The following is a 56,487-nucleotide window of genomic DNA, read 5'->3' as shown; positions in this document are numbered from 1 at the left end:
CGGCACGGCCGCCTCCGGTCTGATTGCGGCGTTCGGAACGATGTCGAAGCCGCTGCAGCTCGGCCGCGCTGCAGCGGACGGCGTGACTGCCGCGTTGCTTGCGGCGCAAGATTTCAACGGTCCACTAGGAATACTGGATTCCGACCCGGGTATCGGCCGGCCGACGATTGCAGAGCCAGTCCAGGATTGGTCGTACGCACGTGACGAATGGGGAAAGCCCTATGCCGTGCTGCGCAACGCTTTCAAGCCGCATGCGTCTTGCATGATCACCCATCCGATCATCGATGCTGCTGCCGAGTTACGCGCCGAGCTTGCGGCGGCGGGTGCTGGATGGCAGGACGTAACGCATATCGGCGCAAGGGTGAATCCTCTTGTCCCCCATGTCGCTGGTTATACTCACCCGATCGACGGGCTACAGGGAAAGTTCAGCGCCGCTTTTTGCTGCGCTTTGGGGCTTCTCGAAGGACGTGCAACGCCAGAGCTGTTTGACGCCGAGAACGTAGCTCGCCTCGACGTCGCTCACTTTTTGTCGCGAATCGATCTGTCAATCGATCCTGCGGTCGGCGAGCAGCAGGCCGAGATCCGCGTGCATCTAGCCGACGGACGCGATTTTGCGCGAACCGTGACGACGGCTAAGGGCAACCCCGCGAATCCGATGAGTGACGCGGAGTTGTCGGCAAAGTTTCTGGCATTGGCCGAGCCAATTTGGGGCGCTGCGGCTAAGCCGGCTTTGGACGATTTGTGGAACTGGGAGTCGGTGGGCGACATAGGGCGTTGGATCCAACGCGTCGATGTCGCCGCTCCGGGAAGGGCATAAAGCGATGGACTTTTTGATATCCGAGGAACAGCAAAGCATCGTCGACGTTGCGCGAAAATTCGTCGCCGCGGAAGTTGCGCCGCACGTCGAACGCTTCGAGCGCGAGGAAACTTTCGACCGCGAAATCGTGCGCAAGATGGGGGCACTCGGTTTGATCGGCGGCACGATTCCGGAAGAGTTCGGCGGAACAGGTCTCGATCACGTGACTTTGTCGCTGCTTCTTGAGGAATTGGCCTATGTCGACGTGACGACCGCCGTCTATGCGGGGTGGCCGAGCTGCTCGCTGGGGCGGCCGATATTGCTTTACGGAAGTGCAGCGCTGAAAGAACGCTATCTGCGTCCGCTTTGTGCGGGCGAGATCGTCGGAGCGACCGGCGTGACAGAGCCCCATTCGGGTACCGACATCGTGCGCCGAATGGAAACGACCGCGCGTCGCGACGGCGATCATTACATTCTCGACGGCACGAAGATATGGATCAGCAACGCGCGCCATGCGGATTTCTTCCTGACCTACGGGACGATCGACAAATCCAAGGGCATGCGCGGCGTGACTTGTTTCGTCGTCGACAGATCTCTGCCCGGTATCACCGTGCAGCCGATCAAGAATAAGCACGGCGCACGCTCGCAGGAGACGGGGCAGATATTCTTCGATGGCGTCCGCGTGCCGGCCGCAAACCGAATTCTGCCTGAAGGCGAAGGATACAAGGCGCTGATGTGCGGAACGGAGATTGGTCGGCTGGCGTGTTCGGCGCGCGCCAACGGCCAGTTGCGCGCGTGCCTTGATGCCGCGGTGGAGTACGCAAAAACGCGCGAAGTCTTTGGTCAACCAATTGGCCGTTTCGAACTCATTCAAGGCAAGATCGCTGCGATGAAAGTCGCGCTGGAAGCTTCAACGCTGCTTACGCGCAAACTCGCTTGGCTACTCGATCGCGGCGAAACGCGCGTTCAAGAGGCCGCCTCGATCGCAAAACTCTACGCGACGGACTCGCTCATGCGCGCTGCGACCGACGCATATCAGATACACGGCGCCTACGGCGTCGCAGAAGAATACAAAGTCGGGCGGTTTTTCCGCGATGCGAAGATCATGCAGATCTATGACGGCGCCAACGAGATACATCAGCAGATCATCGGCGAATGGGAGCTTGGCTATCGTCAGCCGCGTCACGCCTGAGGGGAGCGAGGAAGATATGGAAGAGCAAATCAAAGTTAAAACCGTTCTGATGCGCGGCGGCTCCAGCAAGGCCGTGTTTCTCGATGCGCGCGATGTTCCGAAGGACGAGGCGGCACTTTCACGTTTTCTGCTGGCGATTTTTGGCAGCCCAGATAAGCGGCAGATCGACGGTCTCGGCGGTTCGGATTATCTCACCAGCAAATGTGCCATCATGGGGCCGCCAACGCGACCGGATGCCGATATCGACTACAACTTCGTTCAGGTCGCTGTTGAAAGCCCGATCGTCAGTTACGACATCAATTGCGGAAACATCTCGTCCGCTGCGGGCGTTTACGCGATCGAAGAAGGTTATGTGAAGCCGCAAGGCGAGATGACGATCGTGCGCGTGCATAACACGAACACCGGTAAGATCCTGCGAATGAAGATCCCGACCAAGGGCGGCCGTCCGCAGGTCGAAGGTGACTTCGCCATTGATGGTGTGCCCGGGACGGGCGCGGAGATCGCCATGGACTTTTCGGCCACTGCGGGGGCCGCATCCGGCCGGTTGCTGCCCACTGGGAACGTCAAGGATCGGATCGAACTCGAGACGATCGGCAAAAGCGTCGACGTCTCGATCGTCGACGTCGCCAATATGTGCGTATTTGTGGCGGGTGAGTCGATGGGTATGACGGGCGCGGAGCGCCCAAACACTGTGCCGGTGAAACTTCTCGATGCGCTCGAGGAGCTTCGCGGCAAGGCGTATGCGCGGTGCGGAATCAACGCGCCGAGCTATCTCTTGCCGTTCCAAGTCGTTGTGGGGGGGCCGCAAGAGTATGAGAACTTTCTACATCCCGAACCGGTGCCTGCCGATTCAATGGACGTGACCGCACGCCTATATGTAGATCGCACAATGCACAAGGCGTATGCCGGGACAGGTGCGACTTGTTTGGCCGTTGCGGCGCAGATTCCCGGCACGGTCGTGAACGAAGTCGCTCGCAAGGAACGCCAAGGCAACCAAGTGCGCATCGGACATCCTAGCGGGACGCTACCGATTGTCGCCAACGTGTCTCCCGCGGCGGATGGGTGGAAAGTTGATGAGGTGTTGTTCTCGCGTACCGCCCGTCGTCTAATGGAAGGCCAAGCCTATATACGCCGTGCGCGCCTATAGCCACAGTACGGCTTGCATTCGGTGATACATCGTCGCAGCGATGCTTCGATCATTCGATAAGACAATCAAAAGCTCAACCGCATTGGATGGAAATTTGTCGGTCGGTTGATAGGCAGAATCTATGTGTTTGCGAGAGTTTCCCGCAGTTCGAAGCCTGAGCTGCAGGAGAGCCTATCTCCAAAAACTGATTTCACGAGATCTTTGCGCAAGATGACAAGGTAGGGGTCACAGGTTCAATCCGTGTAGCGCCCGCCATCCGGACCATCTAGCGAATCCCCTTGCTGATATCGCGGCAGGTCTCGCGCACCAGCTTTGCGACTGCGGCGTGTTTGGGCGTTTCCTCGTGCCGGTTGAGATACGGCACGACGATGCTCGCGATCGCATGGTGGTTCCGATCGAGGATCGGCGCGCCGATATCGGTGATGCCGACAACGTCACGGCTTTCGGCGATCAAGTAACCCTGCTTGGCGAGTTCATCGAGCTGCTCGTTGAGCTTGCGCGGGTTCGGCGTGGATTGCGCGACCGCCAAGCCTTCCGCAATCATCTGTGCGCGCCGTGCAGGATCCTGGAAGGCGATAATCAAACGGCCGGATGTCGCTTCGACCGACGGGCGGCGATAGCCTAAGCGCAGCGAGAATACAATCTCCGCCCGGCCCGCCGTAGTCGCGATGACGACCGTCTCGCCCTTCGCGAGCACAACGAGATGCGCCGATTGTCCGCAAGCGTCGCTCAAGCGCTCCATCGCCGGCACCGCGATCTCGACCAATTCGCGCGGGCGCGGCGTGCGGATACCGATTTCGAACAGCCGGTCGGTCAACGTTAGTTCGTCGCTTGCCGCATCGCGGCGCAGATAGCCATGTTCGACGAGCACGAACACCATGCGGAAGATTTCCCCCTTCGATCGGCCGAGCTTCTCCGCGATCTCGCGCGTCGAGATCGGCTTGCCGATCGAGGCGAGCAATTCGAGGATTTCCAGCCCTTTTTCGAGTGCGGGCGCCGAGTAGGCGTTCCGGGTGTCGCCGCTTTTCGATCCTGACTTACGCATCCCCATCACCGATCGTTGGTTTACATATGCATCTTGACTTCATATTTGAACCGGCCATAGTCTGATGTCGGTTCGATGCTCGCGGACAGGAGATAACGCAAGCGGCCTGTATGCGCAAAACATCGACCGCAACAAAAAGCGATGCCGAAACGGCACGCGTAACCGACAGGGGGCAGGGGCGATGCGCAAACTGGCGAAAGCAGCATTCACGGCGTTGGCCGTATTCGCGGCGGGCCTTATCGGCGTTAGCGAGGCGCGCGCGGACAGGCTTGCGGACATCATCTCGAAGGGCGTGGTGCGCATCGGCGTGCCGCTCGACGTGCCGCCGTTCGGCTCGCAGGACGCCAACCGCAACCCGATCGGGTTCGACGTCGAACTCGCCGAAATGGTCGGCAAAGCGCTTGGCGTGAAGGTCGAGCTTCAGCAGATCACCGGCGCCAACCGTATTCCGTTCCTGCTGACCGACAAGGTCGATATCGTGATTTCGGTGATGGGCCTGACGCCCGAGCGCGCCAAGCAGATCACTTTCACGGCGCCCTACGCCAACACCGATCTCGCGGTCTACGGGCCCAAGGCGTCGCCCGTGACGTCGGCCGCTCAACTCGGCTCGGCGCGCGTCGCCGCCGCCAAGGGCACGACGCAGGAAACGGCGCTGACCGCCATGAACGCGCGCGCGACGATCATGCGCACCGAAGACGACGCGACGGCCGCCGCCGCCTACATCTCCGGCCAAGCCGATCTGCTTGCGACCAACAGCATCGTCGCCAACGCGCTGGCCAAGCAGAACCCGAACAAGGAGTTCGAGCGCAAGTTCGTTATTCGCCGCAGCCCGGCCCACATGGGCGTGCGCATGGGCGAGTTGAACCTCGCGCGTTGGCTCGACGGCTTCATCCTGTTCAACACGATGAACGAAGAACTCGATCGCCTGCATCGGAAGTATCTCGGAATCGCGATGGATCCGCTGCCGAGCCTATAACGCAAACGACGCGGGAGCCGGCGGCTATCGCCGGCTCCCCGCATTCCTTCCGAATTTCTCTCCTATGCGCAACGACGCGCAATCCAGCCGCCGCCCGGAAAGACGTCGAATATGGGTATCCCCGTCGCAGCCCGTCCCTCTACCGCCTTCACGAACGTCGATCTCGGCCGTAACGGCAAGCAGATCGGCTTCGTGATGATCCCGCATTCGCCGCATGACGATGCGTGGGGCGTGACGCAAGTTCCCTTGGCGGTGATCGCGAACGGTACGGGGCCGACGGTCATCCTCGAAGGCGGCAACCATGGCGACGAGCACGAAGGACCGATCACGATCGGCGAGTTGATTCGCGATCTCGATCCCGGCGAGATCCAAGGCCGGCTGATCCTGATGCCGGCGAACAACGTGCACGCTGTCGTCGCCGCGCGGCGCGTGTCGCCCGTGGACGATCTCAACTTCAACCGTACCTTTCCCGGCGATCCGACCGGGTCGATCACGCAGCAAATCTCGGCCTATGTCGCCGATCATATTTTGCCGCTGGGCGACGCGTTTCTCGATTTGCACTCCGGCGGTTCGTCGCTGGATATCGTGCCCAGCGCAATCATCGAGCCCTCGGCGGATCATGCGCTCGCCAAGCGCAACGCAGCCGCTGCGCTGGCGTTCGACGCGCCGCTGACGGTCGTCATCGCCAATCTCGGCGATCCGCGCACGGCCACCGCCGCGGCGTGCCGCGCGGGACTCGTGACCATGGGCACAGAGATGGCCGGCGGCGGACGCGTTTCGATCGACGCGCTGGCGATCTGCCGGCGCGGCGTGCGCAACGTGCTGGCGCATCTGGGCGTCATTGAAGCGCCCAAGGCGCCGCCGCCGCGCGCCGATCGAATGATCCTCGAATTGCCGGGGGCGGCGGCCTATGTCTTCGCGTCGGCCGAAGGTGTGTTCGAGCCGTTCCACGCGCACGGGACCAAGGTCAGCGCGGGGCAACCCGCCGGCCGCATCCATTGCACCTGGGATCCGGGCCGCGCACCGGTGACGTTGAACTACGCGTCGGACGGGATCGTCTACGGCTTGCGCCAGCCCGGTCGCGTGCGTCCGGGCAATTGCTGCATCGTCGTCGCGACACCCTATAAGGGGCCCGCGCTGTGATCGGCATCGCGCAGATCGAAGCCGCGCGCACGCGGATCGCCGGCTATGTCCGCAAAACGCCGGCGATCGTGCCGCTGGGTCTCAAAGAACCGCTGCCGGTCGATTGCAAAGTAACGCTGAAGCTCGAATGCCTTCAGGTGACGGGTTCGTTCAAGGCGCGCGGCGCCATGAATCGCTTGTTGTCTTGCACGCCGGAGCAGATTGCGGCGGGGATCGTCACCGCGTCGGGCGGCAATCACGGTCTGGCGGTCGCGCGCACGGCTTTCGCCGCCGGCACGCGCGCGACGATCTTTCTGCCGAAGAACGTCTCGCCCGCCAAACTCGCCAAATTGAAGGACTGGGGGGCCGATGCGCGGATCGTCGGCGACGCATGGGACGAGTCGAACGCCGCGGCGCTCGATTTCGCCAAGGCGAACGGCGCGACTTACTTCCATCCGTTCTCCGATCCCGACGTCGTCGCGGGGCAAGGCACGCTTGGCCTCGACATTCTCGACGACATGCCGGATATCGACACGATCCTGATCGCGATCGGCGGCGGCGGTTTGATCGCGGGGCTTGCGACCGCTATGCGCGCGCGCCGTCCCGATATCCGCATCGTCGGGATCGAACCGGTGGGCGCACCAACCTTGCGCGCTTGCCTGGACGCCGGGCGTTTGGTCGGCCTCGAGAAGCTTTCCACGCGCGTGCCGACGATGGCGTGCCGCAAGACCAGTCAGGAAATCTACGACCTCGTGCGCGGCTCGGTCGATCGGATCGTGCTCGTCGATGACGACGCGATGCAGGATGCCGCGCGCTGGCTGTGGTTCGAACTGGGCGTCGCCGCCGATCTTTCGGGGGCCGCGTCCATCGCCGCTCTGCGCACCAAGGCCGCCGAGCTCGGCGAAATGCGCCATGTCTGCGCGCTGATCTGCGGCGCCGGTCCCGAGGGCATCGAGACATGAGGGCGCCGTGAACTACACCTTCCAATTCCGCGACATCTTCGCGGCGTGGGAGTTCCTCGCCGAGGGCGTTCTGACGACGCTGCATCTGTCGATCGTCACGATGGTGTTCGGCTTGGCGATCGGCGTCGCGGGTGCGGCCGGACGCCTCTACGGCGGCCCGATCCTGCGCGCGGCCATCGGCACCTATGTCGAAGTGATCCGCAATACGCCCCTCCTGGTGCAGTTGTTCATCGTCTTCTTCGGCCTGCCGAGCATCGGCTTGCGGCTGGACGCGCTGACGGCCGCACAGATCAGCCTGGCGATCAATCTCGGCGCCTATTCGGTGGAGATCGTGCGCGCGGGCTTGCAGGCCATTCCGCGCGCGCAGATCGAGGCGGGGCATTCGCTCGGCCTCTCCGGCTTCCAAGTCTTCCGCTATATCGTGCTGACGCCCGCGTTGAAGATCATGTTCCCGTCGCTCGCCAGCCAGTTCATCCTGCTGATGCTGGCGACCAGCATCGCCTCGCAGATCGCGGTGCACGATCTTTTCCACGCCGCGTCGATCATCCAGTCGCGCACCTTCCGCGATTTCGAGGTCTACACCGTCATTACGGTTCTCTATCTCGGCCTCGCGCTGTTGCTGCGCGGCTTCTTCGCACTCGTTTACAGGGCGGCGTTCGGAAACCGATGATCCGGGAATTCGCCTTTATCGACTTCCTCTATCTGGTTGCGGCGATCCGTTGGACGCTGCTGCTGTCGCTCGCCGCGTTCGCGGGCGGCAGTTTGATCGGGCTCGTCGTCGCCGTTTTGCGCGTGTCGAATGTCGCGCCCTTGCGCTGGCTGGCGGCGGGTTACGTGCAGATCGTCCAGGGCACGCCGTTGCTGTGCATCCTGTTCGTCTTCTTCTTCGGCCTTTCGATCATCGGTCTCCCGGTTCATGCCTGGATCGCTGCGACCTTCGCGTTCTCGATCTACGCGGGCGCGTTCCTCGGCGAAATTTGGCGGGGTGCCTTGCAATCGATCCCCAAGACGCAATGGGAAGCGGGCGGCGCGCTCGGCCTCAGCTACGCGGAACAATTGCGCTATGTGATCGTACCGCAAGCAGTACGCGTTTCGATCCCGCCGACGGTGGGCTTTCTCGTGCAGCTCATCAAGAACACCTCGCTCGCGGCGACGATCGGGTTCATCGAGTTGACGCGCGAAGGTCAATTGACGACCGCGTCGACCTTCCAGCCTTTCGCCGTCTACTGCACGGTCGCGACCCTCTACTTCCTGCTTTGCTTCCCCTTGACCCAGCTGAGCCGAGTCCTGGAGCGGAAATACAATGTCGCTGGTTGAAATCCGCAATGTCACGAAGCGCTACGGCGCGCTTACGGTCTTGGACGACGTCTCGCTCGACATCGAACAAGGTGAGATCATCTCGATCATCGGCCGTTCGGGTTCGGGCAAAAGCACGCTGCTGCGCTGCATCAACGGCTTGGAACAGATCCAAGGCGGGTCGATCACGGTCGACGGCGTGCGCCTGGGCGATCCATCGACCGATCTGCGCAAGCTGCGCCAGCAGGTCGGGATCGTGTTCCAAAGCTACAATCTCTTCCCCCATCTATCGGTCGCGCGGAATATCACGCTGGCGCCGACAGTGGTGAAGAAGACGTCCGACGCCGAAGCGCGCAAGATCGCGCAAAACGTGCTGCGCCGCGTCGGCCTCGAAGAGAAGATCGACGCTTTCCCGCAGCAGCTTTCGGGCGGCCAGCAGCAGCGCGTCGCGATCGCCCGTTCGCTCGCCATGCATCCGAAGATGATGCTGTTCGACGAAATCACCTCCGCACTCGATCCCGAACTGACGGGCGAGGTTCTGAAGGTGATCGAGGATATGGCGCGCTCGGGCATGACAATGGCCTTGGTGACGCACGAGATGGCGTTCGCGCGCCGCATCGGCACGCGCGTCATCTTCATGCACAAGGGAAAGATTTGGGAGCAGGGCCCCGCCGGCGAGGTTCTGACAAAACCCAAAACCAACGAACTCGCCACCTTCCTCAACGCCGTTCTGCATTGATCCAAAACAGGGAGACCCACATGCCTCGTATGCTGAGAAACTTCCTCGCGGCCCTCGTCGTGGCCGCGATCGGTATCGCGGACGCTTCCGTCGCGCGCGCCGACAAGCTCGCCGACATCATCCAGAAGGGCGTCGTGCGCATCATCGTGTTCGGCGACGTGCCACCCTTCGGCTTCACCAATGCCAATCGCGAACTCGAAGGATTCGACGTCGATCTCGCCAAGAAGATCGCCGAGGCGCTGGGCGTGAAGCTGGAATTGGTTCAGGCGACCGCCGCCAACCGCATTCCCTATCTGCTGACGGACCGCGCCGACATGAATGTCGCGGCGATGTCGGTGACAGCCGAGCGCGCGCGCCAGGTGATGTACAGCGCGCCCTATGCCGACACGTCGCTGTCGGTCTACGGCCCGAAGAACGTTGCCGTGAAGGCGCCCGGCGATATCGGCCGCAACAAGGTCAGCGTCGCCAAGGGCACGACCGAAGATCTGGTCCTTACGTCGCTCGCCCCGCGTGCCGACATCATGCGCACGGAAGACAATGCGACCGCCGTGCAGGCCTATCTTTCGGGCCAGTCGCAGCTTCTGGCGGCCAACAGCGTCGTGGTCGTCGACCTCGCCAAGCGCAATCCGAACAAGGAATTCGATTTCAAGTTCTCGCTGCGCCGCGCGCCCGCCCATGTCACGATCCGTATGGGCGAGCATAATCTGCTGCGTTGGCTGGACACATTCATCTTCCAGGCGACACTGAACGGCACGCTCAACGAACTGCATGTCAAGTGGCTGGGCGGCCCGATCGTCGAGCCGCTGCCGCCGCTCTAAGCCCTATCGCCGATCCGCCGCCGGTTCCGAACGGGGCCGGCGGCGTCGGCTCGATCGCCGGAACGCCCCAATGTCGAAGCACGATTTCGAACTTTCCGAATTCCAGGACCGCCGCCGCCGCGTTCACGACGCGATCGCCGCCGCGGGGCTCGACTGGTTCGTGGCCTTCCACCCGGTCACGATCCATTGGCTGACCGGTTCCGACGCCAAAAGCTATCAGGAATTCCAGTGCCTGGTCGTGCCGGCCAAGCCGGGACCGTTGACGGTGCTGACCCGCGAAGGCGAAGTGAACGAGTTCCGCGACGACGCCCATGTCGACGACATCGTCGGTTGGGGCGGGGGTATCGTCGAAGACCCAATTCCGCGTTTCGCCGCACTCGCAGAAAAGCTCGGCCTGCTGCGCGGCCGCGTGGGCATAGAGGTGCCCGGCTATTACCTCCATCCGCATCATTATCTGCAACTGCGCGACGTGCTGGGCAGTGCTTTGGTTGCCGAGCCGTCGAACCTCGTTCACGATTTGAAGATCGTCAAATCGCCGGCTGAGTTCGCCTATATCAAGCGCGCGACGCGTTTCGCCGACGACGCGATGAATGTCTTCCGACGCGAGCTGAAGGCCGGCCGCAGCGAACTCGCCGTCGCGGGCAAGATCCTGGACGCACTGCTGTCGGCGGGCAGCGGGATCGCCGCTAGTCCGATCAATCTCGTCTCGGGCGAACGCTCGGGGTTCAGCCATGGCGCACCGACCGAACGCGTGATGCGGGATGGCGATTTTGGCAGCGTCGAATACGGCGCCACGTGCCGTCGCTATACGGCGACGATCGGCCGGCAATTTGTGCTCGGGGCGCCCACGCCCCGCATGCTTGAGATTTACGATGTCGTACGCCGCGCGTCGGACTCATGTATAGCCGCGATTCGCGACGGCGTGCCAGCGGTCGTACCGCACGAAGCGGCGCGCAGAGTTATAGTTGATGCCGGAATGGAGCAGGGCCGTGTCCACACCAGCGGTTATGGCTTGGCGCCCGGTTTCCCGCCGAGTTGGGGCGAGCCGCTTCATATGCTCGATAAAAGCGACTACGTGCTGAAGGCCGGTATGGTTGTGACGATCGAGCCACCGGTGTTCTTGGGTGAGGAGTTTCTCGGCGCGCGGATCATCGACAACGTGCTTGTCACGAAGGACGGCTGCGAATTGTTGTCGCGCAGTTCGCGCGATCTGATCCGAGTGGGTTGAGCGGCGTTTGCTGATGCGACCCGGCGACTCCCGCAATTCGATCTTCGACTTGCGGGAAATCCCTACACTCAACCAATTTCAGTTATGCGGTGTCGGTGTACGTTGGCATGGTAAGTGGTACAGGTTTAGACTTCTGTAGCGCCCACCATCCGGACCTCCTGAAAATTCAGGCGATGCATTCGTTTGTAGCTAAGTCGCCGTGCGTTTGGAGCGCAAAGCGGGCTTGCTCGGCGGTGGCGATCCGGCGCCTGGCGGAAAAGTTTCGCGCGCGACATCCATCATCGCGCGCACGACGCGGCGCCCGCGCTCGCTGTTGAGGCAGGCGATGTAGTCCATCGGGCTCATTCGCGCGTCGGTCAGTTCGAGCGTGGCGAAGCGCGTGTCGCCTTTCGCTTCGACATGCCAAATGACACCCATCCCCAAGCCGGCGGCAACGGCACCCAGCACGCCTTCGCGTGCACCCAGTTCCAGCACGACGCGCGGCTTGACGCCGGTGCGCGCCAAGGCGGCATCGAGTTCCTTTTGCGTATTCGAGCCTTCTTTGCGCATCACCATCGGTTGGCCGTCGAGTTCGTGGATCGACACCGACTTGCGCTTCGCCCAGCGATGCCCGTGCGGCACGATCAGGACCGGGCTATGCCGCCAGATCGCCAGCGCCTCGAACGCCGGATCGCCGCCCACGCTCGGCAGAATGCCGATATCGACGCGCCGTTCGATCAGCTCGTCGCGCACGAAACGCGTGCTGCCCAACGTCACCGACAACTGCACGCGCGGATAAAGCTCCATGAATCGCGCGAACAAGCCCATGACGATATGCGCACCGTCGGCGGCGACGCGCAAACGCCCGCCGGTCAGCGCGCGCGACGCGGTCAGCATTTCGCGCGCCGCGTCCTCCAACTCGAACAGGCGGGTGGTCGTGTCGAACAGCGCCCGTCCCGTTTCGGTGAGTTCGACGCGTCGTCCGATACGGTCGAACAGACGCACGCCGTAGGCGCGTTCGATCCCCGTGATCTGGATCGTCAACGCCGGCTGCGTGAGGCCGAGCGAAGCCGCCGCCTTTGAAAAACTACCTTCGCGGGCGATGGCGTCGAAGGCGCGCAGCTGCGTGATCTTCATGATCCGATATTCTATTACATAAAAAATTTTATGTTCAATGAAGATCACTATTAATTTGTTTTGTATGCTGCGTTGCCACAGGCTTTTCCCAACAGGGAAAGGCAAAAACGTGATCGATAAATCGGGTCGCGACGAGGCATTGGCCATCGCCAAGCGTTCGCGCGAGGAGAGTGTCGCGGCCTTGGCCGCTCTGGTCCGCATTCCGAGCCTGACGGGCGAGGAAGAAAAGGCCCAGCTTCATATGGCCGATACGCTGCGCGGAATGGGGGCGGAGGTGCTCGAGGCCGAGCCCGACGTGGAGAAGCTGTTCGAGCGCTTCCCCGAAATCGCGCAGTACCCGACCCATTGGCAGCACGATCTGATTTTGCCCTATGCCGAATTGCCGTCCTATGCGGCGCTACGCGAAAGCGGGCTGGAGGACGTCCTGAATTACGCGCGCCGTCCGAATGTGGTCGGCGTCATCAAGGGCACGGGCGGCGGGCGCTCGCTGATCCTCAACGGCCATATCGACACGGTGACGATCGAGCCGTCGGACGAATGGACGCGCGATCCGTTCGGGGCGGAGATCGTCGACGGTATGATGTACGGACGCGGCACGTCGGACATGAAAGGCGGCTTGATGGCCGCGATCATGGCGATGACGTTCCTGAAGCGCGCGGGCGTGCGCCTGCGCGGCGACGTCATCATCCAAAGCGTCGTCAACGAGGAGCACGCGGGCAACGGCACGCTCGATCTCGTGCGGCGCGGCATCACGGCCGACGCCGCCGTGGTGCTGGAGCCGACGAACAACACCGTCGCCGTCAGCCATCCCGGCGGCCTTTATTGGCAAGTGAAGGTTCCCGGCCGCGCGCGTTCGCCGGGTGCACGCTGGTCCGCCGCCGGTCAGGACGGCGTCAGCGCCATCGAAAAACTGCCCGTCGTCATCGGCTCGCTGCTCGATCTCGAGAAGCGCTACAACGCGGCCGTCAACGACGATCCGATGGAAGCGGGGCGCGCGCCGTTCTCGCTGGTTATCGGCAAGATCGCGGGCGGACATTACGAGACGGTGACCGCCGGCGAAGTCACGATGCGCGGCGGTGCCTATTTCGCGCCGGGGGCGGGCGAGATCGTCGACGTGATGGGCGAATTCCGCGGCGCCATCGCGCGCGCCAATCAATCGGACGAATTCCTGCGCGAAAACCAAGCGCGCGTCGAGTTTCTGCACCACGACGACAGCACGCGCCAAAGCCCGCAGATCCCGGTCGCCACGTATATGTGCACCGTTTTGAAGGATCGCGGCGGCCAGGGCCACGTCTGCGCCGGGCCGTTCTGCTGCGACATGCGTCACCTGGTGAATCAGGGAAACATCCCCTCGATCATCTTCGGGCCGGGCACGATCGCGCAAGCGCATAAGCCCAACGAACATATCGCATTGGCCGAATATCTCGACTGCATCGAACACTTGATCGACTTCGTGTTCGCCTGGTGCAATCAGAGTCCGGGCGACGCGACGGAACCTTCCGCTTCATTCATTCCCAACCGATAGAGAACAGGAGGCTCGCGTCATGGATTTCAGAAACGCAATGTTGGCCGCGATGGCCGGCGCGGCGATGATCGCCGCTTCGGCCGCCGGCGCGCAGCAGCCGCAGACCGGCGGCACGCTGACCTACACGTTCCATCCCGAGCCGACCGCGTTGTCGACGATTTCGACCACCGCCGTGCCGGTCGCGATCATCTCGACCAAGCTCTACGAAAGCCTGCTCGAATACGAAGGTGCGGGCATGACGCCCAAGCCGGGCCTCGCCGAATCGTGGTCGATCTCGCCCGACAATCTCGTCTACACGTTCAAACTGCGCTCGGGCGTGAAGTGGCACGATGGCAAGCCCTTCACCAGCGACGACGTCAAATTCAGCGTCCAGGAAATCGCGCTGAACTACCATTCGCGCGGCCGCACCTATTTCGGAGCCGTCGATTCGATCGAGACGCCGGACGCGACGACCGTCGTGTTCAAGCTGAAGCAGCCCGTGCCGTTCTTCCTGCGCGCCTTCCAGGCGAGCGAAACGCCGATGATGCCGCGCCACGGCTTCACCGAGCAGGACATCGCCGAGAAGCGCGTTCGCCAAGCGCGCATCATGCAGGAGCCGATCGGTACGGGCCCGTTCAAGATGAAGGAATGGCGCCGCGGCAGCCATATCATCCTCGAACGCAATCCCGATTACTGGAAGCCGGGCAAGCCCTATCTCGATCAGGTCGCCTTGCGCGTTCTGCCCGACGGCGTGGCGCGCGCCCTCGCGGTCGAGAAAGGCGAAGTCGATCTCGCCCCGCAATCGGCGTTGCCGCCGTCGGAGATTCAGCGTCTGCGCACCGTGCCGAGCTTGGTCGTGTCCGACGACGGCAGCGAAGGCCTCGGTCCGATGATGTGGCTCGAAGTCAATCTGCGCGAAAAGCCGTTGAGCGACGTGCGCGTTCGCCAGGCGATTTCGATGGCGATCGACCGCAAGCGTCTGGTCGACGTGATCTGGTTCGGCGCCGGCAAGCCCGCGCGCGGGCCGGTCGTCAGCGGCAATCCGGCGCATTTCGACGCGTCGCTGCCGGAATTCGAATACAATCCCCAGCGCGCACAGCAATTGCTCGACGAAGCGGGCTATCCGCGCCGTCAGGGCGGGGTGCGTTTCCGCTTGACCCAGAACTTCCTGCCCTATGGCGAGGAATGGGTCCGCCAGGGCGAGTATATCCGCCAGGAGCTGGGGCGCATCGGCATCCAAGTCGAAACGCAGAGCGTCGATATGGCCGGCTGGCTGCGTCGTATCTACACCGACTGGGATTACGACTTCACCAGCAACTTCACGCATAACTATTCAGACCCGACGATCGGCGTGCAGCGCGCCTTCATCTCGACCAGCATCCAGAAGGGCGCTTCGTTCAGCAACTCGATGAACTACTCCAACCCGCGCGTGGACGAGTTGTTCCGCCGCGCGGCCGCGATCCCCGACGGGCCGGAACGCAAGGCGATCTGGAACGAGGTACAGCAGATCCTGCGCGCGGATCTGCCGGTGATCTTCCTGATCGAGATCGGCTTCACCCATGTCTGGAACCGCCGCGTCCAGGGCCTGATCGTCAACGGCATCTCGATGTATTCGAACTGGGACTCGGTGTGGCTCCAGCGTTGAGCGTCGTCACGGTCCCCGTCGTCGCGGCGTTCGCGCCGCGGCGACGGGCCGTTTGAAAGGAAACGCGGATGGGGGGAGCCCTACGCTTCGCGGTCGTGCGCCTGTTGCAGGTCATCCCGGTGGTGATGGCGATCGGCGCGCTGAATTTCGTGCTTTTGAACATGGCGCCCGGCGACGTCGCGGACGTGCTGGCGGGTCAGATGGGCCATGCCACGCCCGAATTGATGGCGCAGCTGCGCCGTGAATTCGGTCTCGACCGGCCATATTACGAACAATTCGCCATCTATCTCGGCAAGCTCGCGGTGCTCGATCTGGGCACGTCGCATCTCCAGCAATTGCCGGTGATCGATCTGATTCTCGATCGCCTTCCCGCGACGTTGATCTTGATGGTCACGGCGATCGGTATCGCCATCGTCGTCGGATTGCTGCTCGGCGTGGCCGCCGCGCGCCGCCAAGGCGGCTGGCTCGATGGCGTCATCTCGGTCGTCGCGCTGATCGTTTACGCGACGCCCGCATTTTGGCTGGGGCTGATGCTGATCGTCGCGTTCTCGATCCATCTGGACCTCGTGCCGTCGGGCGGCATGTCGCGCATCGGCGCGGGCACGGCGGGCTTCGCCTATGCGCTGGAAGTCGCGCATCACTTGATCCTGCCCGCGATCACGCTGGGTCTGTTCTACGTCGCCATCTATACGCGGCTGATGCGCGCTTCGATGCTCGAAATCTATCGCCTCGAATTCATCACCACGGCGCGCGCCAAAGGCCTGTCTGAAGGGCGTATCGCCTGGACGCACGCGTTCCGCAACGCGCTGCTGCCGGTCGTCACGCTGGCCGGCGTGCAGATCGGCCATATCCTGGGCGGCTCGATCCTGGTTGAAACCGTCTTCGCGTGGCCCGGCCTGGGCCGCTTGGTGTTCGACGCGCTGCTGCAGCGCGATCTGAACTTGCTGCTCGGCATCCTGTTCGTCTCGTCGGCCGTCGTCGTGCTGGCGAGTCTCGTGGTCGATCTCGTTTACGGGTTGCTCGACCCGAGGATCGTGCAGAAATGAACGATCTCGCCGCATTCTGGTCGCGCTTCAAGACCAACCGCCCGGCCGTCGCGGGTTTGGCCGTTCTGGCCGCCGTGCTGATCATGGCGGCGATCGGGCCCGCACTCTATCCGACCGATCCGTTCGACATGGTCGGCCGGCCGTTCCAGCCGCCGTTCGGCGCCTATCCGTTGGGTACCGACGTTGCCGGGCGCGATATTCTGGCGGGCATCCTGCACGGGGCGCGCATCTCGCTGATGATCGGCATCATGGCGAGCCTTGCGGCCACGTTGTTCGGCGTCGCGGTCGGCGCGGTCGCCGGCTATTACGGCGGCTGGCCCGACAATCTGCTGATGCGGCTGACGGATTTCTTTTTGACGATTCCGTCTTTCGTGCTGGCGGTTGTGCTCGTGGCGATCTTCTCGCCCGATATCGTCACCATCGTGTTGGCGATCGCGGCCGTCTCATGGCCATCGGTGGCGCGTTTGGCGCGCGGCGAATTCATCGCCCATCGCCAGCGCGAATACGTGCTGGGTTGTCGGGCGTTGGGCATGCGCGATCGCGAAATCATCCTGTTCCAGATCATGCCCAACGCGCTGCCGCCGGTGGTCGTCGTCGCGTCGCTGACCGTGGCGACGGCGATCTTGACGGAATCGGGCCTGTCCTTTCTGGGGCTGGGCGATCCCAATCTCGTATCGTGGGGCTATATGATCGGCGTGGCGCGCACCGTCTTGCGCAGCGCTTGGTGGATGGCCGCGATCCCCGGCGTGATGATTCTGATCACCGTGCTCGCCATCAATCTGGTCGGCGAGGGCCTCAACGACGCGCTCAATCCGAGGCTCCGCCAGCGATGAAGCCCGTATTGCAAATCGACGATCTGTCGGTCGAGTTCGCGACGTCGCGCGGCCCCGTGGCGGCCGTGCGCGATCTTTCGTTCTCGATCGGCGAGGGCGAAACCGTGGCGCTGGTCGGCGAATCGGGGTCGGGCAAAAGCACGGCCGCGATGGCGATCTTGCGCTTGATCGCGTCGCCCCCGGGCCGCATCGCCAACGGGCGCATCCTGTTCGAAGGGACCGATCTGTTGGGCCTGTCGCAATCCGATTTGCGCAAAGTGCGCGGCGATCGGATCGGCATGATCTTCCAGGACCCGATGATGGCGTTGAACCCGGTCTATACCGTGGCGCGTCAGATCGGCGAGGTGCTGGAACTTCATCGCGGCATCACCGGCCGCGCGGCGATGGACGAGATCGTGTCGCTGCTGCGCCTGGTCGGCGTGCCCGCCCCCGAAACGCGCGCGGGCCAGTATCCGCACAATCTTTCCGGCGGCATGCGCCAGCGCGTGATGATCGCGATGGCGCTGGCTTGCAAGCCCAAGCTGTTGATCGCCGACGAGCCGACGACCGCGCTCGACGTGACGGTACAAGCGCAGGTGATGCGCCTGATCGAGGATTTGAAGGCGCGGCTGGGCATGTCGGTGCTGCTGATCACCCACGATCTGGGCGTGGTGTCGCAAAGCGCCCATCGCGTGGTGGTGATGTATGCCGGCCGCAAGGTCGAGGAGGGCGCCACGCGCGAGATCTTCGCGAAGCCGCGCCATCCTTATACGCAAGGCCTGCTGCGCGCCGCGCGGCGCGCGCGCGCCGACGACGGCACGCTGTGGGAAATCCGCGGGACGGTGCCGTCGCCGCATGCGATGCCGCCGGGCTGCAGCTTCGCGCCGCGCTGCGATCTGGCGCAAGAATCCTGCGCCGCCGCCATGCCCGAATTAACCCGCATGGCCGACCGGCACGAAGTCCGCTGCTTCGTCGCGGCGAAGGGGGCGGTATGAGCGCGCCGGTGCTGGAGGTCGAGAACCTCGTCAAACATTATCCGGTCGGCGGCGGTCCCTTCGCGCCGCGCAAGGTCGTCCACGCGCTCGACGGCGTGTCGCTGCGCGTGGCGCGTGGCGAGACATTGGCGATCGTCGGCGAATCGGGCTGCGGTAAATCGACCTTGGCGCGCTGCTTGATGCGGCTGGAGGATCCGACCGGCGGAACGATCCGCCTCTACGGTACCGATATCACGCATCTGGGCGCCGACGCTTTGCGGCCGTTGCGCCGACGTATCCAGATCGTGTTCCAGGATCCCTATGCCAGCCTCAACCCGCGCTGGTCGATCGGCACGTTGATGACCGATCCGCTGCGCCTGCACTCGAAGTTGTCGCGCGGCGATCGCCGCCGGCGGGCGGCCGAGCTGCTGGCCATCGTCGGCCTCGGCGAGGAGTTCATGGAGCGCTATCCGCACGAATTGTCGGGCGGGCAGCGTCAGCGCGTGGCGATCGCGCGCGCCTTGGCGGTCGAGCCCGACGTGATCGTTTGCGACGAGCCGGTTTCGGCCCTCGACGTGTCGATCCAAGCGCAAGTTATCAATCTGTTGATGCGCTTGCGCCAGCAATTCGGGATCGCGCTGGTGTTCATCTCGCACGATCTGTCGCTGGTGAAGCATATCGCCGATCGCATCGCGGTCATGTATCTGGGCCAGATCGTCGAACTCGCCGACGCCGCCAAGATGCGGGACGGCGCGACGCATCCCTATTCGCGTGCGCTGTTCGCCGCCGCCCCCACGGTCGATCCCGATCCGGGCGCGGTGCGCGAAGCGCCGATCGGCGGCGACGTGCCAAGCCCCCTCGATCCGCCCTCGGGCTGCCGCTTCCATACGCGCTGCGCCTTCGCGAAGGAGGATTGCGCCGCCACCGCGCCGCCGTTGCGCGTGGTCGAAGGCCGCGCGGTACGCTGCCATTACGCGGGCGAGATCGATTTCGCCCGTTGGGAAGGAAACCGGACATGATCGACGCCGCCGCATTCCATCGCGATATGACCAATGTTTCGGCGTTCGGCGCCACGCCGGATGGCGGCGTGTGCCGGCTCACGGCCGGCAAGGAAGACGGCGCCGCGCGCGACTGGTTCGCCGATCGGCTGAAAACGGAAGGCTTCGAGATAAAAGTCGACGCGATCGGCAATATGTTCGGCCTGGCGCGCACGGCAGCACCCGATGCGCCGTGGCTGCTGACCGGATCGCATCTCGACAGCCAGCCCACCGGCGGCAAATACGACGGCGCTTACGGCGTGATCGCATCGCTGCACGCGGCGATCGCGGCCAAGCGCGAAGCGGGACTCACGCGCAATATCGCGGTGGTGAATTGGACGAACGAGGAGGGCGCGCGCTATCAGCCCTCGCTGATGGGCAGCGGCGTCTATACCGGCGCATTGGCGTTGGAGACGGCGCTCGCGGCCCTCGATGGCGACGGCGTTTCGATGGGCGAATCGCTCGCCGCGATCGGCTATGCGGGGAAGGATGCGGGGCCGGCGCCTTCCGCCGTCGCCGGCTATCTCGAAATCCATATCGAGCAGGGGCCGGCATTGGAACGCGCCGGGCGCAAGATCGGTGTGGTCACCGGCAATTGGGGCACGGCGAAATACGTCGTCGAATTCCGCGGCAAGGCCGCACATACCGGCCCGACGCCGATGGCCGAGCGGCGCGACGCGCTGCTCCCGGCGGCCGAGCTGATCCTGGCCGTGCGCAAGCTTTCCGACGAAACCGGCGGCGCATTGCTGAGTTCGGTCGGGCGTCTGGAAGTCGGCCCCAATTCCAGCAACGTGGTGCCCGAAACGGTGACATTGTTCGCGGAGTTGCGCGACGTCGATGGCGCGCGCCTCGCCAAGGCGTGCGAAAAATTCCACGCGACGATCGAGGCTTTGCGCGGCAAGGGGATCGAAATCAAACTACGCCAGACGGTCGATCGCAAAGTCGCCGATTTCGATCCGGGCGTGCGCGCGGCGATCGCCGCCGCGGCGCGGGCGGAAGGTCACGAACCGCTGGAACTGCGCACCGTCGCGGGCCACGACGCCGTGCCGGTTTCGGCCAAAGTTCCGACCGCGATGATCTTCGTCCCCAGCCGCGACGGCATCAGCCACAACGCGGCCGAATTCACGGAGCCGGCGGATTTGCTGATCGGCACGCAAGTTTTGGCGCGTACGCTGTTCGATCTCGCGCGGCGGTGATCTGCGTGATAGTCCCTCGCATTCGGACGCCCGATCTGCGGGAAACCCTATCTCTAACCGATTGAATTCACGCGACGTTCGCGTGCGCTGACTTGGTAGGGGTCACAGGTTCGATCCCTGTAGCGCCCTCCATCCGGAGTACGTCAAAACCATGACGATCAAACCGGCGTCGGCTGTCACTTCGCCGGCTGGCGTTTGAAGTCGAAATAGCCCTTGCGCCAACGGGTGTAGACGACGCGTTCGAAGAGCCCGGCGCGCGAATATGGCTCGGCGTTCATGAACGCTTCCGCCACGGCGCGCTCGTCCGTATCGACGATATAGAAGCTACCCGGCGCCACGCTGCCGTCGTCGTTGAGCTTGGCGCCCGCCGCCAGCAGTTTGCCGACATTCGCGTCGAGATAGGCGAGATGTTCCGGGCGCAGCTTGTTGCGTGTGTCTTCGGTATCGGGGCGATGATGGGTCTCGACAAGATAGGGCATCGCGGCTTCCGTTCAGGCTTTGAGGGCGGATTCGAACACGGCGACGCCCGCGGCGGCGACCGCTTCGTCCTTGTCGGGCGAAGCGCCGCTCGCACCTACCGCTCCCACGAGGCTCATGCCGCTCATCAGCGGCAGGCCGCCGGCGAAGGGTACGACATTGGGCAGTGCGATCAGACCGATCGTGCCGGCCGCGACGCCTTCGCCGAATTTGGCCGTCGGGCGTTTGAACATGACCGACGACTTCGCCTTGGCGAAGGCGATCTCGACCGTGCCCGCGTGGATGCCGTCCATCCGCGACAGCGCCAGCGGATGGCCGCCGTCGTCGACCACCGCGATAGTCATCACCAGGCCAAGCTCGCGCGCTTTGGCTTCGGACGCTTCGAGCATCGCCTTGGCGACTTCGAGCGTCAGGACGGGTTTGGTCTGCAGCTTGTTCATCGCAATCCCTCGATTCACGCCTTGATCAGCGCCTTGACGAAATCGCGCAGCGCCATGCCCGGCTTGCCGCCGAACTTCGCCGCCGTCGCGTTGACGTGGGAGAGTATACCGTCGTCGTGGATCTCGCGCGCGTGACCGATGGGAGCGCTCATCGCCGACGCCGTGCCCGCGACGATGCCGCGCTTGTCGAGTTCGGCAAGACGCAAGATCCCGGCATTGTCCTTGCCGACGCCCGCGTCGCTGAAGAAGATCGCGAAGACGCCGACATTGACGACGTCGTCGGGTCGGCCGCGGAACAAGGCGGCATGCGAACCCGTCACGACGATGGCGCCCGCATCCTCGGGACTCAGCATGGGCGCTGCGTCGAGATAGGCGACCGTGCGTCCGCCGGGCGTCAATGTGGGCGGATGGCGCTCGCCGCCCCAGATCGGCGGCAATTCGCTCGTGCCCAGCGGCGCCGACTTCATTCGTTCGGCGCAGTCGCGCACACTTTGGCCGGGTGCGCAGCCAAGTTTGCGCGCGGTTTCGTTGACGTGGCTGACGATGCCTTGCGCTAGCATGTCGTCGCCGTCGGCGATATGGCAGGTCATCGCATCGGCCGTCGCGGCGGCGACGCCCACCCGATCGAGATAGGGTAGGCCGTTGATGCCGGCGTTCTTCTTTCCGATGCCTGCGTCGTTGAGGATCACAGCGCGCGCGCCCCATTTGGCGGCGTTGTAGGCGTTGTATTCGCCGCCGTAGGAGCCAGAGATCAACACATGCCCGGCACAATCGGGCGAGGCGGTGGCGCTGCTCGACGCGGTAAAGATCTTGACGTCCGTCATGGCCGCTTCCTTCCGCGCGTCAGACGCGCACTTTGGCGATCAGTGCCGCGAGTTCCGCGTATTCGGCCTCTGTCAGGTCGGACAAAGGCGGTCGGACTTTGCCCGCACTCCGGCCGATGACGCGCACACCCGCTTTTACGATGCTGACGGCGTAGCCTTGCTGGCGGCCGCGCAGTTTCGAATAGGGCAGCAGAAAACGCGTCAGGAATTCGCGGATCTTCGACTCGTCGCGGCGCATCACCGCATCGTGGAAGCCGATCGCGGCTTCGGGAATGAAGTTGAAGATCGCGGAGGAGTAGGTGGGCACGCCCATGCCATAATAGGCCTGCGCGTAGATTTCCGCCGTCGGCATGCCGTTGATGAAGGTGAGCCGATCGCCGGCAGCCGCGCGCATGCGCAGCAATTCTTCGGTATCGCCCACACCGTCCTTGATCGCGATCAAATTCGGGTGCGCGTCGGCCAAGCGCATCACCGTTTCGGCGTTCAGGCGGCAATTGGCGCGGTTGTAGACGATGACGCCGAGCTTGGTCGCCGCACAGATCGCGCCGATATGCGCGGCCAATCCTTGCTGGGACGCTTCGGTGAGATAGGGGGGCAGCAGAAGCAGACCGTCGACACCCGCACGTTCGGCTTCCTGGGCGTAACTGATCGCGGCACGCGTGCCGAAGCCCGACGCGCCGATGACGAGCTGCCCGGGGCAGCGCGCTTCGACCGCGATGCGCATCGTCGCGGCGAACTCGTCGGCGGTCAGCGAAAAGAACTCGCCCGCGCCACCCGCGATGAATTGGCCTGCACTGGGATAGGCCGACAGCCAGTCCAGACGCGCGCGGAAGGATTTCGGATCGAAGCGATCTTCGGCGTCAAAATCGGTCAAGGGGAAGGACAGCAGACCGCTGGCGAGGCGCAATTTGAGTTCAGACGGGCTGGTGGAGCTTGGCATCATTGCGACCTTTGACGTTCCTTCCGATTTTTATGGATTATGCATAATGCATAATTTTCGGAGAAGAAAGTCTTAGATCATCTGTTTTCAGAGACGCTGAAAATCAGCAAATAATCAGTATCTTAACAAGATACGGCGGACCGCCTACGGGCCGGTGGTTTGACAGAAGAGGGGGGTATGTCTATCCCTACTGCGTAGAAATTCGGGTGTCGTGCGACGGGATTGGCGCCTGCAGCGACGCGCGGGAGGAAGCGAAAAGCGATGCAGCTCGGCGACATTCTGGCGATCGAGGATTTGCGCCGAGCGGCGAAGCGGCGTTTGCCGCGCTTGTTGTTTGAGCTGATCGAATCGGGTGTGGAATCCGAGCGCGGGCTTGTTCGCAATCGCGCGGCGTTCGAGCACCGGACGCTGCTGCCGCGCTACATGGTCGACGTCTCGCGAATCGATCTTGCGACGCTGCTGTTCGGTGAAACGCACACCGCGCCGTTCGGCTTGGCGCCGACGGGATTCGCGGGGCTGCTGCGGCGCGACGCGGATTTCATGCTGGCCGAGGCGGCCGTCACCGCCGGCATTCCCTTCATTCTGTCGGGGGCGAGCGTTGCAGCACCGGAGGAGATCGGGCCGATCGGGGCGGGTAAGGCCTGGTACCATTTTTATCCAGCGAAGGATCGCGCGATTACCGATGATCAGTTGAAACGCGCGTGGGATAGCGGCTTTCGCACGCTGGTCTATACGGCCGACAATCCGGTTTATCCCAAGCGCGAGCGCGACACGCGCAACGGCTTCGGCAAACCGATCGCGAAAATGCCGCCGGCGATCGTGTTGGAAGCGTTGCTGCATCCCGCGTGGCTGATCGGCTATTTGCGCGGCGGCGGCATGCCGGTGATGCGCAGCTGGGCCAAATACGCGCCGCCGGGCGCCGACGGTCTGGGCGTGGCGACGTTTTTCCGCTCGCAAAGCCCGTCGATCCAAACCTGGGACGATATCGCGCGGCTGCGGGCGGCGTGGCGCGGCAGGTTCCTGCTTAAGGGAATTCAGCATCCCGACGACGCGGTGCGCGCGGCGCAGGCGGGGATCGACGGCGTGATCGTTTCCAATCACGGCGGTAAATCCTTCGATCCGCTGCCCTCGCCGTTGACGACGCTGCCCGCGATCAAACGCGCCGTCGGCGACGCCATCCCGGTGATGCTCGATAGCGGAATCCGGCGCGGCTCCGATATCGTCATCGCCAAGTGTTTGGGGGCCGATTTCACGTTCGTCGGCCGCGCGACGTTGTATGGCGCGGTCGCCTATGGCAAGCCGGGCGCCGCGAAAGCGATCGACATCTTGCGCCAGGAAATCGCGTCGTCGCTCGCGCTGATCGGCTGCCCCGAATTCACGAAGCTGTCGGCCGAATTCCTCGCCGAAGGCTAAGCGGCACCCGCGTCGGGCGTCGGCGTCGACGCCTTGTGCAGGCGACGCTTGCCGCCGTCGAAATGGCGGCGGATCGCCGCAGCGGCCGCGTCCCCGTCACCCGCGACGAAGGCCGCGAGGATCTCGTGATGCTCGGCCAGCACTTCCTCGGCGGGCGAACCGTCGGTCGAGCGCGAGATATAGAGCCGCGATTGATGCAGGATCGCGTTGAGATCGGCGTAGACCGCGATCATCGCGAGATTGCCGGAACTCGCCACGATCGCGCGATGGAAGTTCTGATCTTCCGCGATGAAATTGTCGTATTCGCGATAACGCGTGCCCAGACGTTTGGTTTTCGACATTTTCTCGAACGCGGCGGTCATCGCGGCAATGGTTTCGGGATTCTTGCGCGGGGCGCCGATGCGCGCGCATTCGCCTTCCATCATGATGCGGAAGTCGAGCAGGTCGCGCAGATATTTGGGATCGGGCGCGGGGGCGACCGAATAGCCGGTGTAGAACTCCGAAACGACGAGTTTCTCGCTTTCGAGCCGCGCCAGGGCTTCGCGGATCGGCGAGGAACTCACGCCCAGACCGCGCGATAGAATCTCGATCGTCAGCCGCTCGCCGGGTTTCAGCGTCTGATCGAGGATCCGTTCCTTGATGTCCTCGTAGACCTGATCGGCGATCGTGCTGCGCGTCAGCACGCGTGCGCTTTTTAAAGTCGGCTTCCGGCCCATGTCGACTCGCTTGGTTTCGTCGCGCGCGATGGAGATTACAGCGAAATTCCCAAATCCAGGGATAGCACGACCCCCGGGCTGTTGCATAACATCAGGCAATATGCATAATGTCAAATCACTCGGCAGTAATAAAATAGACTAAGTATCTATTTAGCAAAACAAATTCCGATTTTCTCGAAATCGGGTTGTGACGCAAAAACCCGGCTTTCCGGGATGCGGGAGGGACGATGAAGGTGCATCTCGTCGGAGATGCCGGCCGTCAGGCCGAGCGGTTGAAAGGTTTGCTGGGCGACGGTTTCGATATCGTCACGTTGCCCGTCGAAGCCGCCTATTCGCCCCGTTTCGACAATTCGATCGCGCCCGAAGACGTCGTCGTCGCGCTGCGCTTCCAGCGCGCGCAGGCGGCCCCTCGCTTTTCGCTGCTGCACGTGCCCGGCGCCGGGCTCGACGGCATCACATTCGAGACGCTCGCGCCGGAAACCGCCGTGTGCAACGTGTTCGAACACGAAGCGCCGATCGCGGAATTCGTGCTCTGGGCGATGCTGAATTGGGAAATCCGCCCGGATGCGCTGCGCTTCACGGCCGATACGTGGTCGGACCGGTTCCGCGCGCGCCAGCCGCACGGCGAAATCCTGGGCCGCAGTATCGGCATCGTCGGTTTCGGGCGCATCGGTCGCGCGATCGCGACGCGCGCCAAGGCCTGCGGCATGCGCGTCGTGGCACTCGATCGCTCGTTGGGCGACGCCCGCGCGTTGGTCGACACGGTCGTACCGCGCGACGATTTGCCTGCGCTGCTGGCCCACAGCGACTATGTCGTGCTGGCGGCCCCGCTGACCGACGAAACGCGCGGGCTGATGAACGCCAAGACTTTCGCCGCGATGAAGAAGTCGGGCGTGTTCATCAACGTGTCGCGCGCCGAACTCGCCGACGAACAGGCGTTGTTCGAAGCGCTGCGCGACAAGACCATCGCCGGCGCCTATCTCGACGTTTGGTACGCCTATCCCAAAAGCGCAGAGGAAAAGGTCGCGCCGTCGCGCTTCCCGTTTCTCGATCTGCCCAACGTGATCGCCACACCGCATTCGTCGGCGTGGACCAGCGCTTTGCCGGGCCGGCGCTACGCGATCATCGCCGACAACATCAAGCGCCATCGCGCGGGCCACACGCTGACCAACCAAGTGCGCGCGTCGCGCGCGTGACCGAAGCCGGAGAGAGATTCGTGGGTTCCGACATCAAGATCAAAATCGTCAAGATCGAAACGCTGGTTGTCAACGCGCAGATGCGCAATTGGCTGTTCGTCAAGGTCACGACTGATCAGCCGGGTCTCTACGGCTGGGGCGAGGCGAGTCTGAATTGGAAGACGCGCGCGGTGGTTGGCGCGGTGGAGGATTTGTCGACGCTGCTAATCGGCCGCGATCCGCGCGACATCGAGCAGAATCTGCGCATTCTCAATAAGCATAGCTACTATCGCCTGGGCATCGTCGGAGCGACCGCGATTTCGGGCATCGAGCACGCGCTGTGGGACATCTTCGGCAAAAGCCTAAACCTGCCGCTGTGGCGCCTGATCGGCGGTCAGACGCGCGACAAGGTGCGCGTCTATACGCATCTGGGCCTCGGCGACATGAAATCGGTCTACGAGACTTTCGACGAAGGCGCGCTGCGCGATCTGGCGCTGGCGGTCGTCGCGAAGGGCTACGACGCGCTCAAGGTCGTGTTCATCCCCTATACGCATTACACGGCCGATCTGCCGTCGCGCCGCCATGTCGGCCGTATGATGCGCGTGCTGCGCGAAGCGGTCGGCGAGCGCGTGGATATCATGATCGACTTCCACGGCCGTCCGGCGACCGTCGCGGCGGCGCTGCAATACATCGAAGAACTCGCACCCTACGCGCCGATGTTCTGCGAGGAGCCGGTCCAGCCCGGCGACACCGAGGCGTTGCGCCTGGTGACCGAGCGCGCGAATTGTCCGATCGCCTCGGGCGAGCGATTGGTCGGCTTCAAAGAATTCGAGCCGATCTTCCAGACGAAAGCGCTGCACATCATCCAGCCGGATCTGAACCACACCGGCGGCATTCTGGAAGGCAAGCGCATCGCGGCGGCGGCCGAGCAAGCCTATATGGGTGTGGCCCCGCACAACCCGAACGGTCCGATCGCGGGCGCCGCGGCGTTGCACTTCGCCGTATCGACGCCGAATTTCGTGATCCAGGAAGAAATGAGCGGCGCCGTGCCCTGGTACGACGACGTCGTGCGCACGCCGATGAAGCGCGACGGCGCGTTCTGGGCGGTGCCGCATGCACCAGGCCTGGGCGTCGAGATCAACGAGAAAGAAGCCGCCAAGCATCCGTTCGAGCAGGAAGTCGTCCACACGCGAAATGCCGTCCTCGCTGACGGCACCGTCGTGGATTGGTGAGCCGAAATGGCCGGTCCCAAAGTCTTCGTGCCGTTCAAGCACGACGCGCGCACGCTGCCCGGTTCGCTTCGGCGCATCGCCACACCCGGCGGCGTGCACAATGCGACGCCGTCGCGCATCCTGTTCGGGGCGGGCACGCTGTCGCGCTTGCCCGACCTGCTGCGCGATCTCGGCGTCAAGAAGCCGCTGATCATCACCACACCGGGGCGCAAAGGTTTGGGCCAACGCGTGGCCGATCTCGTGGGGCCGGATTGTGCGGGCATTCTGCCCGAAGCGATCAGCCAAGTGCCGATCGAATCGGCGATCAAGGGCCGCGAAGCCTTCCGCAGGAGCGGCGCCGACGCGCTGATCAGTGCGGGCGGTGGGGCGGCGGTGGGCTTGGGCAAGGGCATCGGCCTCGAACTCGGCGTGCCGATCGTCGCGATCCCGACGACCTATTCGGGATCGGAGATGACTGGGTTTTGCGGAATCACGATCGACGGTGTGAAACGCATGCACACCAGCCTCAACATGCTGGCAACCTGCGTGATCTACGATCCCGAACTCAGCGTATCGTTGCCGCTGGAGGTTTCGGCCGCCAGCGCCTTCAACGCGCTGGCGCATTGCGTGGATGTGCTCTACGTGCCGACCGTCAGCCCGATCATTCTGCCCAGCGCCGTCGAAGGCGCGAAGTTCATCTTCGATGCGCTGCCGCGCGTGGCGAAGAACCCGGCCGATCTCGATGCGCGCGCCGATCTGCTTTACGGCGGTATGCTGGCGGGGGCCGCACTCACCGGCGGCTTCGCGTTCCAGCATGGCCTCGCGCATACGCTGGGCGGCTCCTTCGGCGTGCCACACGGCCATTCCCACGCGCTCGTACTGCCTTATGTCACCGCCTACAACCAACGCATGGCGCCGGCGGCACTCGCCCCCCTTGTCAAGGCGCTTGGCATGCCCGATCTCGGCGCGGGTCTGTTCGATCTGCTGGCGAAATCGGGATTGCCGCAATCCTTGCGCGCGGTCGGGCTCGACGAGTCGATCATTGATCGCGCGGCGAAAATCACCGTCGAAACCGACAACGGCCTCAATCCCGTCCCGATCACTTACGATGCCGTCGCGGCGATTTTGCGCGACGCGTTGGACGGCAAGCGTCCGTCGCTGGGGGGCGCATGATCGAACGTTTCGTCAATGTCTTTTGGATCGCGCTGGGCTTCGGCGCGGCCGCCATGGCGCTGCAGATGAAACTGGCCGGCCCTTACGGGCCGGACAGCGGCCTGTTCCCGTTTATTGCCGGCGCCATGGTTGGATTGGGCGGGCTTGCCCTGATGTTCGCGCGCGGTCATGCGGTGGCAAACATCGAATGGCCGTCGCGCACCGGCTTCTGGCGGGTGGGCGGCGTGGTCGGCGGTATGGCCGTGCTAATTCTGCTCCTGCCTTATATCGGCTTCAGCGTCGCGTCGTTCGTCACGATGATCATCCTGATGCGCTTTGTCGAACGCGTCGGCTGGCGTCAGTCGATCGTCATGTCGCTCGCGTCCGTTTTGGGCGTCATCGTCGTCTTCGGCCATCTGCTGGAAATGCAGCTGCCCCGCGGGCCTTGGGGGTTCTGACATGGATGCGATCGCCGGCCTCGCCCAAGGTTTCCAGGTCGTCCTGCAGCCGCAGAATCTATTCTTCTGTCTAATCGGCAGTGTGATCGGCACGCTGATCGGCGTGTTGCCCGGCATCGGCCCCTTAGCAGCGCTGGCGTTGCTGCTGCCCGTAACTTTCACGATGACGCCGGTCGCCGGTGTGCTGATGCTCGCGGCAATCTTCTACGGCGCCATGTATGGCGGATCGACCACATCGATTCTGTTGAACATGCCGGGCGAAGCGGCATCGGTCGTCACTTGCCGCGACGGCTATCAGATGGCGCGCCAAGGCCGTGCGGGCGCGGCCCTCGGCATTTCGGCGATCGGATCCTTCGTCGCAGGCACGTTGTCGGTCATCGCTCTGACATTCTTCGCGCCCGCGCTGGGCGGTTTCGCGCTGCGCTTCGGCCCGCCCGAGAATTTCGCGCTGATGGTGCTGGGGCTCGTCTGCACCGTGTTCATGATCTCGGGCTCGCGCCTTAAAGGCCTCGTCATGGTCGCGGCCGGGTTTCTGGTCGCGACCGTCGGCATCGACGTCGTGAACGGGAAGGAGCGCTATACGTTCGGCACAATCAATCTAACCGGCGGTATCGACATTCTGGCGCTGGTCATCGGCCTCTATGGCGTGACCGAGATTCTGTCGAATGTCGAACAAAAGATCAAATCGACGCTGATCACAACGAAGGTCACGAAGATCTTTCCGACGCGTGACGATTTGCGCCGATCGTTCGCACCGATCCTGCGCGGCAGCGGGCTCGGCTTTCTGCTCGGTCTCGTGCCGGGCGGCGGACCGATCACCGCGTCTTTCATGTCTTACGCGATGGAACAGCGCATTTCTAAGACGCCGGACGCTTTTGGCAAGGGTGCGATCGAAGGCGTCGCGGGACCGGAATCGGCGAATAACGGCGCGGTCGGCGGCAGCATGGTGCCCGTCCTGTCGTTGGGCATTCCCGGCACGCCGGTGACGGCGCTGTTGCTGGGGGCGTTGGTGATCCAGGGTATTCAGCCGGGGCCGCTGTTCATCACCCAGCACTCGGATTTGTTTTGGGGTGTCGTCGCCAGTATGTATATCGGCAACGTGCTGCTGTTGATCCTCAACCTGCCGCTGGTCGGCATGTGGGTGCAGCTGCTGCGTATTCCTTACAGCTACTTGTTCCCGGTTGTGCTGCTGCTCAGCATCGTCGGCACGTATTCGGCCAACAAGAACGTGTTCGATCTTTGGGTGATGCTCGGCTTTGGCGTGATCGGTTGGTTCCTTCGCAAGCTCGAATACGATTTCGCACCTTTCATCATCGCCTTCATCCTGGCGCCGCTGATGGAACAGTCGCTGCGCCAGTCGCTGACGATGTCCGCCGACGGAATGATGATCTTCGCCCAGCGGCCCATAGCCGCTGTCCTGTTCGGGATCTGCGCCGTGCTCATCGCGCTGATCTTTGTGAAACGACGTAAAAATGAGCTAACGGAGGAAATCCACAATGCTGAAAAGACGAGTTCTTAACGCCTTCATCGCGGCCGCGGCTGCGGGCTTGATCGCTGCGGCTCCAGCTGTCGCGCAGGACACGAAGGCGGAGCTGGCGAAGCTCAAGCCCGCCGGCTTCCCGAACCAAACGCTGGAGATGACGGTCGTCTATCCGGCTGGCGGCGGCGCCGACCTCACCGCACGTCTGTTGGCGCGCACGATGGAGCAGATCTCCAACGAGAAAATCGTCGTCAACAACCGAACCGGCGGGGCGGGGATGGTCGGCCACGCGTGGCTCGCGACCCAAGCGCCCACCGACGGCACGGCGATGGGCATGCTGGTCAATCTCGTCTGGGGCGACGCGATGCTGCGCGCGGAAGGCCGCTGGAGCTACACCGATCTCGAGCCGATCGGCTATCTCAACAGCGACCCGATGATCTGGGCGGTCACGACCGACGGCCCGCTGAAGTCGATGTCGCTGGCGCAGATCGCGCAAGCCGGCAAGGACAAGCCCAACACGATCCGCGTGGCGACGGTGCCGGGTTCGATGTGGGATTATTTGATCGAGCAGGTCGAAACCAATACGGGTGCGAAGTTCCTGAAAGTGCCGTTCCAGAGCGGCGGCCAGGGTACGACCGCGCTGATCGGCAATAACGTCGATATCGCGCCCGCGTTCTTCGCCGAGCTACGCGCCCATATCGACTCGGGTAAGGTTCGCCTTGTCGGGATCGCGTCGAATAAGCGTGTCGCGCATCTGCCGAACCTGCCGACCTTCAACGAGGAACTGAAGGGCACGGACTACGAATGGACGCTGATCCGTTTCGTGGTCGTGCCGAAGAAGGTGGCGCCGGAGCGTAAGGCGTATCTTTCCGCCCTTGTGCGCACGGCGATGAAGGATGCGGGATTGATCGCGGAGTACGGCAAGATGGGCGTCGATTTCGACCCCGCCTTGCGCGATGCCGCCGATCCAGCTGCGGCCCTCAACGCCGCCGCCGAGAAGGAGCGGGAATTCTACAAGAAGACCGGCCGTCTCAAGTAAGCGCGGGTTCACCGATTCGAAAAGGAAAGGGCGGGTCGCACGACCCGCCCTTTTTTACGGCTCAATGTGTCAGATGCCTTCCCAACAGCCCATGATTTCCCGCAAGCCAATGCTCGATCTGCGGGAAACCCTGTCCCTAACGGATTGAATTTAAAAGATGTCCGCGTACGTTGACATGGTAGGGGTCACAGGTTCAATCCCTGTAGCGCCCACCATCCGGACCTCCAATAAAATCAGCAATCCCGCCGCGCGCCACGCGGCAAGACTCATCTGGCGCGGTGCGAAAACATCGGACGGCCGGCGATCGGCATATCCGCGCACAGAATGCTGCCCGTCGCAGCTTCGGTGATGAATAGCGTGCAATTATCAGCGCCGCCGAAGGCGAGGTTGGTGACGGAACGTCCCGCGCAAGACCGTACGCGATAGAGCGGCTCGCCCAGATCGCTGAATACCCAGACGGCACCGTGGCGCGCTTGCGCGACCACGAGATTGCCGTCCATGTCGAGCGCCAGACCGTCGGGCCCCAAGCCGCCCGAGAGTTGAACGAAAACGCCCACGCCCATCGCGGGCGAGGTGGCCCCGCCGAGCGGTACGCGCCAGATCTGGTTCGCGTACATCGCCGCGATATAGAGCGAGGCTTGCGCCGCGTCGAGCACCAGCCCGTTGGGGTAGGGTACGTTGCCGAGCAGCAGCGACGTCTCGCCGCTGGGCGTGGCGCGATAGACCCGGCCGGTCGGGTCGGTCAGGCTGCTTTGGCCGGGCACGGTGAAATAGAGATCGCCGTTGTCGGCGAAGACGAGATCGTTGCAGCCGCGCAGCGGTTCCAGGTTCACGCGTTGGATGAAGGGCGTGATCGTGCCGCTGATCGGGTCGATCTCGAGGATGCCGCGCTTGTTGTCGGCCACGAAAATCCGGCCGTCGGCGTGGATCTTCAGCCCCGTCGGCTCGCCGTCGTAGCGCTTGAACAGTTCCCATTCGCCGCCTTGCGAGACGCGGAAGATACGCCCGCCCGCGATATCGACGCAGTACAGACGACCGTCGCGGTCGAAAGACGGGCCTTCGAGAAAGGAATGCGTTGAAAGGCCCGATAGTTCGAACTTCTCCCATTCGCTGAGTTCGCGCGGTTCGCGGAACGCGTCGGGCAGCCGCGAGCAAACGCGCGTTTCGATGTCTTTGGGCGGCGGATACATGCTTACGCGAAACCGAACAGGCGCGAAGGGGTCGACCACAACACCTTCTCGCGATCCTTCGCATCGGGCAACCAGCGCTTCAGTGCGGCGAATTGCGGGCCATAATCGATGCGCTGGTCGACGCATACGAATGGCCAGTCGGAGCCCCAGACGCAACGATCGAGCGTGAACGCATCGACGATGGCTTCGGCGAAAGGATCGACGTCGCGGTACGGGGCGCCGGCTTTCGACGTACGGAAGGGGCCGGAGAGTTTGCAGACCGCATCGGTTTCGCGCCCGAATTCGAGGATGGCTTGAAAGCCGGGCTGGTCGACGCCAAACCCCGCGTCGGGACGTCCATGATGGTCGATCATCACGCGCGTCTTGCGCGCGCGCAACAACGGTGCGACTTGCGCGAATTCCTCGCGCTCGCAATGGACTTGCACGAACCAACCCAGTTCGCGCGCTTTCGCGAAAAGGCGTTCCGAACCCGGCTCGTTCAAGGCGCGCTGGCCGTCCCAGCTGACATTGATCCGGAAGCCCACGATGCCCGCCGCCTTCAAGGTTTCGAGTTCGCGCATCGGCGTATCGCCATCGACCAGGGCTATACCCTTGAATCGGCCGCGTCCGGTTTCGATCGCCCGCAGCAGGCAGCGGTTATCGGTGTGATAGGGCTGGGCGCCGACGATCAGCGCATGCGTCACGCCATGCGCATCCAACACGGCGGCGAAATCCTCGACGCGACCCGCTTGGCAAGGTTCGGGGGTGTAAAGACGCTTGTCCGACAGCGGCAGATCGGGGCCGCAGAAGACGTGGGCGTGGCTGTCGACGATGCGATTCATGAGGAGCCTTCGGGCGGGATGTATGTTCCAAATAGTACTTTTTTGGTGCGCGGCGTCCATCGAATTCCGCGTGCGTCCGCCGGCGCCGCCGCAGTGTGGCATACATCTCTATCCCGTTCGATTTGCTTGTTAATATCTCGGTTATACGCGGCATCGGGGGGATGTCTTTCGCGTGTTGCCCGCGATCCCGCCAGATACGAAACACGGGACGCTTACGATTCTCGCTTCCGAAAACTTGTTCCTTTTGGTACATATTGTTTCGCAACGGTCGAAGACGGGCCCACCGTCCGGCCGGATCAACCACGAACAGGTGAGGCCATCTATGTTTGATGTGCAGAAATTCCGGACGCAGGCCGCTTTTTTTGCCGCCGCGATCATCTTCGCCGCCGGCTCGGCCGCGGCGCGCGATTTCACCTATGCCGGCTGGGGCGGTGGCCTGCAGGAAGCGCAGCGCGAAGCGTATCTGAAGCCCTTCGCCGCAGCGACGAAGGAAGCCTTCAAGGAAGACGTCTATCTCGGCGGCATGGCCAAGTTCGAGGCGATGAAAGCCAGCAAGGACGTGGTTTGGGACGTGGTGAACGTCGAGGCCGGCGTGCTGCAAGCGGGCTGCGACGACGGCACGTTCCTTAAGATCGATTTCGCCCGTGTGGGCACGCCGCGCACCGGTTTTCTGCCTGGTATGGCGACCGATTGCGGCGTGGGCTCCTATACCTACGCGTTCGCGCTCGCCTACGACGCCGACGTTCTGAAGGAAGCGCCGACGTCGCTGGCCGATTTCTGGAACACGCAAAAATGGCCGGGCCGCCGCGGCCTGCGCAAGGGTCCGCTCTACAATCTCGAACTCGCGTTGCTGGCCGAAGGTGTCGCGCCGAAGGACGTCTACAAGACATTGTCGACCGAGGAAGGTGTCAATCGCGCGTTCCGCAAGCTCGACGCGATCAAGTCGCAAGTCGTGTGGTGGGAAGCGCCGGCCCAAACTCCCGAACTGCTCGGGGCGGGTACGGTTTCGATGGTCTTCGCGCCCAACGCGCGTATTTCGGCCGCAGCCAAGACCGGCCGGAACTTCAAGATGGCATTCAAGCCTGGCATGACCGGCACGGACTTCTGGGCGATCGTCGCCGGTTCGCCCAAGGTCGACGCGGCCTATCAGTTCATGAAGATCGCAGCATCGCCGCAGGCGCAGGCGAATTTCTCGAACAGCTTCGCCTATTCGCCGACCGTCGCGGCGGCCGAACCGCTGATCACGCCCGCCGCCAAGGCCATCCTGCCGATCGGCGAGTCGGTCGCCGGCGCGCTCAGCCTGTCGACGCCGGAAGCCAAAGGCTTCTGGGCCGACAACGCCGATCGCCTGACCGAACGCTGGAACGCCTGGTTGGCGCGCTGATCCTGGTCCGATAATAAGGACGAATGTCGGTAAGTCTCGCAAGTACGGAAACGAGTTCGGGCGCCCTGGGATCGGGCGCCCGAAGCTCGGCCCGGCGCGCCGGATTGCGGGCGGCAATGTTGACGCTGCCCGCCGTCGTTTTCATCCTTCTGACGTTCGCCGCACCCATCGCGGGCGTGCTCTATCGCGCCGTCGACGGCGGCACCGCGCGCTTCCACCTGCCGCGCACGGCGACAGTTCTGGCCGATTGGAACGGCGAAGCGCCGATCCCGGATGCCGCCGCTGCCGCTTTCGCCGCCGACCTGCGCGCCGTCGAAACCACGACGGTGGCCGAGGTCGCGCGCGATCTCAACAACCGCATCGGCGGCTATCGTTCGTTGCTGCTCGCCGCTAAGCGCAATGCGGATTCCTTGCCCGCCGCGCCGTCGGTTGCGGATTTCGCGGCACTCGATACGCGCTGGGGGCAGGCGAGCTATTGGCGCACGATGCGCGACGCGCTGCGCCCGATCACGAGCTACTACGTCCTTGCGGCACTCGATCTGCGCTGGAACGATGAGGGCAAGCTCGAACGCGCGCCCGAAGATCGCCGGGTCTATATCGACTTCATCCTGCGCACGTTCTGGATCTGCTTCGTCGTCACGCTGGGCTGCATGATCCTGGGTTATCCTTTCGCCTACGTCATTGCTGCTGCGTCGCCGGCGATCGGGCGGGCGCTGATCTTCGCGCTGCTGATCCCGTTTTGGACGTCGATCCTGGTGCGTACCGCCGCCTGGGTGATCGTGCTGCAGCCCAACGGCATGGTGAACGGCTTCCTGCAGGCGATCGGCTTGATCGACGCGCCCTTGACGCTGATCTATAACCGCTTCGGCGTCTACGTGGCGATGATCCACGTGCTGCTGCCGTTCATGATCCTGCCGATCTACGCGACGATGAAGGCGATCCCGCGCAATCTCGTACCCGCGGCCGCGTCGCTCGGCGCCAAGCCTTTCGCCGCGTTCGCGCAAGTCTATCTGCCGCTGTCGCTGCCGGGCGTGTCGGCGGGGTGCCTGATGACCTTCGTGCTCGGTCTCGGTTTCTATGTCACGCCCGCCCTTGTCGGTGGCCCGACCGACCAGATGGAAAGCGGCGTGATCGCGCGTTTCGCGCTCGATCAAGCGAATTGGTCGATGGCCTCGGCGATTTCGCTGGTCCTGCTGGCGATGACCGTGGTCGCTTTCGCCGTTCTGCGCCGCGCCTTGAAGGCAGGCGGCGTCTCGATGGGTTGACGATCATGCGACCGCGCATCAATTTCGCCCTCGCCGCGTGGAGCGCCCTGGTCCTCGCCTTCCTGCTGGGACCGATCGTCGCGATCCTGCCGATCGGCTTCAGCTCGGGCACGTCGTTGTCCTATCCGCTGCCGGGAGTCTCGCTGCGCTGGTTCGACGTCGTCTTCGCCGCCTATCCGTGGATGTTCGCCCTGCGCAACAGCCTGATCATCGGCGTGCTGACGGTTGCGATCGCAGTACCACTGGGCACGCTGGCGGCGTTCGGCCTGGAAAGCGCCAATTTCCCCGGCAAGGCGATCGTGCGCGGCTTGCTGCTGTCGCCCATGGTGATGCCGGTCGTGATCGTGGCGCTGGCCGCCACGCTCGTACTGGCGCGCGTGGGCTTGCACGGTTCCTTCTTCGGCATCGTCCTGGCTCATGCCGGTTTGGCGTTGCCCTTCGTCGTTATCCCCGTGACGGCAAGCCTGAAGGGCTTCGATCCAAATCTCGCGCGCGCGGCGGCGTCGCTGGGCGCGGGGCCGATCGCGACTTTCCGGCAAGTAACGCTGCCTTTGATCGCGCCCGGCGTGGCGTCGGGGGCGGTCTTCGCCTTCGTCACCTCGTTCGACGAGGTCGTCGTCGCGTTGTTCGTCTCGTCACCCTCGACATTGACGCTGCCGCGCCAATTGTTCAGCGGCCTGCGCGACGAAATCACGCCGTCGCTCGTCGCCATCTCACTCGTTTTGATCGTCGTCTCGTGTTCCCTGATGCTGTGCGTCGAGTATTTGCGTCGGCGTGGGGAAAAACTTCGCAACGCGGAGGAATAGAATGTCGTCGGCGCCGCGGCGCGATTTCGTGCGCTTCTCCAAGATCGCCAAAAGCTATGACGGCCGTACTCCGGTGGTCGACGGGCTCGATCTCGATATCGTCGAGGGCGAGTTCCTGACGCTGCTCGGGCCTTCGGGCTCGGGCAAGACGACCTGCCTGATGATGCTGGCCGGATTCGAATCGCCGGATGCGGGCGATATCCTGGTCGGCGACCAATCGATCACGCGCGACCCGCCGCATAAGCGCAATATCGGCGTCGTATTTCAGAACTACGCGCTGTTCCCGCATATGACGGTCGCGGAGAATCTCGCTTTTCCGTTGCGCCAGCGCAAAATGGACCGTGCAGAAGCCGCGCGCAAAGTGGCGGCGGCCCTGAATAAGGTGCATCTGACCGAGTTCGCGGCGCGCTATCCCGCCCAACTATCCGGCGGCCAGCAGCAGCGCGTGGCGTTGGCGCGGGCCCTGGTGTTCGAACCGCGCTTGGTGCTGATGGACGAGCCGCTCGGCGCACTCGATCGCCGTTTGCGGGAGTCCATGCAGCTTGAAATCAAGCGTATCCACGCCCAGGTCGGCATGACGGCTGTTTACGTCACGCACGACCAATCCGAAGCGTTGACGATGTCGGATCGTATTGCCGTGTTCAATCGCGGGCGGATCGAACAGATCGCATCGCCGGCGGAAATCTACGAGCGGCCGGCGACGCCTTTCGTCGCGCGCTTCGTCGGCGAGAACAACTCGCTCTACGGCCGCGTCGAAGCGGGCGAGGGCGGGCGGCGCATTCTGCTCGACGGCGGCGTGCCGATCCTGGCCGAGCCCGGCACCAATCTCAAACCGGGCGACCGCGCGCTGGTCACGATTCGGCCCGAATTGCTGGAACTCGCCCCGCAAGGCCCGGTCGACAATCGCGCCGACGTGATCGTGCGCGATATCGTCTACAACGGCGATCACGTGCTGGTGCCCTGCCAATTGGGCGCGCGCGAGATACTGCTGAAGGCGCCGTCGGCGAGTTTCGGCAAATACGGCGTGCGCGAAGGCGCCACGCTCGCCGTGGGCTGGAACGCCGCATCGAGCCGCGTTTTCGCGGCACCCGCCGGCGAAGCGTGATCAGTAGATTTTGTGCGACTGCGCCGTGTGCGCGATCATCTTGGTCAGCAGCCGGTCGAGATCGGAAATCTCCGACAGGCTGAGCGGCGTTAGCATATTGCGCTCGCTCTCCACGAAGACCGGGACGATCTGACGGTAGAGCGCGTGGCCCGGTTTGGTCAGCCGCAGGATTTTACGCCGCGCGTCGCCGGGATCGGATTCGCGCGCCATCAACTTCTTGCGCAGCAGAATGTGGATCGCGCGGCTCATGCTGTTCCGCGGCCGGCCGGTGATGTGGCACACATCGGTCGCGGTCAGCTCGTTGGAGTGGCCGACGCAGAACAAAACGCTGCATTCGGGCTCGGTGATGCCGTGCCGCTGTTCGATCAATTTATAGCCTGGGCCGCGATACCAGTTCGCCAGCACGGCGATGCGGTATCCGAAACGGACTTCGCTCTGCTCCAGAATTTTTGCGTGATCTGCTTGCGGCATCTCGGTTTTCGGCTCCAGTACTGCTCCGGATAATACCCGATTCGGTACGGCGGGAAAGTTCCATTGCAAAGATAATGCGCCGAGTGTCGGTCCCGTTGGTTGCGTACGAAATTGCGTGATCCTACGGGTTTCCGCAAATTCCGGCGCATTGACAAATGTTCTATATAGAACTAATAATGTCCCCGTTCGAACAAGCGAAGGAACAGGGACATGCCATTGGCCGAAGTGTTGCCGCGGGTCACCTACTCGAATGTCCGCGAGAATTTCGCTGGCGTTCACAAGCTTCTGGATGGCTATATTCCTGAATTCGTCGCGGGCCTGGGCAAGACGATCCCGAACGTGATCGACGGCAAGGAAGATCGCGACGGCGCTGCCTATACGGTACCGGCCCCCTTCGACGATAAAGTACAACTTGGAACATTCTTCGACGCCTCGGAAGCGGCGGTCGCGCGCGCCGTCGCCGCCGCGCGCAAGGCCCAGCCCGGCTGGTACGGGCTGCATTGGTCGGTGCGCCTGTCGATCCTGCGCCGAGCCGCGACGATCCTGGAGGCGCGCAAATACGAGCTCGGCGTCGCCAATCTGCTCGAAGTCGGCAAGTCGCGCCTGGAAGCGATGGGCGAAGTCGAGGAAGCCGTCGACATGATCCGCCATTTCTGCGCGGATTTCGAAAAGAACCAGGGCTTCGAGACGACGCTGTCGCGCGCCGTGCCTGAGGAGCGCACGGTGACGGTGCTGAAGCCTTATGGCGTGTTCGGCGTGATCGCGCCGTTCAACTTCCCCGTCGCGTTGTCGTTCAAGATGATCATTCCGTCGATCGTCTCGGGCAATGCGGTTGTCTACAAGCCCAGCCCCGCCGCCGGTTTGACCGCTAGCCTGCTGGTGAAGATCCTGGCCGATGCGGGTGTGCCCGCCGGCGTGGTCAACATGGTGTGCGGCGACAAGGCCGGGCCATTGGTCGCTTCGGCCAAGGGCATCGATGCGATCGCCTTCACCGGCTCGCACGATGTCGGCATGTCGATCTTCCGTCAATTCGCGCAAGGGCCGTATATGCGCCCCGTGATCGTCGAAATGGGCGGCAAGAATCCGGTCTACGTGACCAAGTCGGCCGATCTCGAAATCGCGGCGGAAGGTGTCGCGCGCTCCGCGTTCGGATTGCAGGGCCAGAAATGCAGTGCCGCCGAGGTCGCCTATATTGACCGAAAGGTCTATGACGCATTCGTCGCGAAACTGCTGGCCTTCACCAAGAAACTGACGATCGGCGATCCGCGCGAGTCGGGCACGTTCATCGGCCCGATTATTTCGAAGGACGCGCTCGATACCTATCTGAAGGCCGCCGCCGACGCCGCCAAGGACGGCAAAATCCTGCATGGCGGAAAGCGCGTGTCGGGCGGCATTTTCGATCGTGGTTTCTATGTCGAGCCGACGATCGTCGCGGGCCTCCCCGCCGGGCATCGCCTGCTGACGGACGAGCTGTTCCTGCCGTTCATCGCCCTCGTGCCCTATGACGATCTAGAAACGGCGATCGATACGGGCAATTCGGTAAAATACGGCCTGACCGCCGGCGCCTACGCCGAAGACAAGGCGGAGCTGCAACTCTTCCTCGACCGCGCGGAAGCGGGCGTGCTTTACGCCAACCGCGCGTCGGGCGCCACGACGGGTGCATGGCCCACCTACCAGACCTTCGCCGGCTGGAAGGGGTCCGGGGTTTCCGGCAAGGGGGGCTTCGGTCCCTACGATCTGCCGCAATTCATGCGCGAGCAGTCGCACACGATCATGGAAAAGTCGCGCTAAGGAGCCGAAGCGATGGCGAACGCGAATACGAGCCGCGTCCTGCACCGCGAAGTGCGCAAGGTGCCGCCGCTCGCCGCCAAGGGCGACGGCGTCTACTTTGTCGATCAGGCCGGCCGGCGCTATCTCGATGCGTGTGGCGGGGCGGCCGTGTCCTGCCTCGGTCATTCCGACCGCACGGTGATCGACGCGATCAAGCGTCAGCTCGACGCGTTCGCTTTCGCCCATACCGGCTACTTCACCGCCGATGTGCTGGAAACGCTGGCCACGCGCCTGACCGGGATTGTGCCCGGTGCTTTCGCGCGCGCCAGCTTCTATTGCGGCGGGTCGGAAGGGATGGAAGCGGCGCTGAAGAACGCGCGCCAGTATTTCGTCGAAAAAGGCGAGACGTCGCGCAGCAAGTTCATCGCGCGCCGCCAAAGCTTCCACGGCAACACGCTGGGCACGTTGTCGATCGGCAACCACGCGGTGCGCAGCGCGCCCTATCTGCCCTATATGTTTTCGGTCGCGCATATCGCGCCCTGCTATCTCTATCGCGACAAGCGCGATGGCGAGACGGAAGCGCAATACGCGTGCCGCGTCGCGGACGAGCTGGAAACCGAAATCCTGCGCGAAGGGCCGGAGAACATCGCGGCCTTCGTCGCCGAGACGGTGACCGGTGCCACGCTGGGGGCCGCCCCCGGTGCGGCGGGCTACTTCAAGCGCATCCGCGAGATCTGCGACAAATACGGTGTGCTGCTGATCCTCGACGAGGTGATGTCGGGCTCGGGCCGCACGGGCACTTGGTTCGCGTTCGAGCAGGAAGGAATCGCGCCCGACATCGCCGTCATCGCGAAGGGGCTGGGGGCGGGCTATCAGCCGATCGCCTCGGTTCTGCTCGCGCCCAAGATCGTCGAGGCGATGGAAGATGGCTCGGGCGCCGTCGCGCATAGCCACACCTATATGGGCCATGCGTGCGGAGCGGCGGCGGCTTTGGCCGTGCTCGACGTCGTCGAGAAGCAAGGCCTGCTCGCCAACGTCCAGAAGCGCGGTCGCCAGTTGCGCGGCATCTTCGACGAGCATTTCGCCAATCATCCGCATGTCGGCGACATTCGCGGGCGCGGCCTGCTGATGGCGCTGGAACTGGTCGAAGATCGCGCGACCAAGAAGCCGTTCGAGCGCGGCGGGGCCATCGCGGCGGGCGTCAAGGCGGCGGCACTGGATCTCGGCCTGATGGTCTATCCGTCATCCGGCACGATCGACGGCAAGCGCGGCGCGCATGTGCTGCTCGCCCCGCCTTATGTGATCGACGAGTCCCATGTCGCCGAAATCGCCGAGAAACTGCCGGTCGCCATCGACCGCGCCATCGAACGCCACGCGAAGGCTTGAACATGGCCACGATCCTCACCTGCGCCGTTACCGGCAATATCACGACCCGCAAGGACCATCCGGAACTGCCGACGACACCGGCGGAGATCGTCAAGGCTTGCGTCGACGCGGCCAAGGCCGGGGCGGCGATCGCGCATATTCATGTGCGCGATCCCGTGACGGCCGCACCCAGCATGGAACTCGATCTCTATCGCCAGGTGGTCGAGGGCGTGCGCGCGGGTGCCCCCGACATGGTCATCAATCTGACCACGGGCCCCGGCGGGCGTTTCGTGCCGTCGCCGGACGAGCCCAAGGTCGCGGCCCCGGGCACGACGCTGACCACGCCCGAGCGGCGTGTGGAACATATCGTTGCGCTGAAGCCGGAGATCTGTAGCCTCGACTTCAACACGATGAATTCGGGTGCGCAGGTCGTCATCAACACGCCGACCAATCTGCGCCGCATGGCAAAGCTGATCGTGGAATCGGGCGTGAAGCCGGAACTCGAATGCTTCGATACCGGCGATATCCATCTCGCCAAGGATCTGATCAAGGAAGGCGCTCTGCCCGGCACGCCGTTCTTCCAATTGGTCATGGGCGTCAAATACGGCGTCGATGCGTCGCCGCAAACACTCGCCTATGTGCAGAGCATTCTGCCGCCGGGCGCGGTGTGGAGCGCCTTTGGTATCGGCCGTTTCGAGTATCCGATGCTGGCCCAGGCCTTCCTGCTGGGCGGCCAAGTGCGCGTCGGTCTCGAAGACAATGTCTATCTCGAAAGAGGCGTCCTGGCGCCCGACAACGCGGCTTTGGTGACCAAGGCCGTGCGTATCGTGCGCGATCTGGGTGGCACGGTCGCGACCCCACGCGAGGCACGCCAGATTCTGGGTTTGAAGTGAGCGGAACAACGCGAGGAGCGACGATGTCGGCCGGTAACAGAAGAGTTCTCGTAGTGACGGGGGCGAGCCGTGGCATCGGCGCGTCGATCGCGCGTTTGGCGGGTGCGGCGGGCTACGACGTGGCCCTGACCTACAAGAACAACCGTGCGCCCGCCGAGAAGGTCGTCGAGGACATCGTGCGCGGCGGTCAACGCGCGATCGCCGTTCAGGCCGATATGGGCGCGGAAGCCGATATCGTCCGCCTGTTCGCCGAAACCGACAAGGCGCTGGGCCCGGTCACGCATCTGGTCAACAGCGCCAGCGACACCGTGCGCAAATGCACGATCGAAAATATCGACGCCAAGACGCTGGACGACGTGTTCCGCATCAATGTCGCCGGTTATTTCCTGTGCGCGCGCGAGGCGATCAAGCGCATGTCGATCAAGCATGGCGGCAAAGGCGGGGCGATCGTCAATATCTCCTCGGTCGCGGCGCTGCGCGCCAATCCGTTCGACTGGGTGCATTACGGCGCCAGCAAGGGCGCCATCGACACGTTCACCGTCGGTCTGGCGCTGGAAGGCGTCGATCACGGTATCCGTTGCAATGCGGTGCGGCCCGGCCCGATCGACACCGACATGAACACGCCCGAGCATTTCGCCAAGATCGAGGCGACCGTGCCGATGAAGCGCGTCGGCCAGCCGTCGGAAGTGGCCGAAGCCGTGCTGTTCCTGCTGTCCGACAAGGCGTCGTTCTGCACCGGCTCCGTGCTCAACGTTTCCGGCGGCCGATTCTGATGAACGTCGCGCCCGCAATCCCGGCCTTCGATCATGCGGCGCGCCTCGCCCGCACGAAGCTGCGGATGCGGGAAGCGGGCATCGACGTGCTGCTCGTGCCGTCGCCCGAGAACATGTTCTACCTAGCGGGCTGCGACGGCTGGTCGTTCTATCTGCATCAGATGTTGGTCGTTGCGCAGGATCGTGCAACGCCGATCTGGATCGGCCGGTCGGTCGATCGCGTGGCGGCATCGCGCTCGCCCGTTCTCGATGCAGCATCGATCCGCCCTTATGGCGACGATTGCATCCAGTCGCCGACGCGCCATCCCTACGATTTCGTCGCCGAGCAGATTCTGGCGGAGGGCTGGGGCAACGCGACGATCGCGATCGCGATGGACGGGTATTTCGTGTCGCCGCGCGGCGTGGACACGCTGCGCCGCGGCCTGCCCGATGCGCGGATCGTCGACGACGGCGATTTGGTCAACTGGCGGCGCCTCGTCAAGGAACCGGCCGAAATCGCGTGTATGCGTGAGGCCGCGTCCATCGCCACGGCGGCGTTGACGCGCGCCGTGCCCACGGTGCGCGCGGGACGACGCGCCTGCGACACCGCCGCCGAAATCCTTCAAGCGCAGACCGCGCCGTCGACGGGCGTATCGGGCGACTACACGGCGATTGCGCCGCTGATCATCGACGGCAACGGTCCGGCGATGCCGCACACGACCTGGTCGGATGCGGCTTATCGGCCGGGCCAGCTTGTGGTGCTCGAGTTCGCCGGCGCCTATCGCCACTACCATTGCCCGATCGCGCGCACCGTTTCGATCGGCAAGCCCGACGCGCTGCACCAAGAAGCCGCTGCGGCGATCGCCGCCGGCATGAAGGCGGCGATGCGCGCCTGCGTGCCCGGTGCTGTCGCCCAGGACGTGGCCGCCGAATGCATCGCCGCGATCCAGGCGGCGGGTTTCAAGCGCGCGGGCCGTGTGGGTTACTCGACCGGCATCGGCTTTCCGCCCGATTGGGGCGAACACACGATCAGCTTGCGTTCCGGCGACATGACCAAGCTTCAACCCGGCATGACGCTGTTTTTGATCCCGGCCCTCTGGGGCGATTCCTGGAGCGTGGGCCTCGGCGAAACGCTGCTTATCGATGAAAGCGGTGCCAAACCACTCACCGTTCTCGATTTCGAATTGATCGTCAACGACTGACCCAAACAGGAGGCACATCCATGAAGACATTCGCAACCCTCGCATCGGCCGCAGCTCTTTCGCTGGGCCTGTGCGGTATGGCAGCGGCGCAAGCGCCCGCGCCCGTGCAGATCAAGCCGAGCCCGACGGTCGAGGCGATAAAGGCGCGCGGCGTGATGGCGTGCGCGGGTCATAACGGCTCCAATCTCGGCTTCACCGAAGTCGACGACAAGGGTAACTGGAAGGGCCTGGATGTCGACCTGTGCAAGGCGATCGCCACGGCGATCCTCGGTTCGCCCGACAAGACCAAGTTCGCCGCGATCAGCTTCGCGCAGCGTTGGCCCGCGTTGAACTCGGGTGAGATCGATATCCTGGTCAAGACGACCGACGCGACGATGAGCCGCGACACCGAGCTCGGCTACGTCTTCAGCATTCCGTATCTCTTCGGCGCGTTCCAGTTCCTGGCGCATACCGGCCCGAAGACGGCGGCCGATCTCAACGGCGGCACGATCTGCACTTCGGGCGGTTCGAACAACATCCGCTATCTGTCGGACTTCCTGAAGGTCAAGAACATCAAGGCCGAAGTCCTGACCTTCGACAAGCGCGAGGAAGAACGCGCCGCCTACGCCGCGAAACGTTGCGACGCCAATATGATGTGGGGCCCGACGGCGGCGATCACGCGCGCCGACCAGTCGAACCCGAACGACCATCAGGTCCTGCCCGACGTGATCGCGGTGGCGCCGCAGGTCGTCATCATGCGCGAAGGCGACGAGCGTCTGGTGAAGGTCGTCAACTGGGTGCTGTTCGCGCTGATGATCGCGGAAGAGCAGGGGATCACGAAGGCCAATGTCGATCAGATGAAGGCTTCGCCGCCGAACCCGGTGGTCGAGAAGTTGCTGGGCGTTACGCCCGGTATCGGCCGTCGCCTCGGCCTCGACGAAGCCTGGGCCTACAACGCCATCAAGGCGATGGGTAATTACGGCGAGATCTACGACCGCAACTTCGGTGCGGGCTCGCCCTACAAGCTGGCGCGCGGCATGAACGCGCTGTGGAAAGACGGCGGCGTTCTGGTGCCGATGCTGATCGACTGATCGGCGGACTTGGTATGATGCCGGGCGCATCCATACGGCGGATGCGCCCGGTTTTTTCCGGAAGGATCACGACACTGTCTGGCCAGGGCATCGCGAAGGGCAAATGGGGTGGGACCGGTGCCAAGGCGCTGATCCTGATTCTCGCCGTCGCGGCCGCGATCTGGGTGGTGGATCGTTTGCCTTGGCAAGCGGCGATCGCGGACAGCACGTTCCGCTTCCTGCTGGAGCCGACCGGCTGGGACATTCCCTACGCGATCATTTCCTACACCAGCCGCGACACCTATGCGCGCGCATTGTTGGTGGGGTTGTGCAACACGCTGCTGGCGGGGGCGCTCGGTATTCTCGGCGCGACGATCATCGGCTTCGCCGTCGGCCTCGCCGCCGCGACCGGCAATGTGGTGCTGGCGGGTATCGGGCGGCTTTATGTCGATGTCATCCGCAACATCCCGCTGATCATCCAGGCGATGTTTTGGTATGCGGTCGTGCTGCGCTTGCCGTCGCCACGCGGCGCGCATGAATTCCTGGGCGCGTTTCTAACCAATCGCGGCTTGTTCCTGCCGCGCCCGACCGACCCCGTGATCGCATCGCTGGTATTAGGTGCGGCGATCGCCGTGTTGTTGATCGCCTATAATTTATGGCGCCGCCGCCGCGAAGGCGTGACACCGCTGCGCTTCGGCTGGGATATCGCACTCTTCGCCGTATTCGTGGCTGCACTCTTCTATATTGCGCCCGATCCGCGCGCCATCGGTGCCGCACTTGTCTTCGATTGGCCGCTTCTCGCCGGCCTTAATTTCCGGGGCGGCTTGCGCTTGCCGCTGGAGCTTGCGGCATTGGCGGCGGCGCTTGCCGTCTATCGCGGCGCGTTCCTGGCGGAGATTTTTCGCGCCGGTTTCCGCGCCGTGTCGCAAGGTCAGATCGATGCCGCCAAGGCGTTGGGCCTGTCGCCGCTGGTGACGCTGATCAAGATCCGCATTCCGCTCGCACTCGTCAGCATCATGCCCCCGCTCGCAGGCGAATACATGATCGTGCTGAAGGTGACGTCGATCGGCATCGTCGTCGGCTTTACCGATATCTATTCGGTCGCATCGTCGAGTTCGTCGCTGACCGGACGGCCGCTCGAGGTCATCTTCGTGATGATCCTCGCCTATCTCGTCATCAACTACACGATCGCGGTGGCGATGGACGTGGCGAACCGGCGCTTCCAGATTCCGGGGCGCAAGAATCATGGCTAGCGCCGTCCACGCCATGCGCGGCTTCTGGCGCAATCCGATCGACGGGCTGGTGTCGTTCGCGGCGTTGCTGTTGATCGCGTATCTCGCCGCGTTGTTCATGCAATGGGCCTTCGTCGACGCGGTGTGGCAGGCATCGTCCGCGCTGGAATGCCGCAATCTCGGCAAGGGCGCTTGCTGGGCGGTGATCGAAGCACGCGGGCGCCTGATCTTGTTCGGCCTTTACCCGTTCGAGGAGCAGTGGCGCGCGGCTCTCGCCGGGATCGTGATGATCGTCGCGGGCGTGCTGTCGTGTTGGCGCGGTACGCATACGGTGTTGCGCCTCGCGGCGTTGTGGATCGCGGCCTTCGCCGCCTACATGATCCTGATGGGCGGGGGCATCTGGGGCTTGCGGCCAGTGCCCCGCAGCAATTGGGGCGGGTTGGCGCTCACCTTCTACGTCTTCGCGCTGATGCTGATCCTGGGCATGCCGATGGCGATCTTGCTGGCGATCGGCCGCCATTCCGGGCCGCGCTGGCTGCGCGCCGCCATCGGAATCGTCATCGACGTCGTGCGCGCCGTACCCTTGATCGCGATCCTTTTCGCCTTCGCGCTGGCGATCCCACTGCTGATCCCTGCGGAACTCGCGGGCGAACGCCTGACGCGCGTGGCCGTCGGCTACGCGATGTTCTTCGCCTGCTATCAGGCGGAGATCATCCGCGGCGGCCTGCAGGGCGTGGATCCCGGCCAAGCCGAAGCAGCCAAGTCGCTGGGCTTACGGGGCTGGCAGATCCAAGGTCTCGTCACGCTGCCGCAAGCCTTCCGCATTTCGATGCCGCCGACGGTCAATCAGATCGTCTCGGCATTCAAGGACACGTCCTACGTCTCGATCGTCGGCTTCTTCGATATGACCGCCTCGGCCTCCGCCGCGTTGGGCACGGGCGATTGGGCCTTCGCCTATGTCGAAGTCTATCTGGTCGTGGCGTTGATCTATCTCGTGTTCGGCTATTCCTTGTCCCGCTACGGCGTCTATCTCGAACGTCGAATGGACAAGGCGTTCCGCCGTTGATCCCGTAGCCTTAATGGAATCCGTATGACCGACAGCCGCGCCGCTGATTTCGCCAAAACGCCGTTCTGGTGGATCGCCGCCCCGCGTCCGCCGATCGTCGAAGCGCAACTGCCCGCCAAGGCGGACGTGGTTGTCATCGGCTCGGGCGTGACCGGCCTCAATGCCGCGCGCGAGCTGGCGCGCGGCGGGCGCGATGTGGTCGTGCTCGACCGCGGCGAGGCGGGCATCGGCGCCACGTCGCGCAACGCGGGCCATATCGGCCGCGTGCTGAAGCACGAATTCACGCAGCTCGTGTCGGACCTGGGTCTTGCGAAAGCCACCGCGATCTATCGCGAGATGCAGGCGGCGTATGACTCGGTCGGCGAGGTGACGAAGGGCGAGGGGATCGATTGCGAGTATCGCGTCTCGGGCCGCGTCATCCTCGCCTACACGCCCCAGCAGCTCGAACTGGTCGAGGCCGAGTGCGCGGCGAAGAAGCAGCATCTGGGCGAAGACTACACGATGCTGGATCGCGCGGGCCTCAAAGCCGAACTCGACTCGCCGTTGTTCGTGGGTGGCGCCTATCTGCCGGAATCCGCGTCGCTGCATCCCGGGCTCTATCATCTGGGCCTGCTGGCGGCGGCGAAGAAAGCGGGCGTGAACGTGCTGCCGGGCACGGATGTCCAGTCGATCGACAATATCGGCACGGCGGCGGTGCCACGCTTCCGCGTGACGACATCGCGAGGGCCGATTGCCGCGCGCGACGTGATCGTGGCGACCAACGGCCACACGGGGCCCGGCATTCCCGGCTGGTTCCGCCGCCGTCTGGTGCCGTTCGACGCGTTCATGATCGCCAGCGAGGAATTGTCGCCGGAAGCGATGCGCGCGATCCTGCCGGGCAATCGCGTCTATATCGACGCGAACCGCAACGTGAATTTCTTCCGCCAATCGCCCGACGGCAAGCGCGTGCTCTATGGCGGGCGCACCGGCGGCCGCCCGCCGGCCGATCTTGCGACGATCGGCGAAAAGCTATTCGCTGACGCGCGCAAGATTTTGCCCGGCCTGAACGGGCGCAAGCTCGGCCGCGTATGGACCGGGCGCTGTGCGGGCACGATCGACCTCTATCCGCATATCGGCACGCAGGACGGTATCCACTTTGCCGCCGGCTATTGCTTCGCGGGCATTCCGATGGGCACCTATCTAGGCCGCAAGCTCGCCTGGGGGATGCTCGGCCGGCCGGAAGGCGAAACCGTGTTCCGCGAGCGCGCGATGCCCGGGCACCCGATCTACTGGGGTAATCCTTGGTTCGTGCCGTTCTACATGAAGTTCTACGACTTCCTCGATTGGCGCGACGGCGGACGCCCCTGACTATGAAGGACGGCACGATATGAGTTTGAAGGATAAAGCTTGCATCGTCGGCATCGGCGAGACGCCGAATACGCGCGGGCCCGGCCGACCGGTGATCGACATGGTGGTCGACGCGTCGTTGAACGCCATCGCCGATTCCGGCGTGAAGCGTTCGGCGATCGACGGGCTGATCTTTTCGTCGTCGCGTTACATCTTCCAGGAATCGGTCGCGGTCCATCTCGGCCTGAAGGATCTGCGCTACACCTCGATCATCGAGATCGGCGGGGCGGCCCCCGTCTCGACGCTGCAATCCGCCGCGATGGCGGTGGCGACCGGTCAAGCGAACTACGTGCTGATCCCGTTCGGCTGCAACGGCTATTCGGAAGCGCGCACATCGGTGCGCGCGCGCCCGGAATCGCAATTCTACGCCGACAATCAAATGAGCCAGGCGGTGAAGAACTACCTGGCGCCCAACGGCGCCTTCGTGCCGGTGCAATATTATTCCTGGATCGCCAACCGGCACCGTCTGCTCTACGGCACGACGCAGGAGGAAATCGCCCAGATTCCGTTGAATTCCCGTGCGAACGCGCAGGGCAATCCGCGCGCCTATATGCGCGACCGGCCGTTGACGATGGAGGCTTATCTCGCCTCGCCGATGATCTCCGAGCCGCATCGGATGTTCGATTGCTGCCTGGAAACGGATGGCGCGGCGGCGTTGATCGTGACGACGCCCGAACGTGCGCGGGACCTCAAGCAACGCCCGGTCTTCGTCAGCGGCGTGGCGGAAGGCCATCCTTATCCCGCCGACGACATCATGAACCGGTCGGATATCCTCGATCTGGGCCTCACCCATATCGCGCATCGCGCGTTCGAAATGGCCGGGGCCACGCCGGCCGATATGGATTTCGCGCAGATCTACGACTGCTTCACCTATGTGGCGCTGATGCAGCTCGAAGCCGCCGGCTTCTGCAAGCGCGGCGAGGCGCGGCATTTCGTGATGAACGGCAACATCGCCATCGACGGCAAATTGCCGGTCAACACGCATGGCGGCCTGCATTCGGAAGGCCATGTCTGGGGCCTGAACCATATCGTCGAAGCCGTGCGCCAGCTGCGCGGGACCGCGCATCGCCAGGTCAAGGACTGCGAGATCGGTGCCGTGACCGGCTGGGGCGATTTCGGCGACGGCAGCATCGCGATTTTGAGGAGATAGGGATGAGCGACACCCCCAAGCCGCTGCCGCGTCGCGACGGGCTGAACGGCGAGTTCTACGAACATTGCGCGCGCGGCGAATTGCGATTCCAGCGTTGCGCGGGTTGCCAAACGTGGCGCCACATGCCGCGCTATTCTTGCGCCGAATGCGGTTCGCGCGACTGGACCTGGGAGAAGAGCAGCGGGCGCGGCAAGCTCTATTCCTGGACGGTCAGCCACCGCGCCTTCCATCCCGGTTTCGCGGGCGACGTGCCCTATGCCGTCGCGATCGTGGAGCTGGAAGAAGGCCCGCGGATCGTCTCGCAAATCGTCGATGCAAAGCTCGACGCGCTCAGGCTCGACCTGCCGCTCGAAATCGTGTTCGAGAAGGTGGCCGACGACGTGACGATGCCGAAATTCCGGATCCGCTAGTCAGCGGTCCGGATGCGGGCATCGACGGCGACGGCGCCGTCGCCCTTCTTGCGCACGATCAGCGGATTGATGTCGAGCTCGGCGACCTTGGGGGCCGCATCGGCCGCGAACAGGCTGACGCGATAGATCGCGTCGACCGCCGCGTCGATATCGCATTCGGGCTTGCCGCGAATACCCTTCAGGATCTTCGCGACCTTCAGGGTTTCGAGCTTGGCGCGGATCGTCGCGGGCTCGGCCGGCGCGGCGAGAACGACCACGTCCTCGATCAATTCGGCCAGGATGCCGCCGGCCCCGAACATCACCATCGGCCCGAATTGCGGGTCGTGTAGCGCGCCGACGATTAGTTCGGCTTCGCCGCGCACCATCTCAGCAACGACGCAGCCTTCCAGGCCCGGCCCGACCGATTTGGCGATCTCAATCCAAGCCGCGTGCACGGCGGCCGCGTCGGCGAGATTGAGCTTTACGGCCCCCTTGTCGCTTTTGTGGATCAGCGTTGCGCCGAAACCCTTCAGCACGACCGGATAGCCGATCTTGTCGGCTTCCTGGACGGCCTGTTCGGCGTTCGCTGCCTTGGCTTCGCGCGAGACGCCCACGCCATAGCCGCCCAGCAACGCCTTCGCTTCGAACTCGCCCAGCATCGTGGCCTTCGGCAGCTTGGCGGCGTCGACGCGCTTCACGTTCTTCGGTCGCTCGGGCGGTGCCTTGACCGCGGGGCGCGACTTGAACCAGCGGCGGAAGACTTCGACGCTGTCCTCGATCGAATCGACGGCGAGGGCGCCCAGCTCGGCGGCGGCCACGCGCGCCTTGTCGCCGTTGGAGCCCGGCAGCACGGCGAAGACGATCGGCTTCTTGCCGGCGACGGCGTTGGTCATTGCGGTGACCATCTCGTCGAGATTATGCGCGGTCCCCAGCACGCCGATGATGCCGCCGACATCCAGATCTTCGGACACGATCTTGGCGCCGCCGTCGCCCACATCGATGAAGCTGTTGTCGCGCAGATTGGCGAAATCGAGCGGGTTGGCGGTCAGGCCCGGCGTGTATTGCTCTTCCAGGCGCTTGACCGTCTCGGCCGCGAATTTCGACAAGCGCACGCCGGTTTCGGTTGCGACATCGGTCGTCTGCACCAAAGCACCGCCGGAGGGCGAGAGCAGGGCGATGCCGCGCCCTTGCGGCGCTTCCCCGAATTTGTCGTAGAGGAAAGCGAGCCGCGCCATCGCCAACTCGCTCTCGACCAGCACGATGCCGGCGGCTTCGCAGCGCGCGGCGAAGGCGGAATAGGCGGAAGCGAGGCTGCCCGTATGCGTGGCGGCCACCACGGCGCCCGCCGAGGTGCGGCCCGATTTGACCAGCAGCAATGGCTTGCCGGCGGCGTGGCAGCGTTTGGCGGCGGCGAGGAAACGCTCGGGATCGCGCAAGCCTTCGACGCTGCACATGACGACCTTCGTGCCGGCATCGTCCGCGTAGTATTCGAGCACGTCGGAAATTTCGATATCCGCCTGATTGCCCAGCGCGATCAGATGGCGGAAGGCCACACCTTCGCGCGCCCCGCGATTGTAGAGCACACCCATCGCCGCACCGCTCTGGCTGACCAGGCTGATATTGCCGAGACGGGCCGGCACTTCGCGCATCGCGAGCGACGCGTTCATCAGCACTTTCGAAGGGGAGCTTGCGAGGCCCAGCAGATTGGGGCCGAGGACGCGCATGTTCAGCGAACGAGCCAGCGCGATCATCTCCTTTTCTTCCTTGCGGCCGGCTTCGCCGGTTTCGCTATAGCCGCCGGTCATCATGACCAGATACTGGACCTTGGCGGCGGCGCAATCGCGGATCGCGTCGGGAATGGCGCGCTTGGGAATGGCAAGAACGGCGACGTCGATCGGGCCGGGTGCCTCGCTGACCTTGGCGTAGGATTTCAGGCCCATGACCGAAGGGCGTGCCGCGTTGATCGGCACGAGATTGCCCTGATAGCCGCCCTTGATGAGGTTTTCGAGCGTCAACCCGCCGAATTTCTTGGCGTTGTCGGAAGCCCCGACGACGGCGATACCACGCGGCGAGAACACCTTATCCAGCGACATGTCCAACTCCAGAAGCGGCGAACGCATAAAGTTCTATTATGAACAAATAACTTTTTCAAGAATCCGATTTATATGGATAACGGAAGATATAAATAGTACCGTTTGGTGCATATCGACGGAATGGAGTTTCCATGGCGCATATCCGGGGTGTGGGGCTGACCGCGTTCGGCCGGCTGGAAGGCGAGGATACGCAAAGCCTTCAGGCGGCGGCGGCCGAAGCGGCGTTGAAGGACGCCGGTCTGAAACGCGAGGATATCGACGGGGTGATCTGCGGCTATAGCCACCAGCTGCCGCATATCATGATCGCGAGCCTGTTCGCCGAGTATTTCGGCATCAAGCCGACCTATTGCCATGGGGTGTCGGTGGGCGGGGCGACCGGTTCGGCGATGATCATGCTCGCCAACCGCCTGGTCGATGCGGGCCAGTGCAAGAACCTGCTGGTTCTGGCGGGCGAAAACCGCCTCAACGGCAAGAACGATCACACGCTGAAGACGATCGCCAGCTGCGGCCATCCCGATTACGAGGATCCGTTCGGCCTGACCATCCCGGCCTATTACGGCTTCATGGCGTCGGCCTATATGAAGCGCTACGGCATCACCGAGCGCGACCTCGCCGAACTCGCCGTGCAGATGCGCGCCAACGCGGCGCGCCATCCGCTGGCGCATCAGCGCAAGCCGATCACGGTCGACGACGTGATGAACTCGCGCAAGATCGCCTCGCCCTTGAAGCTGCTCGATTGCTGCCTGATCTCCGACGGCGGCTGCGCCGTCGTGCTCAGCAAGGAACCAGGCCAAGGTAAGCCCGTGCGCATCGCGGGCTCGGCGCAGACGCATCCCTACCAGCATGTGATCGCGGCCCCCGACCTCGCCAGCTACGATTCCGCCAAGGCGCTGGACGCGGCGTTGGCCGAAGCCAAGACGACGCGCGAGAAGATCGAGATCGCGGGCATCTACGATTCGTTCACGATCACGCTGCTCGGCTTCGTCGAGGAGCTGGGCCTCGCCAAGCGCGGCGACGCGGCGCGCGCCTTCCGGGCGGGCGAGTTCGCACCCACCGGCCGCCTGCCGATCAACACCCATGGCGGGTTGATGTCGTTCGGCCATTCGGGCGTCGCGGGTGGCCTTGCCCATATCATCGAAGTCTATCTGCAGATGGCCGGACGGGCGGGTGAGCGCCAGATCGGCCAGCCGAAGACTGGCCTCGTCCATGGCGAAGGCGGCATCTTCTCGTCGCAGGTCAGCCTCGTTCTCAAGCAGGAATAGCCCCATGAGCACCGTTGCCGAACGATTCTGGGATGGGTACGCGAACCGCAAGGTGCCGTACCAAAAATGCGCCGAATGCGGAAACGTGCAGAGCTATCCGCGCCCGATCTGCCATGGCTGCGGCTCGAAGAAGCTCGACTGGCACGAAGCGAAGCCCGAGGGCACCGTCAGCGGCGCCACGACGGTTTATCGCGCCCCGTCGAAGGAATTCGAATCGCTGGTGCCGTATCGCCTGTTGCTCGTCGATCTCGCGGAAGGGTTCCGCATCATGAGCCACGCCGAAGCCGATGTGGACGTGGGCGACAAGGTCGCGATCGACTTCAAGGAGATCGGCGGCCGGCTGTTCCCCTACGGCCGCAAGCGCGCGTAAAGGCGGCATCGTGGCGTCGGCGGCCGATAACCGGCGCGGCGTCCTGGCGATGCTGCTGTCGGCCGCTGTCGTCACCAGCAGCGACATGTTCATCCGCGCAGTTACCTTCATCTTCCCGACGGGGGAGGTGCTGGCGACGCGCGGGCTCGTCGTGATGGCGTTGATCGGCACTGCGACCGCTATCCTCGTACCCGCACCCCTTCTGCGCCTGGCATTTCAGCCTTTCGTGCTGCTGCGTGCGCTGTGCGAGGCGGTGATGGTCGTGCTGTTCGTGATGGCGCTGCCGCATATGATCTTCGCGGACGTGACGGCGGTGTTCCTGTCGTCCTCGCTGCTGTCGGCGGCCCTGGTCGCAGGCATCGGATTCGAGCGTGTGGGGGCGGCGCGCTGGGCCATTCTGCTGATCGGCTTCGGCGGTGTGGCGATGGTCGTGCGACCGACCTTCGAGCAGGTGAATATCGGTGCGGTCTACGCGCTCGCCTCGGCGTCAATGATCGCGGTGCGCGATCTCGTCACCCGCAAGATCGATCCAGCGACGCCGACGATCCTGATCACGATGGTGACCGCCACGACTGTGACGTTGCTGGGATTCGCGCTGATGCCGTTCGAAGCACGGTGGCGCCTGCCCGCAGCGCACGAGGCGGGCATGTTTCTCGCCGCTGGCGTATTGGTGGCGGGCGCAAATCTGCTGGGCGTGGTCGCCTATCGCCGGGCGGATATCTCGGTGGTCGCTCCGTTCCGCTACACTGCGTTGCCCTTCGCGATCGTCGCATCCTTCATCGTCTGGGGCGAGATGCCAGATTTCTGGTCGATCCTGGGTGGGGCGACGATCGCCGCAGCCAGCATCGCGGCGATCTGGATGCAACGCGCGCGGCGTTGACGTTTCCCGCAACTCGCCGCGCGATCTCCCGGAAACCCCATCTTTAACCAATTGAATTCACGTAATGTCCGCTTGCGTTGACAGGGTCGGGGTCGCGGGATTCAATCCCTGTCGCGCCTACCATCCGGACCTCCTGAAAATCGGAATGGTTGCCGTCAGGCTACCCAGCCATGAGGTTGTCGCCAGACCCGTGGCGACAATCGGTTGTCTCTGCTGGACATGGCGAGACTTTTTCGTCGCGCGCGAAAAAATTCTAACTTGGGCATGTTGCGAGTGTGCGCGTAGCGTATCTCCTATGCAAAGCGAGCATCCCATCACGCGCGATCCGGCCCACGCGACCTATCGCGCCCCCGCCGCTTCCCATGAATCGGGTGCGGCGGCCTCCGGCCCCGGCGAAACGCGCGCTGCGCCGCAGCTTTGGCGCCGCGTGCAAGACGGCGCACGCAACTTCCTCGGCAATCTCGCCGGCTGGTGATTCGAATTTTCTGCGTGGCGCGTCAGTATAATTGAGATGCGCCCGCGCGGGCCGCACCGCAAAACCGGTCGGCTATGGCCGGTGATTTCACGGAACTGACGCGGCGCTTCGAGGGCTTGGCGGCGGCGGATATCG

56 protein-coding genes (2 of these 56 cut by a window edge) are annotated in these 56,487 nt (G+C 63.8%); 45 read left to right on the top strand and 11 right to left on the bottom strand.

What is annotated here, in order from left to right; translation table 11 throughout:
• The 3 genes in view from J0H39_13695 to J0H39_13685 are tightly spaced (at most 16 nt apart) and all read left to right on the top strand, a layout consistent with a single transcriptional unit that may run on beyond the window.
• Positions 1–817 carry the 3' portion of an MmgE/PrpD family protein gene (locus J0H39_13695; protein ID MBN9497804.1) on the top strand. It extends 572 nt beyond the left edge of the window, so only the last 817 of its 1,389 coding nucleotides appear in the window; its start codon lies off the left edge, out of view; the stop codon is at positions 815–817.
• A 4-nt stretch (positions 818–821) separates the two neighbouring features.
• Complete coding sequence (locus J0H39_13690) at positions 822–1,988, top strand: acyl-CoA dehydrogenase family protein (GenBank protein MBN9497803.1); 1,167 nt, start codon at positions 822–824, stop codon at positions 1,986–1,988.
• 16 nt (positions 1,989–2,004) lie between these two features.
• A complete protein-coding gene (locus J0H39_13685; protein ID MBN9497802.1) occupies positions 2,005–3,135 on the top strand; it encodes a 3-methylitaconate isomerase in 1,131 nt (376 codons plus the stop codon).
• 265 nt (positions 3,136–3,400) lie between these two features.
• Here the strand turns inward: J0H39_13685 and J0H39_13680 are convergent, their stop codons facing one another.
• Positions 3,401–4,180, bottom strand: a complete 780-nt coding sequence (locus J0H39_13680; protein ID MBN9497801.1) for an IclR family transcriptional regulator — start codon at positions 4,178–4,180, stop codon at positions 3,401–3,403.
• 181 nt (positions 4,181–4,361) lie between these two features.
• Here J0H39_13680 and J0H39_13675 point away from each other — a divergent pair, with 181 nt between their 5' ends.
• The 8 genes from J0H39_13675 (at position 4,362) to J0H39_13640 (ending at position 11,321) form a co-directional block, all read left to right on the top strand.
• On the top strand, positions 4,362–5,156 hold the full coding sequence (locus J0H39_13675; GenBank protein MBN9497800.1) for a transporter substrate-binding domain-containing protein: 795 nt from the start codon (positions 4,362–4,364) through the stop codon (positions 5,154–5,156).
• 111 nt (positions 5,157–5,267) lie between these two features.
• A complete protein-coding gene (locus J0H39_13670) occupies positions 5,268–6,299 on the top strand; it encodes a succinylglutamate desuccinylase/aspartoacylase family protein (GenBank protein ID MBN9497799.1) in 1,032 nt (343 codons plus the stop codon).
• A complete protein-coding gene (locus J0H39_13665) occupies positions 6,296–7,240 on the top strand; it encodes a pyridoxal-phosphate dependent enzyme (protein ID MBN9497798.1) in 945 nt (314 codons plus the stop codon). The genes J0H39_13670 and J0H39_13665 overlap by 4 nt, the downstream gene beginning before the upstream one ends.
• A gap of 7 nt (positions 7,241–7,247) precedes the next feature.
• Positions 7,248–7,910: an amino acid ABC transporter permease gene (locus J0H39_13660; GenBank protein ID MBN9497797.1), complete on the top strand. Its 663-nt coding sequence runs from the start codon at positions 7,248–7,250 to the stop codon at positions 7,908–7,910.
• Complete coding sequence (locus tag J0H39_13655; GenBank protein MBN9497796.1) at positions 7,907–8,557, top strand: amino acid ABC transporter permease; 651 nt, start codon at positions 7,907–7,909, stop codon at positions 8,555–8,557. Before J0H39_13660 ends, J0H39_13655 begins: the two co-directional genes overlap by 4 nt.
• Positions 8,544–9,275, top strand: coding sequence for an amino acid ABC transporter ATP-binding protein (locus J0H39_13650; protein MBN9497795.1), 732 nt, complete (start codon positions 8,544–8,546; stop codon positions 9,273–9,275). Before J0H39_13655 ends, J0H39_13650 begins: the two co-directional genes overlap by 14 nt.
• A gap of 20 nt (positions 9,276–9,295) precedes the next feature.
• Complete coding sequence (locus tag J0H39_13645; protein MBN9497794.1) at positions 9,296–10,093, top strand: transporter substrate-binding domain-containing protein; 798 nt, start codon at positions 9,296–9,298, stop codon at positions 10,091–10,093.
• 70 nt (positions 10,094–10,163) lie between these two features.
• Positions 10,164–11,321, top strand: a complete 1,158-nt coding sequence (locus tag J0H39_13640; protein MBN9497793.1) for an aminopeptidase P family protein — start codon at positions 10,164–10,166, stop codon at positions 11,319–11,321.
• A 189-nt stretch (positions 11,322–11,510) separates the two neighbouring features.
• Here J0H39_13640 and J0H39_13635 read toward each other — a convergent pair whose 3' ends face one another.
• Positions 11,511–12,437 (bottom strand): LysR family transcriptional regulator, encoded by a 927-nt coding sequence (locus J0H39_13635; protein ID MBN9497792.1) that lies wholly within the window; start codon positions 12,435–12,437, stop codon positions 11,511–11,513.
• A gap of 109 nt (positions 12,438–12,546) precedes the next feature.
• Between J0H39_13635 and J0H39_13630 the strand changes: the two genes are divergently transcribed.
• From J0H39_13630 to J0H39_13600, 7 genes are all read left to right on the top strand, one after another.
• Positions 12,547–13,962 (top strand): M20/M25/M40 family metallo-hydrolase, encoded by a 1,416-nt coding sequence (locus J0H39_13630; protein MBN9497791.1) that lies wholly within the window; start codon positions 12,547–12,549, stop codon positions 13,960–13,962.
• Positions 13,963–13,981: 19 nt separating this feature from the next.
• Positions 13,982–15,586, top strand: a complete 1,605-nt coding sequence (locus J0H39_13625; protein ID MBN9497790.1) for an ABC transporter substrate-binding protein — start codon at positions 13,982–13,984, stop codon at positions 15,584–15,586.
• Positions 15,587–15,654: 68 nt separating this feature from the next.
• Positions 15,655–16,632: an ABC transporter permease gene (locus J0H39_13620; GenBank protein MBN9497789.1), complete on the top strand. Its 978-nt coding sequence runs from the start codon at positions 15,655–15,657 to the stop codon at positions 16,630–16,632.
• Positions 16,629–17,465 carry an ABC transporter permease gene (locus J0H39_13615; protein ID MBN9497788.1) on the top strand — a complete coding sequence of 279 codons (837 nt, stop codon included), beginning with the start codon at positions 16,629–16,631 and terminating at the stop codon, positions 17,463–17,465. Before J0H39_13620 ends, J0H39_13615 begins: the two co-directional genes overlap by 4 nt.
• The gene (locus J0H39_13610; GenBank protein MBN9497787.1) at positions 17,462–18,439 is read left to right on the top strand and encodes an ABC transporter ATP-binding protein; all 978 of its coding nucleotides are present in this window, start codon (positions 17,462–17,464) and stop codon (positions 18,437–18,439) included. Before J0H39_13615 ends, J0H39_13610 begins: the two co-directional genes overlap by 4 nt.
• Positions 18,436–19,437, top strand: coding sequence for a dipeptide ABC transporter ATP-binding protein (locus J0H39_13605; GenBank protein MBN9497786.1), 1,002 nt, complete (start codon positions 18,436–18,438; stop codon positions 19,435–19,437). The genes J0H39_13610 and J0H39_13605 overlap by 4 nt, the downstream gene beginning before the upstream one ends.
• The gene (locus tag J0H39_13600) at positions 19,434–20,651 is read left to right on the top strand and encodes a M20 family metallo-hydrolase (GenBank protein MBN9497785.1); all 1,218 of its coding nucleotides are present in this window, start codon (positions 19,434–19,436) and stop codon (positions 20,649–20,651) included. Before J0H39_13605 ends, J0H39_13600 begins: the two co-directional genes overlap by 4 nt.
• A 176-nt stretch (positions 20,652–20,827) precedes the next feature.
• Here the strand turns inward: J0H39_13600 and J0H39_13595 are convergent, their stop codons facing one another.
• Genes J0H39_13595 through kdgD form a run of 4 tightly spaced genes read right to left on the bottom strand, consistent with a single transcriptional unit; the run spans position 20,828 to position 23,332 of the window.
• Positions 20,828–21,130 (bottom strand): YciI family protein, encoded by a 303-nt coding sequence (locus J0H39_13595; protein MBN9497784.1) that lies wholly within the window; start codon positions 21,128–21,130, stop codon positions 20,828–20,830.
• Between the two features lie 12 nt (positions 21,131–21,142).
• Entirely contained in the window at positions 21,143–21,568 is a 426-nt protein-coding gene (locus tag J0H39_13590; GenBank protein MBN9497783.1) for a heme-binding protein, read from the bottom strand.
• Positions 21,569–21,582: 14 nt separating this feature from the next.
• On the bottom strand, positions 21,583–22,392 hold the full coding sequence (locus J0H39_13585) for a hypothetical protein (GenBank protein MBN9497782.1): 810 nt from the start codon (positions 22,390–22,392) through the stop codon (positions 21,583–21,585).
• A gap of 19 nt (positions 22,393–22,411) precedes the next feature.
• On the bottom strand, positions 22,412–23,332 hold the full coding sequence (kdgD, locus tag J0H39_13580; protein MBN9497781.1) for a 5-dehydro-4-deoxyglucarate dehydratase: 921 nt from the start codon (positions 23,330–23,332) through the stop codon (positions 22,412–22,414).
• Positions 23,333–23,593: 261 nt separating this feature from the next.
• Between kdgD and J0H39_13575 the strand changes: the two genes are divergently transcribed.
• On the top strand, positions 23,594–24,745 hold the full coding sequence (locus J0H39_13575; GenBank protein MBN9497780.1) for an alpha-hydroxy-acid oxidizing protein: 1,152 nt from the start codon (positions 23,594–23,596) through the stop codon (positions 24,743–24,745).
• On the opposite strand, the gene J0H39_13570 is transcribed toward J0H39_13575, so the two are convergent.
• Complete coding sequence (locus J0H39_13570; protein ID MBN9497779.1) at positions 24,742–25,461, bottom strand: GntR family transcriptional regulator; 720 nt, start codon at positions 25,459–25,461, stop codon at positions 24,742–24,744. The genes J0H39_13575 and J0H39_13570 overlap by 4 nt on opposite strands.
• 227 nt (positions 25,462–25,688) lie before the next feature.
• On the opposite strand from J0H39_13570, the gene J0H39_13565 reads away from it, so the two are divergent.
• Genes J0H39_13565 through J0H39_13540 form a run of 6 tightly spaced genes read left to right on the top strand, consistent with a single transcriptional unit; the run spans position 25,689 to position 31,976 of the window.
• Positions 25,689–26,657 carry an NAD(P)-binding domain-containing protein gene (locus J0H39_13565; GenBank protein MBN9497778.1) on the top strand — a complete coding sequence of 323 codons (969 nt, stop codon included), beginning with the start codon at positions 25,689–25,691 and terminating at the stop codon, positions 26,655–26,657.
• Between the two features lie 38 nt (positions 26,658–26,695).
• Entirely contained in the window at positions 26,696–27,868 is a 1,173-nt protein-coding gene (locus J0H39_13560) for a D-galactonate dehydratase (protein ID MBN9497777.1), read from the top strand.
• Positions 27,869–27,874: 6 nt separating this feature from the next.
• Positions 27,875–29,020, top strand: coding sequence for a maleylacetate reductase (locus tag J0H39_13555; GenBank protein MBN9497776.1), 1,146 nt, complete (start codon positions 27,875–27,877; stop codon positions 29,018–29,020).
• Positions 29,017–29,457: a tripartite tricarboxylate transporter TctB family protein gene (locus J0H39_13550; GenBank protein ID MBN9497775.1), complete on the top strand. Its 441-nt coding sequence runs from the start codon at positions 29,017–29,019 to the stop codon at positions 29,455–29,457. The genes J0H39_13555 and J0H39_13550 overlap by 4 nt, the downstream gene beginning before the upstream one ends.
• 1 nt (position 29,458) lies before the next feature.
• On the top strand, positions 29,459–30,976 hold the full coding sequence (locus tag J0H39_13545; protein MBN9497774.1) for a tripartite tricarboxylate transporter permease: 1,518 nt from the start codon (positions 29,459–29,461) through the stop codon (positions 30,974–30,976).
• The gene (locus J0H39_13540; protein MBN9497773.1) at positions 30,954–31,976 is read left to right on the top strand and encodes a tripartite tricarboxylate transporter substrate binding protein; all 1,023 of its coding nucleotides are present in this window, start codon (positions 30,954–30,956) and stop codon (positions 31,974–31,976) included. Before J0H39_13545 ends, J0H39_13540 begins: the two co-directional genes overlap by 23 nt.
• Before the next feature lie 266 nt (positions 31,977–32,242).
• On the opposite strand, the gene J0H39_13535 is transcribed toward J0H39_13540, so the two are convergent.
• Positions 32,243–33,166 (bottom strand): SMP-30/gluconolactonase/LRE family protein, encoded by a 924-nt coding sequence (locus J0H39_13535; GenBank protein MBN9497772.1) that lies wholly within the window; start codon positions 33,164–33,166, stop codon positions 32,243–32,245.
• A 2-nt stretch (positions 33,167–33,168) separates the two neighbouring features.
• Positions 33,169–33,987 (bottom strand): amidohydrolase family protein, encoded by an 819-nt coding sequence (locus J0H39_13530; GenBank protein ID MBN9497771.1) that lies wholly within the window; start codon positions 33,985–33,987, stop codon positions 33,169–33,171.
• Between the two features lie 322 nt (positions 33,988–34,309).
• Here J0H39_13530 and J0H39_13525 point away from each other — a divergent pair, with 322 nt between their 5' ends.
• From J0H39_13525 to J0H39_13510, 4 genes are all read left to right on the top strand, one after another.
• On the top strand, positions 34,310–35,371 hold the full coding sequence (locus J0H39_13525) for a polyamine ABC transporter substrate-binding protein (protein ID MBN9497770.1): 1,062 nt from the start codon (positions 34,310–34,312) through the stop codon (positions 35,369–35,371).
• A 116-nt stretch (positions 35,372–35,487) separates the two neighbouring features.
• Positions 35,488–36,636, top strand: coding sequence for an ABC transporter permease (locus J0H39_13520; protein MBN9497769.1), 1,149 nt, complete (start codon positions 35,488–35,490; stop codon positions 36,634–36,636).
• 5 nt (positions 36,637–36,641) lie between these two features.
• Positions 36,642–37,442, top strand: a complete 801-nt coding sequence (locus tag J0H39_13515; protein ID MBN9497768.1) for an ABC transporter permease — start codon at positions 36,642–36,644, stop codon at positions 37,440–37,442.
• 1 nt (position 37,443) lies between these two features.
• Positions 37,444–38,547: an ABC transporter ATP-binding protein gene (locus J0H39_13510; GenBank protein ID MBN9497767.1), complete on the top strand. Its 1,104-nt coding sequence runs from the start codon at positions 37,444–37,446 to the stop codon at positions 38,545–38,547.
• Here J0H39_13510 and J0H39_13505 read toward each other — a convergent pair whose 3' ends face one another.
• Positions 38,548–39,018 (bottom strand): winged helix-turn-helix transcriptional regulator, encoded by a 471-nt coding sequence (locus tag J0H39_13505; GenBank protein ID MBN9497766.1) that lies wholly within the window; start codon positions 39,016–39,018, stop codon positions 38,548–38,550.
• Between the two features lie 210 nt (positions 39,019–39,228).
• On the opposite strand from J0H39_13505, the gene J0H39_13500 reads away from it, so the two are divergent.
• Genes J0H39_13500 through J0H39_13450 form a run of 11 tightly spaced genes read left to right on the top strand, consistent with a single transcriptional unit; the run spans position 39,229 to position 51,293 of the window.
• Complete coding sequence (locus J0H39_13500) at positions 39,229–40,809, top strand: aldehyde dehydrogenase family protein (protein ID MBN9497765.1); 1,581 nt, start codon at positions 39,229–39,231, stop codon at positions 40,807–40,809.
• 12 nt (positions 40,810–40,821) lie between these two features.
• On the top strand, positions 40,822–42,174 hold the full coding sequence (locus tag J0H39_13495; protein MBN9497764.1) for an aspartate aminotransferase family protein: 1,353 nt from the start codon (positions 40,822–40,824) through the stop codon (positions 42,172–42,174).
• A gap of 2 nt (positions 42,175–42,176) precedes the next feature.
• Positions 42,177–43,046 (top strand): 3-keto-5-aminohexanoate cleavage protein, encoded by an 870-nt coding sequence (locus tag J0H39_13490; GenBank protein ID MBN9497763.1) that lies wholly within the window; start codon positions 42,177–42,179, stop codon positions 43,044–43,046.
• 23 nt (positions 43,047–43,069) lie between these two features.
• Positions 43,070–43,819, top strand: a complete 750-nt coding sequence (locus tag J0H39_13485) for an SDR family oxidoreductase (GenBank protein MBN9497762.1) — start codon at positions 43,070–43,072, stop codon at positions 43,817–43,819.
• A complete protein-coding gene (locus J0H39_13480; GenBank protein MBN9497761.1) occupies positions 43,819–45,000 on the top strand; it encodes a M24 family metallopeptidase in 1,182 nt (393 codons plus the stop codon). Before J0H39_13485 ends, J0H39_13480 begins: the two co-directional genes overlap by 1 nt.
• Positions 45,001–45,020: 20 nt before the next feature.
• Positions 45,021–46,070, top strand: coding sequence for a transporter substrate-binding domain-containing protein (locus tag J0H39_13475; protein ID MBN9497760.1), 1,050 nt, complete (start codon positions 45,021–45,023; stop codon positions 46,068–46,070).
• A 41-nt stretch (positions 46,071–46,111) separates the two neighbouring features.
• Complete coding sequence (locus J0H39_13470; GenBank protein MBN9497759.1) at positions 46,112–47,302, top strand: ABC transporter permease subunit; 1,191 nt, start codon at positions 46,112–46,114, stop codon at positions 47,300–47,302.
• Positions 47,295–48,347, top strand: a complete 1,053-nt coding sequence (locus J0H39_13465; protein ID MBN9497758.1) for an amino acid ABC transporter permease — start codon at positions 47,295–47,297, stop codon at positions 48,345–48,347. Before J0H39_13470 ends, J0H39_13465 begins: the two co-directional genes overlap by 8 nt.
• Positions 48,348–48,371: 24 nt before the next feature.
• Positions 48,372–49,694 (top strand): FAD-binding oxidoreductase, encoded by a 1,323-nt coding sequence (locus J0H39_13460; GenBank protein ID MBN9497757.1) that lies wholly within the window; start codon positions 48,372–48,374, stop codon positions 49,692–49,694.
• A gap of 19 nt (positions 49,695–49,713) precedes the next feature.
• Positions 49,714–50,883 (top strand): transporter, encoded by a 1,170-nt coding sequence (locus tag J0H39_13455; GenBank protein MBN9497756.1) that lies wholly within the window; start codon positions 49,714–49,716, stop codon positions 50,881–50,883.
• A gap of 2 nt (positions 50,884–50,885) precedes the next feature.
• Positions 50,886–51,293, top strand: coding sequence for an OB-fold domain-containing protein (locus J0H39_13450; GenBank protein ID MBN9497755.1), 408 nt, complete (start codon positions 50,886–50,888; stop codon positions 51,291–51,293).
• On the opposite strand, the gene J0H39_13445 is transcribed toward J0H39_13450, so the two are convergent.
• Complete coding sequence (locus J0H39_13445; protein ID MBN9497754.1) at positions 51,290–53,365, bottom strand: acetate--CoA ligase family protein; 2,076 nt, start codon at positions 53,363–53,365, stop codon at positions 51,290–51,292. The genes J0H39_13450 and J0H39_13445 overlap by 4 nt on opposite strands.
• A gap of 131 nt (positions 53,366–53,496) precedes the next feature.
• Between J0H39_13445 and J0H39_13440 the strand changes: the two genes are divergently transcribed.
• The 5 genes from J0H39_13440 to J0H39_13420 all read left to right on the top strand — a co-directional run.
• Positions 53,497–54,627 (top strand): thiolase family protein, encoded by a 1,131-nt coding sequence (locus J0H39_13440; protein ID MBN9497753.1) that lies wholly within the window; start codon positions 53,497–53,499, stop codon positions 54,625–54,627.
• 4 nt (positions 54,628–54,631) lie between these two features.
• Entirely contained in the window at positions 54,632–54,997 is a 366-nt protein-coding gene (locus J0H39_13435) for an OB-fold domain-containing protein (protein ID MBN9497752.1), read from the top strand.
• 10 nt (positions 54,998–55,007) lie between these two features.
• On the top strand, positions 55,008–55,877 hold the full coding sequence (locus J0H39_13430; protein MBN9497751.1) for a DMT family transporter: 870 nt from the start codon (positions 55,008–55,010) through the stop codon (positions 55,875–55,877).
• A gap of 295 nt (positions 55,878–56,172) precedes the next feature.
• Positions 56,173–56,352: a hypothetical protein gene (locus J0H39_13425; GenBank protein MBN9497750.1), complete on the top strand. Its 180-nt coding sequence runs from the start codon at positions 56,173–56,175 to the stop codon at positions 56,350–56,352.
• Positions 56,353–56,426: 74 nt separating this feature from the next.
• A protein-coding gene (locus J0H39_13420; GenBank protein MBN9497749.1) for a phosphoadenylyl-sulfate reductase crosses the window boundary here: on the top strand, positions 56,427–56,487 show its 5' end (the start). The gene runs 641 nt beyond the window's last position; only the first 61 of its 702 coding nucleotides appear in the window; its start codon is at positions 56,427–56,429; its stop codon lies beyond the right edge, outside the window.

It is taken from the genome of Alphaproteobacteria bacterium, assembly GCA_017308135.1.
Classification (GTDB): domain Bacteria; phylum Pseudomonadota; class Alphaproteobacteria; order CACIAM-22H2; family CACIAM-22H2; genus Tagaea.
This window is presented reverse-complemented; position numbering and strand designations above follow the sequence as displayed.

Bases quoted from the DNA above. Each gene is read 5' to 3' on its own strand.
- J0H39_13690 (MBN9497803.1), top strand. From the start codon at position 822: ATGGACTTTTTGATATCCGAGGAACAGCAAAGCATCGTCGACGTTGCG.
- J0H39_13685 (MBN9497802.1), top strand. From the start codon at position 2,005: ATGGAAGAGCAAATCAAAGTTAAAACCGTTCTGATGCGCGGCGGCTCC.
- J0H39_13680 (MBN9497801.1), bottom strand. From the start codon at position 4,180: ATGCGTAAGTCAGGATCGAAAAGCGGCGACACCCGGAACGCCTACTCG.
- J0H39_13675 (MBN9497800.1), top strand. From the start codon at position 4,362: ATGCGCAAACTGGCGAAAGCAGCATTCACGGCGTTGGCCGTATTCGCG.
- J0H39_13670 (MBN9497799.1), top strand. From the start codon at position 5,268: ATGGGTATCCCCGTCGCAGCCCGTCCCTCTACCGCCTTCACGAACGTC.
- J0H39_13655 (MBN9497796.1), top strand. From the start codon at position 7,907: ATGATCCGGGAATTCGCCTTTATCGACTTCCTCTATCTGGTTGCGGCG.
- J0H39_13650 (MBN9497795.1), top strand. From the start codon at position 8,544: ATGTCGCTGGTTGAAATCCGCAATGTCACGAAGCGCTACGGCGCGCTT.
- J0H39_13645 (MBN9497794.1), top strand. From the start codon at position 9,296: ATGCCTCGTATGCTGAGAAACTTCCTCGCGGCCCTCGTCGTGGCCGCG.
- J0H39_13640 (MBN9497793.1), top strand. From the start codon at position 10,164: ATGTCGAAGCACGATTTCGAACTTTCCGAATTCCAGGACCGCCGCCGC.
- J0H39_13635 (MBN9497792.1), bottom strand. From the start codon at position 12,437: ATGAAGATCACGCAGCTGCGCGCCTTCGACGCCATCGCCCGCGAAGGT.
- J0H39_13625 (MBN9497790.1), top strand. From the start codon at position 13,982: ATGGATTTCAGAAACGCAATGTTGGCCGCGATGGCCGGCGCGGCGATG.
- J0H39_13620 (MBN9497789.1), top strand. From the start codon at position 15,655: ATGGGGGGAGCCCTACGCTTCGCGGTCGTGCGCCTGTTGCAGGTCATC.
- J0H39_13615 (MBN9497788.1), top strand. From the start codon at position 16,629: ATGAACGATCTCGCCGCATTCTGGTCGCGCTTCAAGACCAACCGCCCG.
- J0H39_13610 (MBN9497787.1), top strand. From the start codon at position 17,462: ATGAAGCCCGTATTGCAAATCGACGATCTGTCGGTCGAGTTCGCGACG.
- J0H39_13605 (MBN9497786.1), top strand. From the start codon at position 18,436: ATGAGCGCGCCGGTGCTGGAGGTCGAGAACCTCGTCAAACATTATCCG.
- J0H39_13600 (MBN9497785.1), top strand. From the start codon at position 19,434: ATGATCGACGCCGCCGCATTCCATCGCGATATGACCAATGTTTCGGCG.
- J0H39_13595 (MBN9497784.1), bottom strand. From the start codon at position 21,130: ATGCCCTATCTTGTCGAGACCCATCATCGCCCCGATACCGAAGACACA.
- J0H39_13590 (MBN9497783.1), bottom strand. From the start codon at position 21,568: ATGAACAAGCTGCAGACCAAACCCGTCCTGACGCTCGAAGTCGCCAAG.
- J0H39_13585 (MBN9497782.1), bottom strand. From the start codon at position 22,392: ATGACGGACGTCAAGATCTTTACCGCGTCGAGCAGCGCCACCGCCTCG.
- kdgD (MBN9497781.1), bottom strand. From the start codon at position 23,332: ATGCCAAGCTCCACCAGCCCGTCTGAACTCAAATTGCGCCTCGCCAGC.
- J0H39_13575 (MBN9497780.1), top strand. From the start codon at position 23,594: ATGCAGCTCGGCGACATTCTGGCGATCGAGGATTTGCGCCGAGCGGCG.
- J0H39_13570 (MBN9497779.1), bottom strand. From the start codon at position 25,461: ATGGGCCGGAAGCCGACTTTAAAAAGCGCACGCGTGCTGACGCGCAGC.
- J0H39_13565 (MBN9497778.1), top strand. From the start codon at position 25,689: ATGAAGGTGCATCTCGTCGGAGATGCCGGCCGTCAGGCCGAGCGGTTG.
- J0H39_13555 (MBN9497776.1), top strand. From the start codon at position 27,875: ATGGCCGGTCCCAAAGTCTTCGTGCCGTTCAAGCACGACGCGCGCACG.
- J0H39_13550 (MBN9497775.1), top strand. From the start codon at position 29,017: ATGATCGAACGTTTCGTCAATGTCTTTTGGATCGCGCTGGGCTTCGGC.
- J0H39_13545 (MBN9497774.1), top strand. From the start codon at position 29,459: ATGGATGCGATCGCCGGCCTCGCCCAAGGTTTCCAGGTCGTCCTGCAG.
- J0H39_13540 (MBN9497773.1), top strand. From the start codon at position 30,954: ATGCTGAAAAGACGAGTTCTTAACGCCTTCATCGCGGCCGCGGCTGCG.
- J0H39_13535 (MBN9497772.1), bottom strand. From the start codon at position 33,166: ATGTATCCGCCGCCCAAAGACATCGAAACGCGCGTTTGCTCGCGGCTG.
- J0H39_13530 (MBN9497771.1), bottom strand. From the start codon at position 33,987: ATGAATCGCATCGTCGACAGCCACGCCCACGTCTTCTGCGGCCCCGAT.
- J0H39_13525 (MBN9497770.1), top strand. From the start codon at position 34,310: ATGTTTGATGTGCAGAAATTCCGGACGCAGGCCGCTTTTTTTGCCGCC.
- J0H39_13520 (MBN9497769.1), top strand. From the start codon at position 35,488: ATGTTGACGCTGCCCGCCGTCGTTTTCATCCTTCTGACGTTCGCCGCA.
- J0H39_13515 (MBN9497768.1), top strand. From the start codon at position 36,642: ATGCGACCGCGCATCAATTTCGCCCTCGCCGCGTGGAGCGCCCTGGTC.
- J0H39_13510 (MBN9497767.1), top strand. From the start codon at position 37,444: ATGTCGTCGGCGCCGCGGCGCGATTTCGTGCGCTTCTCCAAGATCGCC.
- J0H39_13505 (MBN9497766.1), bottom strand. From the start codon at position 39,018: ATGCCGCAAGCAGATCACGCAAAAATTCTGGAGCAGAGCGAAGTCCGT.
- J0H39_13500 (MBN9497765.1), top strand. From the start codon at position 39,229: ATGCCATTGGCCGAAGTGTTGCCGCGGGTCACCTACTCGAATGTCCGC.
- J0H39_13495 (MBN9497764.1), top strand. From the start codon at position 40,822: ATGGCGAACGCGAATACGAGCCGCGTCCTGCACCGCGAAGTGCGCAAG.
- J0H39_13490 (MBN9497763.1), top strand. From the start codon at position 42,177: ATGGCCACGATCCTCACCTGCGCCGTTACCGGCAATATCACGACCCGC.
- J0H39_13485 (MBN9497762.1), top strand. From the start codon at position 43,070: ATGTCGGCCGGTAACAGAAGAGTTCTCGTAGTGACGGGGGCGAGCCGT.
- J0H39_13480 (MBN9497761.1), top strand. From the start codon at position 43,819: ATGAACGTCGCGCCCGCAATCCCGGCCTTCGATCATGCGGCGCGCCTC.
- J0H39_13475 (MBN9497760.1), top strand. From the start codon at position 45,021: ATGAAGACATTCGCAACCCTCGCATCGGCCGCAGCTCTTTCGCTGGGC.
- J0H39_13470 (MBN9497759.1), top strand. From the start codon at position 46,112: ATGCGCCCGGTTTTTTCCGGAAGGATCACGACACTGTCTGGCCAGGGC.
- J0H39_13465 (MBN9497758.1), top strand. From the start codon at position 47,295: ATGGCTAGCGCCGTCCACGCCATGCGCGGCTTCTGGCGCAATCCGATC.
- J0H39_13460 (MBN9497757.1), top strand. From the start codon at position 48,372: ATGACCGACAGCCGCGCCGCTGATTTCGCCAAAACGCCGTTCTGGTGG.
- J0H39_13455 (MBN9497756.1), top strand. From the start codon at position 49,714: ATGAGTTTGAAGGATAAAGCTTGCATCGTCGGCATCGGCGAGACGCCG.
- J0H39_13450 (MBN9497755.1), top strand. From the start codon at position 50,886: ATGAGCGACACCCCCAAGCCGCTGCCGCGTCGCGACGGGCTGAACGGC.
- J0H39_13445 (MBN9497754.1), bottom strand. From the start codon at position 53,365: ATGTCGCTGGATAAGGTGTTCTCGCCGCGTGGTATCGCCGTCGTCGGG.
- J0H39_13440 (MBN9497753.1), top strand. From the start codon at position 53,497: ATGGCGCATATCCGGGGTGTGGGGCTGACCGCGTTCGGCCGGCTGGAA.
- J0H39_13435 (MBN9497752.1), top strand. From the start codon at position 54,632: ATGAGCACCGTTGCCGAACGATTCTGGGATGGGTACGCGAACCGCAAG.
- J0H39_13425 (MBN9497750.1), top strand. From the start codon at position 56,173: ATGCAAAGCGAGCATCCCATCACGCGCGATCCGGCCCACGCGACCTAT.